The 57671-nt window shown below is 34.3% G+C and carries 52 protein-coding genes and 4 pseudogenes (1 of these 56 only partly in view); 16 read left to right on the top strand and 40 right to left on the bottom strand.

The window, feature by feature from the left end:
* Nucleotides 1-386, bottom strand: the 5' end (the start) of a protein-coding gene (locus LCM23_RS23030; RefSeq protein WP_224938922.1) for an AbrB family transcriptional regulator. The gene continues 637 nt to the left of window position 1, outside the view; 386 of the gene's 1023 nt are visible here — the first part of the coding sequence; its start codon is at nt 384-386; its stop codon lies off the left edge, out of view.
* A gap of 210 nt (nt 387-596) precedes the next feature.
* On the opposite strand from LCM23_RS23030, the gene LCM23_RS23025 reads away from it, so the two are divergent.
* Nucleotides 597-1457 carry a LysR family transcriptional regulator gene (locus LCM23_RS23025; RefSeq protein ID WP_224938921.1) on the top strand — a complete coding sequence of 287 codons (861 nt, stop codon included), beginning with the start codon at nt 597-599 and terminating at the stop codon, nt 1455-1457.
* A gap of 228 nt (nt 1458-1685) precedes the next feature.
* On the opposite strand, the gene LCM23_RS23020 is transcribed toward LCM23_RS23025, so the two are convergent.
* The 8 genes from LCM23_RS23020 to LCM23_RS22985 all read right to left on the bottom strand — a co-directional run bounded on the left by LCM23_RS23020 (nt 1686) and on the right by LCM23_RS22985 (nt 8747).
* Nucleotides 1686-2174, bottom strand: a complete 489-nt coding sequence (locus LCM23_RS23020) for a GNAT family N-acetyltransferase (RefSeq protein WP_224938920.1) — start codon at nt 2172-2174, stop codon at nt 1686-1688.
* Nucleotides 2175-2362: 188 nt separating this feature from the next.
* Nucleotides 2363-2923 carry a dihydrofolate reductase family protein gene (locus tag LCM23_RS23015; RefSeq protein ID WP_224938919.1) on the bottom strand — a complete coding sequence of 187 codons (561 nt, stop codon included), beginning with the start codon at nt 2921-2923 and terminating at the stop codon, nt 2363-2365.
* A gap of 164 nt (nt 2924-3087) precedes the next feature.
* The gene (locus LCM23_RS23010) at nt 3088-3771 is read right to left on the bottom strand and encodes an ABC transporter permease (RefSeq protein ID WP_224938918.1); all 684 of its coding nucleotides are present in this window, start codon (nt 3769-3771) and stop codon (nt 3088-3090) included.
* A complete protein-coding gene (locus LCM23_RS23005; protein ID WP_224938917.1) occupies nt 3764-4687 on the bottom strand; it encodes an ABC transporter ATP-binding protein in 924 nt (307 codons plus the stop codon). Before LCM23_RS23005 ends, LCM23_RS23010 begins: the two co-directional genes overlap by 8 nt.
* A 136-nt stretch (nt 4688-4823) precedes the next feature.
* On the bottom strand, nt 4824-5759 hold the full coding sequence (locus LCM23_RS23000) for a sensor histidine kinase (protein WP_224938916.1): 936 nt from the start codon (nt 5757-5759) through the stop codon (nt 4824-4826).
* Between the two features lie 3 nt (nt 5760-5762).
* Nucleotides 5763-6458, bottom strand: a complete 696-nt coding sequence (locus LCM23_RS22995) for a response regulator transcription factor (RefSeq protein WP_224938915.1) — start codon at nt 6456-6458, stop codon at nt 5763-5765.
* Nucleotides 6459-6693: 235 nt separating this feature from the next.
* Nucleotides 6694-7536: an aldo/keto reductase gene (locus tag LCM23_RS22990; protein ID WP_224938935.1), complete on the bottom strand. Its 843-nt coding sequence runs from the start codon at nt 7534-7536 to the stop codon at nt 6694-6696.
* Nucleotides 7536-8747, bottom strand: a complete 1212-nt coding sequence (locus LCM23_RS22985) for an MFS transporter (protein ID WP_224938914.1) — start codon at nt 8745-8747, stop codon at nt 7536-7538. The genes LCM23_RS22990 and LCM23_RS22985 overlap by 1 nt, the downstream gene beginning before the upstream one ends.
* 201 nt (nt 8748-8948) lie before the next feature.
* Here LCM23_RS22985 and LCM23_RS22980 point away from each other — a divergent pair, with 201 nt between their 5' ends.
* Complete coding sequence (locus LCM23_RS22980) at nt 8949-9311, top strand: winged helix-turn-helix transcriptional regulator (RefSeq protein ID WP_224938913.1); 363 nt, start codon at nt 8949-8951, stop codon at nt 9309-9311.
* Nucleotides 9312-9434: 123 nt separating this feature from the next.
* Here the strand turns inward: LCM23_RS22980 and LCM23_RS22975 are convergent, their stop codons facing one another.
* From LCM23_RS22975 to LCM23_RS22965, 3 genes and pseudogenes are all read right to left on the bottom strand, one after another.
* Entirely contained in the window at nt 9435-9887 is a 453-nt protein-coding gene (locus tag LCM23_RS22975; RefSeq protein ID WP_224938934.1) for a helix-turn-helix domain-containing protein, read from the bottom strand.
* A gap of 373 nt (nt 9888-10260) precedes the next feature.
* Nucleotides 10261-10619: pseudogene (locus LCM23_RS22970) on the bottom strand (hypothetical protein).
* 36 nt (nt 10620-10655) lie between these two features.
* Nucleotides 10656-12083 (bottom strand): annotated as a pseudogene (locus LCM23_RS22965) (aminotransferase-like domain-containing protein).
* Between the two features lie 101 nt (nt 12084-12184).
* On the opposite strand from LCM23_RS22965, the gene LCM23_RS22960 reads away from it, so the two are divergent.
* Nucleotides 12185-12784, top strand: coding sequence for a LysE/ArgO family amino acid transporter (locus LCM23_RS22960; RefSeq protein WP_224938911.1), 600 nt, complete (start codon nt 12185-12187; stop codon nt 12782-12784).
* A 114-nt stretch (nt 12785-12898) separates the two neighbouring features.
* Here LCM23_RS22960 and LCM23_RS22955 read toward each other — a convergent pair whose 3' ends face one another.
* The 14 genes and pseudogenes from LCM23_RS22955 to LCM23_RS22890 form a co-directional block, all read right to left on the bottom strand.
* Complete coding sequence (locus tag LCM23_RS22955) at nt 12899-13552, bottom strand: uridine kinase family protein (RefSeq protein WP_224938910.1); 654 nt, start codon at nt 13550-13552, stop codon at nt 12899-12901.
* An 85-nt stretch (nt 13553-13637) separates the two neighbouring features.
* A complete protein-coding gene (locus tag LCM23_RS22950) occupies nt 13638-14156 on the bottom strand; it encodes an SRPBCC family protein (protein WP_224938909.1) in 519 nt (172 codons plus the stop codon).
* Between the two features lie 328 nt (nt 14157-14484).
* Nucleotides 14485-14688 (bottom strand): hypothetical protein, encoded by a 204-nt coding sequence (locus LCM23_RS22945; RefSeq protein WP_224938908.1) that lies wholly within the window; start codon nt 14686-14688, stop codon nt 14485-14487.
* Nucleotides 14689-15138: 450 nt separating this feature from the next.
* Entirely contained in the window at nt 15139-16455 is a 1317-nt protein-coding gene (locus tag LCM23_RS22940; RefSeq protein WP_224938907.1) for a DUF4179 domain-containing protein, read from the bottom strand.
* Nucleotides 16448-16960, bottom strand: coding sequence for a sigma-70 family RNA polymerase sigma factor (locus LCM23_RS22935; RefSeq protein ID WP_224938933.1), 513 nt, complete (start codon nt 16958-16960; stop codon nt 16448-16450). Before LCM23_RS22935 ends, LCM23_RS22940 begins: the two co-directional genes overlap by 8 nt.
* An 808-nt stretch (nt 16961-17768) precedes the next feature.
* Nucleotides 17769-19136, bottom strand: coding sequence for a hypothetical protein (locus LCM23_RS22930; RefSeq protein ID WP_224938906.1), 1368 nt, complete (start codon nt 19134-19136; stop codon nt 17769-17771).
* A 174-nt stretch (nt 19137-19310) separates the two neighbouring features.
* Entirely contained in the window at nt 19311-19766 is a 456-nt protein-coding gene (locus LCM23_RS22925; protein WP_224938905.1) for a PaaI family thioesterase, read from the bottom strand.
* Between the two features lie 686 nt (nt 19767-20452).
* Nucleotides 20453-20659 carry a hypothetical protein gene (locus tag LCM23_RS22920; protein WP_224938904.1) on the bottom strand — a complete coding sequence of 69 codons (207 nt, stop codon included), beginning with the start codon at nt 20657-20659 and terminating at the stop codon, nt 20453-20455.
* A 230-nt stretch (nt 20660-20889) separates the two neighbouring features.
* Entirely contained in the window at nt 20890-21744 is an 855-nt protein-coding gene (locus LCM23_RS22915; protein WP_224938903.1) for an aldo/keto reductase, read from the bottom strand.
* 959 nt (nt 21745-22703) lie between these two features.
* A complete protein-coding gene (locus tag LCM23_RS22910) occupies nt 22704-23606 on the bottom strand; it encodes a DUF2268 domain-containing protein (RefSeq protein ID WP_224938902.1) in 903 nt (300 codons plus the stop codon).
* Nucleotides 23607-24700: 1094 nt separating this feature from the next.
* Complete coding sequence (locus LCM23_RS22905) at nt 24701-25531, bottom strand: nucleotidyltransferase domain-containing protein (RefSeq protein WP_224938901.1); 831 nt, start codon at nt 25529-25531, stop codon at nt 24701-24703.
* A 500-nt stretch (nt 25532-26031) separates the two neighbouring features.
* Nucleotides 26032-26424 (bottom strand): annotated as a pseudogene (locus LCM23_RS22900) (hypothetical protein).
* A gap of 40 nt (nt 26425-26464) precedes the next feature.
* Nucleotides 26465-27490 carry a DUF3231 family protein gene (locus LCM23_RS22895; RefSeq protein WP_224938900.1) on the bottom strand — a complete coding sequence of 342 codons (1026 nt, stop codon included), beginning with the start codon at nt 27488-27490 and terminating at the stop codon, nt 26465-26467.
* 376 nt (nt 27491-27866) lie between these two features.
* Entirely contained in the window at nt 27867-28604 is a 738-nt protein-coding gene (locus LCM23_RS22890) for a membrane lipoprotein lipid attachment site-containing protein (RefSeq protein WP_224938899.1), read from the bottom strand.
* 628 nt (nt 28605-29232) lie between these two features.
* On the opposite strand from LCM23_RS22890, the gene LCM23_RS22885 reads away from it, so the two are divergent.
* Together LCM23_RS22885 and LCM23_RS22880 are read left to right on the top strand one after the other, a co-directional pair.
* Complete coding sequence (locus LCM23_RS22885) at nt 29233-29865, top strand: hypothetical protein (RefSeq protein ID WP_224938898.1); 633 nt, start codon at nt 29233-29235, stop codon at nt 29863-29865.
* A 134-nt stretch (nt 29866-29999) separates the two neighbouring features.
* A complete protein-coding gene (locus LCM23_RS22880; protein WP_224938897.1) occupies nt 30000-30395 on the top strand; it encodes a DUF3888 domain-containing protein in 396 nt (131 codons plus the stop codon).
* A 48-nt stretch (nt 30396-30443) separates the two neighbouring features.
* On the opposite strand, the gene LCM23_RS22875 is transcribed toward LCM23_RS22880, so the two are convergent.
* From LCM23_RS22875 to LCM23_RS22855, 5 genes are all read right to left on the bottom strand, one after another.
* The gene (locus tag LCM23_RS22875) at nt 30444-30881 is read right to left on the bottom strand and encodes an RlpA-like double-psi beta-barrel domain-containing protein (protein ID WP_224938896.1); all 438 of its coding nucleotides are present in this window, start codon (nt 30879-30881) and stop codon (nt 30444-30446) included.
* Between the two features lie 44 nt (nt 30882-30925).
* On the bottom strand, nt 30926-31537 hold the full coding sequence (locus LCM23_RS22870) for a hypothetical protein (RefSeq protein WP_224938895.1): 612 nt from the start codon (nt 31535-31537) through the stop codon (nt 30926-30928).
* A 26-nt stretch (nt 31538-31563) separates the two neighbouring features.
* Nucleotides 31564-32133: a recombinase family protein gene (locus LCM23_RS22865; protein WP_009336472.1), complete on the bottom strand. Its 570-nt coding sequence runs from the start codon at nt 32131-32133 to the stop codon at nt 31564-31566.
* A gap of 366 nt (nt 32134-32499) precedes the next feature.
* Complete coding sequence (locus LCM23_RS22860; protein ID WP_224938894.1) at nt 32500-33597, bottom strand: copper resistance D family protein; 1098 nt, start codon at nt 33595-33597, stop codon at nt 32500-32502.
* Between the two features lie 3 nt (nt 33598-33600).
* The gene (locus tag LCM23_RS22855; protein ID WP_224938893.1) at nt 33601-34143 is read right to left on the bottom strand and encodes a copper resistance CopC family protein; all 543 of its coding nucleotides are present in this window, start codon (nt 34141-34143) and stop codon (nt 33601-33603) included.
* Between the two features lie 148 nt (nt 34144-34291).
* On the opposite strand from LCM23_RS22855, the gene LCM23_RS22850 reads away from it, so the two are divergent.
* The 3 genes from LCM23_RS22850 (at nt 34292) to LCM23_RS22840 (ending at nt 37990) form a co-directional block, all read left to right on the top strand.
* On the top strand, nt 34292-34675 hold the full coding sequence (locus LCM23_RS22850; RefSeq protein ID WP_224938892.1) for an ArsR/SmtB family transcription factor: 384 nt from the start codon (nt 34292-34294) through the stop codon (nt 34673-34675).
* Nucleotides 34668-36836: a heavy metal translocating P-type ATPase gene (locus LCM23_RS22845; RefSeq protein WP_224938891.1), complete on the top strand. Its 2169-nt coding sequence runs from the start codon at nt 34668-34670 to the stop codon at nt 36834-36836. Before LCM23_RS22850 ends, LCM23_RS22845 begins: the two co-directional genes overlap by 8 nt.
* Before the next feature lie 104 nt (nt 36837-36940).
* Complete coding sequence (locus LCM23_RS22840; RefSeq protein WP_224938890.1) at nt 36941-37990, top strand: flavin-containing monooxygenase; 1050 nt, start codon at nt 36941-36943, stop codon at nt 37988-37990.
* 167 nt (nt 37991-38157) lie between these two features.
* Here the strand turns inward: LCM23_RS22840 and LCM23_RS22835 are convergent, their stop codons facing one another.
* Complete coding sequence (locus LCM23_RS22835) at nt 38158-41154, bottom strand: Tn3 family transposase (protein ID WP_224938889.1); 2997 nt, start codon at nt 41152-41154, stop codon at nt 38158-38160.
* 75 nt (nt 41155-41229) lie between these two features.
* On the opposite strand from LCM23_RS22835, the gene LCM23_RS22830 reads away from it, so the two are divergent.
* The 6 genes from LCM23_RS22830 to LCM23_RS22805 are packed head-to-tail and all read left to right on the top strand — an operon-like array spanning nt 41230 to nt 46829.
* The gene (locus LCM23_RS22830) at nt 41230-42750 is read left to right on the top strand and encodes a fatty acyl-AMP ligase (RefSeq protein WP_224938888.1); all 1521 of its coding nucleotides are present in this window, start codon (nt 41230-41232) and stop codon (nt 42748-42750) included.
* A 28-nt stretch (nt 42751-42778) separates the two neighbouring features.
* Nucleotides 42779-43843 (top strand): flavin-containing monooxygenase, encoded by a 1065-nt coding sequence (locus tag LCM23_RS22825; protein WP_083957288.1) that lies wholly within the window; start codon nt 42779-42781, stop codon nt 43841-43843.
* Nucleotides 43840-44097, top strand: coding sequence for an acyl carrier protein (locus tag LCM23_RS22820; protein ID WP_066194416.1), 258 nt, complete (start codon nt 43840-43842; stop codon nt 44095-44097). Before LCM23_RS22825 ends, LCM23_RS22820 begins: the two co-directional genes overlap by 4 nt.
* Nucleotides 44097-45272, top strand: coding sequence for a LuxE/PaaK family acyltransferase (locus LCM23_RS22815; RefSeq protein ID WP_066194419.1), 1176 nt, complete (start codon nt 44097-44099; stop codon nt 45270-45272). The genes LCM23_RS22820 and LCM23_RS22815 overlap by 1 nt, the downstream gene beginning before the upstream one ends.
* Nucleotides 45265-45672: an iron-sulfur cluster assembly scaffold protein gene (locus LCM23_RS22810; RefSeq protein ID WP_066194422.1), complete on the top strand. Its 408-nt coding sequence runs from the start codon at nt 45265-45267 to the stop codon at nt 45670-45672. The genes LCM23_RS22815 and LCM23_RS22810 overlap by 8 nt, the downstream gene beginning before the upstream one ends.
* Nucleotides 45669-46829 carry a cysteine desulfurase family protein gene (locus LCM23_RS22805; RefSeq protein WP_083957289.1) on the top strand — a complete coding sequence of 387 codons (1161 nt, stop codon included), beginning with the start codon at nt 45669-45671 and terminating at the stop codon, nt 46827-46829. Before LCM23_RS22810 ends, LCM23_RS22805 begins: the two co-directional genes overlap by 4 nt.
* 121 nt (nt 46830-46950) lie before the next feature.
* Here the strand turns inward: LCM23_RS22805 and LCM23_RS22800 are convergent, their stop codons facing one another.
* The 7 genes and pseudogenes from LCM23_RS22800 to qoxA all read right to left on the bottom strand — a co-directional run bounded on the left by LCM23_RS22800 (nt 46951) and on the right by qoxA (nt 53417).
* Nucleotides 46951-47898, bottom strand: coding sequence for a cation diffusion facilitator family transporter (locus LCM23_RS22800; protein ID WP_066194425.1), 948 nt, complete (start codon nt 47896-47898; stop codon nt 46951-46953).
* Between the two features lie 15 nt (nt 47899-47913).
* Nucleotides 47914-48198, bottom strand: a pseudogene (locus LCM23_RS22795) (ArsR/SmtB family transcription factor).
* Between the two features lie 851 nt (nt 48199-49049).
* Nucleotides 49050-49379, bottom strand: a complete 330-nt coding sequence (locus LCM23_RS22790) for an ArsR/SmtB family transcription factor (protein ID WP_066194428.1) — start codon at nt 49377-49379, stop codon at nt 49050-49052.
* A 231-nt stretch (nt 49380-49610) separates the two neighbouring features.
* Nucleotides 49611-49895 (bottom strand): cytochrome aa3 quinol oxidase subunit IV, encoded by a 285-nt coding sequence (gene qoxD / locus LCM23_RS22785; protein ID WP_066194432.1) that lies wholly within the window; start codon nt 49893-49895, stop codon nt 49611-49613.
* Between the two features lie 3 nt (nt 49896-49898).
* On the bottom strand, nt 49899-50495 hold the full coding sequence (gene qoxC, locus LCM23_RS22780; protein ID WP_066194434.1) for a cytochrome aa3 quinol oxidase subunit III: 597 nt from the start codon (nt 50493-50495) through the stop codon (nt 49899-49901).
* Nucleotides 50492-52438 carry a cytochrome aa3 quinol oxidase subunit I gene (gene qoxB / locus LCM23_RS22775; RefSeq protein ID WP_066194437.1) on the bottom strand — a complete coding sequence of 649 codons (1947 nt, stop codon included), beginning with the start codon at nt 52436-52438 and terminating at the stop codon, nt 50492-50494. Before qoxB ends, qoxC begins: the two co-directional genes overlap by 4 nt.
* 52 nt (nt 52439-52490) lie before the next feature.
* A complete protein-coding gene (qoxA, locus tag LCM23_RS22770) occupies nt 52491-53417 on the bottom strand; it encodes a cytochrome aa3 quinol oxidase subunit II (protein ID WP_066194440.1) in 927 nt (308 codons plus the stop codon).
* 499 nt (nt 53418-53916) lie between these two features.
* Here qoxA and LCM23_RS22765 point away from each other — a divergent pair, with 499 nt between their 5' ends.
* Complete coding sequence (locus LCM23_RS22765; RefSeq protein WP_318247549.1) at nt 53917-55152, top strand: HAMP domain-containing sensor histidine kinase; 1236 nt, start codon at nt 53917-53919, stop codon at nt 55150-55152.
* Nucleotides 55130-55822 carry a response regulator transcription factor gene (locus LCM23_RS22760; RefSeq protein ID WP_066194445.1) on the top strand — a complete coding sequence of 231 codons (693 nt, stop codon included), beginning with the start codon at nt 55130-55132 and terminating at the stop codon, nt 55820-55822. Before LCM23_RS22765 ends, LCM23_RS22760 begins: the two co-directional genes overlap by 23 nt.
* A gap of 556 nt (nt 55823-56378) precedes the next feature.
* Here the strand turns inward: LCM23_RS22760 and LCM23_RS22755 are convergent.
* Complete coding sequence (locus tag LCM23_RS22755; RefSeq protein WP_066194448.1) at nt 56379-57611, bottom strand: murein hydrolase activator EnvC family protein; 1233 nt, start codon at nt 57609-57611, stop codon at nt 56379-56381.
* Nucleotides 57612-57671 lie beyond the last annotated feature (60 nt).

The raw sequence follows: 57671 nt of genomic DNA, 5'->3' as shown, positions 1-57671 counted from the left end.
ATAACTAATTGAGATAACCCACCGGGAATACTAGCTGTTATCGCTGTCGCAAATGGTATATGCGCCCATATTTTTAAGAGATAGGCTAATCCAAAGCAACATACACTCAAAGAAATATTGAGCATGAGCATAAAAAGTAAAGTATCTTTCATCGAGACCAATATATGAAAAGTAAAAAGTTGACCAATTGCTGTCCCTACTATAAGTAGCCCAATATTTCGCATCATAACGGGCCACTTCATAGGTATTTTCCATATCAGTTGTGTGAGCAATACCCCAAATAACGAACCTAACATCCATGGCATAGGAAAGGAGAGTAATTGAAAGATACCTACTCCAACAATGGCTACAATCACCACTGTGGCAATAGGAAGAATTGCGCGCATTAAATCCCCTCCTAAGATTAAGCACTCATACCTCCAGTAATTACGCCTACTATATCAAAAACAACAGCCGTAAAAAAACAAAGAAAAAACTCCCCAGATTCAAATTTATTTTTCCTTTTACAGAATATATGATATATTCCAATGAATAAAATAAATTAATTTCAGCGACACCGATAAAAAATTTTTATATCAATGCGGAAGGAAATTGCTATGAACCTTAATGATTGCCACCTATTAATTGATTTGTACAAGACGAAGAATATTACACACACTGCTAATAATTTATATACATCGCAACCTGCTCTCACCTACCGTATTAAACAGCTCGAAAAGAAATATGAAATAGAGTTGATTGTAAGAGGGTCAAAAGGAGTTGACTTTACAGATGAGGGACGGATTCTTTATGAACATGCAGAACAAACCTTACATAACGAAAGATTACTCGTAGATCAATTAGCTAATCTAGCTGTAGAAATAAGGGGAACCATTGCAATCGGCGCTTCTGGTTTGTTCTCGCTATACCATCTCCCCAAAATATTGAACGCTTTTAAAGAACTTTACCCTAATATACACATACAACTGAAAACAGGGTGGAGCAGCGAGATGAAAGAAGCACTCAATGCAGAAGATATTCACTTAGCCATCATACGTGGTAATTACTCACTGAATGCCCAGAAATATACACTATGTAATGAAGAATTATTTGTCGTATCAAAAAATCCGTTTCAAAAAGAAGATATTCCTCACCTCCCATTTATCACATATAAAACCGATCCACCCTTAAGTCTCTTGATTGATAAATGGTGGCGCACCAACTTTCAACAACCGATCCATCCTAGCATCGAAACAGATCAAGCCGCAACTTGCAAAGAAATGGTAAAGTATAACGTTGGTATTGCCGTACTACCCGGCATGAGTATTGAAGGAGAAGAATTATATACCATTTCACTGAATGAGTTTGGAGAAGACATCTATTACCGAGAAACCAGTCTTTTCTATAACCCATTCGTCGAAAACTTACGTCATGTTAAATTATTTATAGATTTTTTAAAGAGTCATTATAATGTGTAAATAGCTGAGGAGGGAGCCAAGCGTTAGCGTTTGGCTCGTCTTTAAAGCGTCTGATATATACTATTAAAATCTTTTTTTGACCACTAAAAACCTGATTTACTTTTGCCCTGAATTCACATTCTTTAACGTCAGATAAAAATTCAGGATCGTAGTCGCCTTCCTAAAGAAAAATGCTATCGTCTGCTGTATGGTTTGATCTTTCGCTTTCAAAATGTTGTACCTTAAGATTTATACTTTAAATGTTTGAATCAAGCATAGTTCATCGTCAATTATATCTTGCTTTTCTTCGTATGGAATATTGAAATTTTTATATATTTTTCTCCAAAAAGATACTGCAGTTCTATTTTCAATCAGTTCAATGACGTAATACTTTCCTTGTTTCTTATGAAATATCTCTTTAATAGCCTGCGTACTATTTCCTTTCCCTCTGTATTTATTAAGCAAGAAAATATCATTCACTGCAAAATCATACTCTTTTCTTAGAAACGGACGCTCTAATAAGAGGATAAACCCTATAATACGCTCTTCTATCAAGATGAAATATGGGGATAGCCCATCTACTTCCCAAAACTGATCAAACCCCTCGTATTCAAAGATACCGTCTGGCCCAATATCCAGTGTTGATGTGTATCTTGTAAGGTCATGAAGGTACAGGGAGTAAAGGTTTTTTAAAATATTCTTTTCTGATTTTAATACTTCTCTAAGCGCCACAGGCATTATATAAGCTCCTCCTTTAATCTATCTAACATCTCCATTAACATTAATTATATAAAGGTTATTTCATTTATATAAAAATGTAAGAGCCTTGCTACATCTTATTGTAGTAAGCTCTATTAAGTTGTTTTGCTTGGTATTCTTTTAATGGTGTTTGTAATGAAAAATACGTGGTTACACAAAAAACTACTTTACTTGTATATAATTCTGTATTTAGGCAATAAAACCCCATTATTATATTTTTTAAGGTCAATTAGTTCTAGTTGGATTTGTTTTTTGCTCGAACCAAAAAGTGAAATACCTTCTCCTATCATGACGGGATTCACTTTAAGTATAAGAGTGTCAATTAATTCATGGTAAAGCAGTGAATGAGCCAGTTCACCACCGCCACAAAGCCAAATTCTCTCATTCGCTGTCTTTTTTAAATGTTTGACAAACTCAATTGTATTTTCTTTTACAAACTTCACTTCCTCATTTGACTCCATTTCCATTTTACTCGAGAAAACATAGTGCTTAAGGTCGGGATTGGCAAACTTTGCAAGAGGCCATGGTTCACCTGGCTTCACTCCATCTTTTAATCCGACTTCGTATGTCTTCCCGCCCATTAAAGCAATACCGTATCCTTTAATATCAGCTAAAAAATCCGGACCATGGTCGCCTTCATAAAGAAAAATGCTGTCATCTGCTATATCGTTTGGATCTGCAATATATCCGTCTGCCGTAATTGCCACATGATAAATCAATTCTGCCATTCCTTTGTCCTCCTTTTTTATACAAGCTATATCGTACTCTTTTATGGCTATGCAAAATTAGGGCTACGTTTACCTTCATAAGAATTGATTTTTAGTTTCTTAAGAAATGAATCCATGGTACTTAAAACTGTATCTCCCATCCCCTCTCTAATATCAACTTAGTACTAAACATCCCCCACTCTATCAACCATCTTAATTGAAAGAAACACACTAACCGCTCCCAAAAGACAAAGACCTGCGTTCACAAGATCAGAATTGAGATTTATATTAAGAAGGGAAGAAAAGTTTTGAAATTGCATGAGGAACATGGCACAAATGACGGTTGGTATCGTTGCTCTTTTCCAAATCCCAAAGAAAAAGAGGGGAATGAAACTAATCAGTGTAATGAAAAAAGAATGAATGATCATCTTACTAGCAAATGAAGTAATATCTGCAACGGTTGGTTGCCCATTAATGATATAGAACAGATGATCAAGAAGATACGTGACGATACCTGACAACAGAAAGGATACGAGTGTACAGAGAAAAACAACGAGTGAGATAAAGAGCACTTTTGCGATAATTAACTTTTTCCGACTAATTGGATAGCCAAATGAAAGAGAGAACGTTTTGTTCTTATACTCATCTATAACCACCTGATTAATAAGAGAAGCCCCAAATAGGACCCAACCCATTTGTATGGCCAAAATCAGTTGAATAATTGTCGCATAACTTTGCCCGAAATCAGCGCTTACCATTTTAATAAAAAAAATCGGCATAAACATAAGAATACCCGCATAAATAATGATCTCACCCATCACCATTTTTTGCTTTAGTTTCCTCCACTCCAACTCCATTAATTTAAACATGCTGTTCACCTCCATGGATAATTTGATAGAAATAATCTTCCAGTGTACTTGTATGTTTTTGTATCTCTTCTATATCAATCTGATGAAGAATTAACGCCTTAGAAATCTCACTTGGGGACAAGGTTAAATCATATATGCGAATTCTATTGTCTTCTACAATCTTCATATTAGAAATACGGAGTTCGTACTCTAGTAAATACACTGATTTTTCTACATTCGATGTCACAATCTCAATGTATTCCGTTTGCTGCTTCCTAATATCAGCCAAAGTGACTTCATTCACTAATTGACCATCCCTAATCACACCGATTCTATCAACAACCTGTTCCATTTCCCCTAAAATATGACTAGAAAGGAGAAAAGTCATGCCATATTCTTTATTTAACATGCGAATTAAATCTCTCATATCTTTTATACCAATGGGATCAAGACCATTGGTCGGTTCATCGAGAACAATCAGTTCCGGCTTTGTTATAATGGCTCTGCCAATCCCCAATCTCTGCTTCATCCCAAGGGAAAAATCCTTCACTTTTTTCCCTTCAATTCCTTTTAAATGAACCATATCTAAAGCTTGCGTAATGGCTTTTTGATCATAAAATCCTAAATATTCACAGTGAAGCTGTAGATTCTCTCTCGCTGTTAAATGCTCATAAAAGAGCGGATATTCAATAATACTACCCACACGCTTCAACCCAGACTTCTTATTTTCTGTAAGCCTTTCACCAAATAACGCAATCTCTCCTGAAGAAGGATGAATTAATCCCGTGAGCATTTTCATGATCGTCGTTTTCCCAGCCCCATTTTGTCCGAGAAATCCGTATATTTCTCCTTTTTTAATATGAAGATTTACATTAGATACAAGCACCTTATCTTTGACCTTTTTCGTTAAGCCATTGGTTTGCACGACGTAATCCATTGTCTTAACCTCCTTTATGATTGTTACTTATAGCTTAAGCAAAGAAAGTATCTTTTTTCTTTCTCATTTCTTACATGTTTCTTACGTTTGAATAAAAAAAGAGCCGTTCCAACAGAACACCCCTTTTCGCGAAGTCTTAATATGTCATTTGTTTAAACCTGCAAGTAAAAGTCGTCTTCTCAAATGGTTGGCTACTCACGTGCAGCGTGCCATTCATTGCTTCTGTTAAGCGTTTCGAAATACTTAAACCTAATCCACTGCCTTGAAATTGAGGGTTTCTAGCATCATCTAATGTATATAGTCGTTCAAACACCCGATCCTGGTGTACCTCTGCAATTCCTTTCCCCTTATCCCAAACCTCTACGGCAATGGTTTCCCCATCTCCTCGAAGGGTGAGACCTAAAACGCCCCCATCATTTCCATATCGAATCGCATTCGAGATAAGATTACTCAGCACCCGATTAATTGCCTCTTCATTACCAAGAATGTAAAAATTCCGCTCTGGAATGTCTATCTCTACCTGAAATCCTTTTGATACAAGCAAATCGTAAAACTCTAATACATTCTTTCTACATATCTCATTAAGTGAAACCTTACTCAACGGCATGAGATAATCATCGGATTCTAGTTTAACAAGATCAAAGGATTGATTAAGTAAAGAAACGAGACCCATTACTTTTTCGTGCAGGCGTAAAATGACGATTTCTTTTTCGTCCTTAGCCATCCTTTTATCCAGCTTTATTTTTTCTACATAACCTAAAATAACCGTTAGGGGTGTTTTCAAATCATGTGACATGTTGGCTATCATTTTCCTTAAACTATCTTTTGTTTTGGCGTAATCGGCAAATATTTTTTGATTGTTATCAAGCATTCGGTTGATTTGAATAAGTAAAAGTTGAATGGCCTCCTGATCTGTTTGGAGTAACACTTTTTCAGCTGTCTGTTGTTCCATGATATTTGTTAACTTATCACTGATTTCATTTATATGTTGCTTTGTTTTTTTATGAGAATAATATTGCCATCCATTCATTACAATTAAAATGGCCATGATAACAATTAAAGTAACCATCATAGACTATTCACCTAATTTATATCCGATTCCCCAAATGGTTCGAATATACTTTGGATGAGACGGATCCTCTTCTATTTTTTCTCGTAGCCTTCTTATATGCACATTGATTACATTTTCATTGCCATAATAATCATCTTCCCAAATAAAATGATATATTTGTTCCTTTGTAAACACTCGATTTTGATGGGTCATAAACAGCTTTAAAATATGGAATTCCTTAGAAGTAAGCTGCACAACCTTATCTTTCATTTGTACAGAAAAGGTATGTAAATCGAGGGATAGTTCCTTAAAATGAATGTTATGAGATATAGCTGGAGTCCCCGAAGGACGATATTGCGTTGCCCTACGAATAGCCGCATGGACCCTCGCTGTTAGTTCGATCATTGAAATCGGTTTGCTTATATAATCATCGGCACCAAAGCCTAATCCTAACGCCTTGTCTAAGTCACTATTCTTCGCTGAAATAATCAATACAGGAATTAAACTCTTTTCTCTGATGCGTTTTAAAACAGCCATACCACTTAACTGCGGAAGCATTAAATCCAACAAGATTAAGTCAAAGTCCTCCTTATGGAAAAGGGATAAAGCTTCCTCCCCATCAAATGCGGTAAATACCTCGAAACTCTCCTGCCTCAAAATATCTGTTATCAATTCACTAATCTCCCTGTCGTCTTCCACAAGAAGAATACGCTTTTGCATACTTCCACATCCAATCCTTTGTACTAACCATGCAATGAATCAATCACCTTTAACTCTCCCTTTATTTCTATAAAGGGGGCATAATTCCTTCTATAATATATAACTGATGCTATAAAAAAAGACTGCTGATTTTCATTCGTCAGACTAATTCGAGATAAAAGCTGATTACCTCTCTCATGCAGGACACATGAAAAAGTGTAGGGAAAGTATGCATCCCTACACTACAAGTTCTTTATTAAAAATCAAAATTGTCTGGGTCTGGCCCTACACGAAGATTCTGATTTAATCCATCAATGATTTGCATCTCTTCTTTCGTTAATTCAAAATCAAACATATTTGCATTTTCTACAATTCGATGCTCTTTTGTTGATTTTGGAATGGTGACAATCCCATTCTGTAAATCCCAACGCAAAATAATTTGCGCAACAGACTTATGATGCTTGTTCGCGATCTCCTGTAACACTTTATTATCTAGCAATTGTCCTTGCATTAATGGTGACCATGCTTCCAGCTGAATCCCATTGTCTTGACAAAATACTTGTAACTCTTTTTGAGATATCCTCGGATGGCATTCTACTTGATTAACCATCGGTTTAATTTCAGCATCCTTCATTAGTTCTTCCAGATGATGAGTTTGAAAGTTACTCACTCCAATGGCTTTTACACGACCTTCTACATAAAGCGTTTCTAAAGCTCTCCAAGCATCCTTATATTTCCCTTCAACCGGCCAATGGATCAAATATAAATCTAAATACGCTAAACCAAGCTTCTCTATGCTTGCTTCATAAGCAGCGATTGTTGATTCATATCCTAAATCAGCATTCCAAACTTTAGAAGTGACAAATAGCTCTTCTCTAGAAATCCCTGCATTTCTTATACCTTCTCGGATACCTTCACCTACACCTACTTCATTCTCATAAATTGCTGCTGTATCCACGCTGCGGTATCCATGGTTAATCGCTGACTTTACTGCGTTTACTAATTCAGGACCTTCTTCCACTTTAAAAACACCTAATCCAAACCAAGGCATTTTCACACCGTTATGCAAAGTAGTAGTATCTTGTAAATGTTTGACCATCATCTTTCAACCTCCAAAGTGATATTATTTTCTTGATCTTTTCGTTCCAAAGCTCTACTAAACCCCGTTAAAACGGCTGCCACTAAAACCATAAGCGCTCCAATCCAAGATGTGTGAATCAGTCCAATCGAGTCCGTAATCATACCACCTAAATAAGAGCCAATGGCTATACCAGCATTAAATGCTGCAATATTGATGGCAGATGCGACATCCACTGCACTCGGAACAAAGCGCTCTGCCAACATCACCACATAGACTTGTAAACCCGGCACATTCATAAATGCTAATAATCCCATTAGAAAAATCGTTATCAATCCAGCCACTTTAAAAGGTGCTGTAAACATCAAAATAAATAACACAACCGCCTGTACAATAAACATATAGAACAATGCGCGGATAGGATTTTGATTCGATAACTTCCCGCCAATCATATTCCCAATTGCAATCGCTATGCCATAAACCAATAAAATGATTGCTACAGTTCCTTCTTCAAATCCAGTGATATCTTGAAGTAATGGCGATAAGAAGGTAAACACGACGAAGGTTCCACCATAACCTAGTGCTGTAATGATAAATAAGAGCAATAACCGGCCATTTTTCACAAGTTTCAGTTGATCACGAAAGGATGTTTTGACCCCTTTTCGTAAATGTGATGGAACGAGAATACTATTAGCAATTAAAGCAATAACACCAATAATGACAATCGTCATAAACGCTGCTCTCCACCCTAATTGTTGACCGATAAAGGTGCCAAACGGAACACCTGTAACAGTAGCGACCGTCAGACCCGTAAACATAATGGAAATCGCACTCGCTCTTCGATTTTCTGGAACTAAATCAGCAGCGATTGTCGATCCGATTGACATGAAGACCCCATGGGAAAATGCTGAGATCACACGTGCAACGAGTAATAACCCTATAGTCGTTGAAAAGGCAGCAAGCGTATTCCCGATTATAAAAACAATCATAATCCAAAGTAATAACGTCTTGCGGGACATTCTCGATGTCAAAGATGTCAAAACAGGAGCACCAAATGTTACCCCTAAGGCATATAAAGAAACCGTTAACCCTGCAGTGGTTACCGGAATACTTAAATCATTTGCAATAAGGGGTAATAAACCAACACTGATAAATTCAGTCGTCCCGATTGCAAAGGCACTTACTGCCAAAGTAAGCAAGGCCATTGTGCTTTGCTTTCTGCTTAAATTCATATATTCTTCACCTTTTTTCTTTTATATAAATGGAAAATTTCCTTTTCGAACATAATAATTTTAAAGGAAAGTATCGTTTCAATCTGCCGGCAAATGTTATTATGATACATATGGAACACAAAGAGAAGTACGCACTTTAAAGTGATATAGATACCAGAAAGTAATATAGGTACTTTTTAGTTCCTAAGGAGGGAAACAAGAATGCAGAAGAAGAAATACAATATTTCTGTCGAAGCAACTTTAGAAGTCATCGGAGGAAAGTGGAAATGTGTAATCCTTTGTCATCTCACACATGGCAAAAAGCGAACAAGCGAATTAAAGCGTCTCATGCCTAATATCACACAAAAAATGCTTACCCAACAGCTACGCGAGCTTGAAGAGGATGGTGTCATCAATCGTATCGTGTACAATCAAGTCCCACCAAAAGTAGAATACGAACTCAGCGAATACGGACAAAGCTTAGAAGAAATCTTAAATTCATTATGTGCCTGGGGAGAGAACCATTTGACCAAGCTATATGGGGATAAATTCTCGGTATTAGAAGAAAGTATATTGAACGAATAGGTTAAGTAATAAATGGGCTCAAAACAACTTTTCATAAAGGTAATGGCTAAACTCCAAACATAACAGAGAAGCTTCAATGGCATCCCCTCTGAAGCTTCTTCTTCTCTTTATAAATAAATTTTCCTACTCCGTTTTATATTTTTTTGCCAACGTTTCACTCCCAATCGCTCCAATGATTGAAGCAGTGAATGGAAGAAACGCATAAAGAATCGAACCTTGGAAAAACGTTATATTAAAGTCAAAAAATTTATTACCCACTGCGATAAGAATTTTGATAACAACTAAAAATAAGCCAACAAGCAGAAGAAGATCAAAAAACAACTTTAACTTGGGATACGCTAATTGCTTTCCATCTTCAATAATGCTCTCCTTCAAATGATCATCTCCTTTTAATAATTCATCAATGGTAATATCAAAAATTTCACTTAGTTGAATGAGAGATTCAATGCTGGGATATCCTTCTCCACGTTCCCATTTTGATACTGATTGTCTACTAATTTTAAGTAATTCACCGAGCTGTTGTTGAGACATTTCATGTTTCAAACGTTGTTCTTTTAATTTTTGGGGGAAATCCATTTTCTTCATCTCCTAACAACTCCAGTATATTTGCATCTCTAACTAAACGTAAAGAACCGTGTCGTTGCAACGATGTAAACGAATAGTTGCGGGATAAAATGAGTAATTATTTTACCATGTTATATTATATCAGCTATCACTTTACCTATATTTCCCATTGCCATTTATACTTATTATGCTGTTTTCTATTTGAAGATACCCGTGGGGAAATTTCCAGTATAAGAAAACGGCCATTCCCTTATACCACTAAAGTAAAAAAGGAAGTGACCGTTTCTATCAAAGCTTTATATAAGTTTATCTTTACAAACATCTTACACCTAATATTTACCAATAGGGCAGATGATAAAGCACCTTAATGTTGTAAGCCACATCTTTAAAGACGGTTCTCCAATGATTCAATCGCCAGTTGAAGCGCAATTAATCGTCGCTCATTTACTGTTTTTTGAGGACTACCATCTTTTGCTTTTGCAATCTGTTTTTCAATAGGTGGAATAGTACTTTGCAAAATATCTTTAGATGTTAGAATAACTTCTTCTTCATATGAGAAGTCTTCACCGTTCCAAATATTCTTTAAGCTAGCTAAACCGACTCTTATAGCGTCCCGTCTCTTTCTTACAAGAGTAGTATTGGACCCCTTTTCAGTCATGCTTTTATAAGCATTTGAAAGTTTACTAAATGTAGACTCTAAGGATTAACGGATAACTCTTGTATTTCTTGGTTAATTGACTCCATGTAGACTTCTCATCACTTTCTATTATTTAGTAGTATTCATTCATGATTACAGAGTAATAATAAAGCATGTAGACCTTCTTTTATTTCTGCTAGTGAAGCATACGCATACGACAGTCTTATATGGTGAGAATCACCTGAATGATAGATATAACCTGGGTTAATTAAAATATTTTGATTGAGAAGGTTTAGAAATAGTGCTTTGTTTACGATAGGTTTATTAAACCTTAACCAAATGTAAAAGCCACCCTCTGACTTATTCCACGTAGCAATCTTTCTAAATTGCTTTTCTAGTATATTTTCAATAAATGCCGCTCTGTTCTTTAGTTGTTCACGAAGATTTTTTAAGTGATTTTCGTATAAACCAGTTGATATCCAATGTGCGACAATCTCTTGAGAAAGAGCACTTGAACCATAATCCGTTTGCATTTTTATATCAGCTAGCCGTTCAACCACAGGTGAAGGTGCGACAATCCATCCAATACGTAACCCAGGACTTAATGTTTTCGACACACTACCAAGATACAGTACTTGTCCTGACTTGTCTAAAGACTTTAAGGTAGGTAAAGGATGATCAAATAGTAATTCATGATATACATCGTCTTCAATAATAGGAATCTGTAACTCTTTGCATATATTGTATAGATTTTTCTTTTCCTCCAACAACCAATTAACTCCAGTAGGATTATTTAATGTCGGAACACAATAAAATATAGATTGTTTTTTCCTCTTAAAAACTTTTAAGTTCTCAGCTAATTTCGGGTGATTACGCATTACCGTATGCATACGCATGCCAGCAGATTGAAAAGGATGAATAGAACTTAAATAAGATGGCTCTTCATGGAAAATCACAGAGCCTTCTTCTAATAATCCAATGGCAATTAGTTGAAGCGCCTGAAGGGCGCCAGAAACAATTAGAATGTTCTCTGGTTCCGAATGAATACCTCTTCTTTTCAGATAGTCACATAATACTCTTCTAAGTCTTTCATTTCCTTTTGGTGATGAATAACCGATAGATTTTGCATCAAGGGTGATTTCTTTTAATGACTGTTCAAGTTGTTTTGTTGGGAGTAATTCCGGTGATAATTCACCTGTTCCAAGGCGAATGATATGATTATATTGCTCGTATTTATTGATAAGTTGAATAGTATGGTCATTTGCTCTATGGATACTTGATTCAATATGCTTTTTCCAATTCGGTTGAGTTTTATTTAAAAGTACATTCCAAGAAGTATGAGTTACAAATACACCTGATCCTAATTTTGATTGAAGTAAACCATCTGCCTTCAGTTCATCAAGAGCAAGTTGAACTGTACTTCTATTGACATTAAATTGTATCGCTAGTTGACGCTGTATGGGGATTTTTGTTCCAACCGCTCAATCTCCACTTTCTATACGAAATTTCATCCAATCTACAATTTGTTCGTGAAAAGTTAAATGAGAATCACTATTCGGTTTCCATTTCAAGATAATCCCCCCTTAAATTGGGTGGATAAAAAACCATCCAATTGGTTGTTTTCTTTCAGTTTTATCATAGTACGATAGTAATTGAAAGAGAGTTGATTTGAATGGAACCTATTCTGCACGGATTAATTTTGGCATTCGGACTTATTTTACCTTTAGGGGTACAGAATGTCTTTGTATTTTCTCAAGGAGCAACGCAACTTAGATTGGCTCAGGCACTTCCAGCCACGATAACAGCTGCAATCTCTGATACACTTTTAATCTTATTATCTGTATTTGGTTTATCAATGATTGTCCTTCAATTTGAATGGTTACGAGTAATTTTAATGATTACCGGTATCTTATTTTTATTGTATATGGGATCTGTCATTTGGAAATCCGAAACGACAAAAAAAACGAATAAGGCTTTACCTATTCGTCAACAAATTATCTTTGCTTTATCTGTTTCTTTTTTAAACCCTCACGCCATCTTAGATATAGTCGGTGTTATTGGGGTAAGTGCAATAAAATATGCTGGAAAAGAACAATTTCTTTTTACTATTACTTGTATTACAGTATCTTGGATTTGGTTCTTTGGGCTAATGATCGCAGGAGCATTTGTGAAAAAGTTAGATGGCAAAAGAAATGTATTGCAATTATTTAATAAATTCTCTGCTATCTTTATCTGGGGTACAGCCATTTATATTTTTCTTGATTTATTGTAATATCCTTGGAATTATCATTTCATATGTATTAAAACTATCAAAAAGCGAAAGCCTTCTGTCTAGATGCAAGGGAGGAGGCTTAAAAGGTAAGATTTCTTTTTTTAAAAAAGTAGTTTATTCTTTCACTTCAAATGTATTTTTTTCTATACATATCGCTGCTGCAGACGTTTTTATAATGATATCAAAATCCTGACTGTATGGATGCATAAACACTTCGTACTGTATCCTTCGTTCTTCATGGGATTGCCTTAAATAATTGAGATCTGCTCCCCTTTCAACGATGTCCCGATTCGACCTCCTTAATAATTCAGTTTCACCATCTGTATAGAAATAAATTTTCAAGTCAAATAAATCAGGATGAATAAATGCTACACTCATTCCCTCAACAATCGTTACTTTATTCCTCGAGGAAATTAATTCGCTTTTCATATAATGTGTATGCATTGTGTATAAATCTAAACCATCTCTAATCATCTGAACATCTCTTTCTAAAGATAACAAATGATGCGCTGATGGGTGGCAAGCTGTCATTTTATAACGATGATTTTCGTTTTGATATGTATAGTTAATCATTGCATGTTTTCGTATATTCGAGCTAACAATATACGGGTCTGTATTTATATAATTCACTCCATCTTGATTTAATACATTTATAAGCTTATTGGCAAACGTTGTTTTTCCAGCAGCACCATGTCCGGAAATACCAATAATAAGCTTTTTATCCGTTATTGTAATCCAATTTAGGATGTCTTGTATTAACTTATCCATCAATCTCCCCCGTCACTAGATTTGCTTTTTTCAACTTACTTTTTAAGATGTCTATACTTCTAATGATGAGTGCTATATTCTCCACTTAATTCGAATCAAATGCTTCCCGATAAAACTCCCTTAACTCCGCTCCGTTATCCGGCCATTCGGGCAGCTGTTCGTTAGCCAACATAACCAATGCATCAAGACAGCGATGCCATCCTGCTGCTGTTGCCGCTGCCCAAGACCGGTCATCAAACGTATGTTGAAAATTCATTCGGCACCCGTCATCGGTATTTTGAAACTCGATTCTTAGCAAATCAGCGCCTTCATGAAAGGCAAAGACGACAGGTGGTTGGTATTCAGTAATTATGCCTTCGTACTTCGTCCCCTCGCCATCATCAAAAGCTATTTTGCCACCTTCATTAAGATCCATCTCTCCAGTTGCAAACGGATACCACTTGGTAAAGTAATCAGGATCTGTTACGTAGCGGAAAACACTCTCTGGTTTATGGGTAAATAAACGTTCAAATTGCAAAACATAGCGACCATTCACTTCATATAACTTTCCGTATTTAGTCATCTTTTTCTCCTTTACATTTTTATTCCTTATTAAGGTTAACAAAAAGTTTCATCTTAAACTATGCCCGTTTGCGAAATAAAATTTCCGATAAAAAACCTCTCTGGACCATCATATCCAAAGGGTAGAAACATCGCAATTTATGCTGATTTGGAGTAAGTTTGATCAAAATTAAATATGACGAATATGCTTCAAATAGTTTATTAACCTGCATCTAGCTGTTTTCTAGGTGCAAACGTATAACTATCTCACACTTTTAACTAAAATCATTATAACCCTTAGTTAATAATTACTAACATAAATGTGTTGTCTAAATTGATAAAATGATGAAAATCCCTACCTACTCATGGTCGGGATTTTCATCATCTTGTCTTCACTTTTTGTCATATAATTCATTTAAACGTTTTCGAAGGAACAGAGACGAGACTGTGAACACCACACAAGCTACTGCTGAGCCAACAGCAAATGTCAGCTCAAAGTTTCCTATTGGTGATTTGAATAATAGAGGGACTGAGATTATTAAAGCAGCACCACTAATGCCCAATCCCAAAATAGACATCGCTAAAATTTTATTCATAGAAACACCCACCTATTCTAGGGTAATTAAAGTAATCTACTACTCCAGCAATCCCAACAGGTCCGCTACTTTTACACCATCGGTTAAATCTCAGAAGGCTTCTGCAAGCAAATCTTCATCTGACATATTAGGAACCCCGGTATACTCGGATGTAACAAGCGAATCATCCAAATTTGTCTCAACCTGGAAGTTGACTATCTCATTCTTAGTCACTACTGCATTACAGTACCATCCTCATCGATGAAAAGGGTATGTTACTAGGGAGACTATAATCCCCATGTACAGGAACTGTAAGCACATATTACTTAATGAGGAACTATTAGATTCAGTCGAGATTATTATTAAGAGGTCTTTAATCCCTTTGGTAATTCCCCAAAAAGAAATGCAAATGTGCTTACAGACAGTGGTTTTTTATAAAAAATTCACCTTTTATTTAACGGAGTTGGGCTATTACTTTATTTTCACATTAGCCTCTGCACTGATAGAGGCTGGATAATCAAGCAATTCAAGTTTAACAGGTCCTAAGTCAGTTGCTTCAGATGGGAAAGGAACGGAATACAATACATAGTCGTCGACATAAGAATAGGAGATACCATATGGTTCATGCTTACCTATTACATTTCCATCTGCATCTATTGCATGCGTAAAAATTGCTGATTTGAATTGATTCGGATTCGTATCTAATTTAATGGACATCTCGCCTTGCTCTATCTCTACATCTGTTAATTTCCCGTCTTTCGGTGCCTTAAGTATTTTCTTTTTTATCGGGTCTACTTCAACAGTGAGCTCTTCCTTATCAAGCGCACGAATTGAATTGAAACGCAAATATAATTCTTTAGGATTAGTAAAGTAGTTGCTCTGTAAATAAATGATTGTTTCGTTCTCATTGATTTGTGTAGTCTCTATTACACTTGTATTCCATGTTTCTCCTTTCTCATCTATTAGATGCAAGTCATTAATACCAAATATCTTTTTACTATTTTGCGAATTATAATATACATGTACAGCTGTTTGAGAAGGATACATTGTTACGTCCTTGATAGTTAATTGCTGTCCTTCAATTTCTAATGTTTTATCCACATTATACACTTTCTTTCCAACAATTTTACCTTTATCTAAAGTAAAGGGAATTTCCCAAACTCCGTCTAGAAGTTTCTTATCTTTAGAAAGCTGAGTTGAAAGAATTAGTTCATTTGGCAGATTATCCCCTTCTTTTAAAGGAACCCTGATTTCCAGCAAAGAATCCGGATTATCATTCCAATATTCACCAACTATATGATAAGGCAATACCTCTCCTTTTTCATTAAGCAATTGAAAGCTTTCTGGAGTAATAACTACGTCTTCTTCATCTGATTGATATTCATAAAAAATGATCAATGATTTTTCATCATGAATAATTGAATTCAAAGTAAACTCTATACCTTTGTTATTCACACTTGAATCCACTTTTTGTATGTAATTATTTTCAACAGCTGCAAGTAGCCCTTTGTCATATCGGACAAAATCAACAATTTTCCCCATACCAGGTACATTTGACATGTAATATGCAACGGGTTCGGATACATTAACAGATGTAATAAACGAAAGCCCTAAAATACATGCAGCAGTGAATGTCTTAATGGGCAGCTGCACTCTCTTTTTCTTTTTCTCTGCCTTTGCTTGCTGTATCCCCCTTAGAATTGCCTGGTCAGAGCGATCGTCAGAAATGGATAGATCCTTCATTATTTTTTTTGATTCAGCCAATTCACTTTCTTCTCTTTCAAACATTTAGCCCACCCCCCTTATTTAATTGAACCTGAAGTGCTTTTAGGCCTTTGTATAGCCAGGTTTTAATGGTACTCTCCGACTTTTCGAGAATTTCGGCAATATCTTTTATCTTTAAATCGTTATAATACTTTAAAATAATGACTTCTCGAAAACGCGCATCTATTTTTAGTAATGCTTCCTCTATTTCTAACGTCTGGTTGTCATTCTTCGTTACCATTAAATTATCAATATACTTAGGATCTGCGATTCTTTTTCTTTTACGAATTTGATCATGGCAGTAATTAAGCATAATCCGGATAACCCATGTTGAGAAGTATTCTGCATGTTTCAATTTATTCAATGAAAGATAAGCCCTAAAAGTTACTTCCTGCAATGCTTCTAAGGCCTCCTCCTCATTATGTAAGTAACCCAAGGCTATTTTTAATAGTCTACTTTTATGGATTTGGATTAATTCGTAGAAAGCATCATCATCTCCCTTTCTTGCTCTATTGACTAGGTTTTTCACTTCCAAGCGCGCTTCCCCCTTTTCTCTTTCTAGTTATTAGACATAACAAAGAAACAAAAAGTCTTAAGTTTTTACTTTCTGCAAATTTTTTTGGTATTGATAATCGAATAATCTATTCCTAAGGTGTACCCGTTGTAAAAGTCCTTTTTAAAAAACAAGTAATTCAGTAATCTAGTTTATACTTATAAAAATTGTATAGATTTTTTGAATGCTGCTTCTCCTTGATATTGTAAATGTATAATCCAACAATGATAAGATTTTTTCTATTACTATTTTGTATTTTAGAAAACTTAACCATAAAAAAACTGCTCCCCATTTGTTAGATCATGTCTAACAAATGGGGTGCATATCAGAATTTTAAAAACGGTATCACTCTTATTTAAATTTTATACAAGTTCTTGTAGCCTTGGAATAAAGTTTGATCAAAAGTACCTCACAAAGCCACATTTTGGGCAAAAGATCGTCACTTAACCATAATCCTACTTTTCCACTAATGGATTGATAGTTTTATGATTAGGTACGAGTCTCCCCTTGTGCTAGATTTTGTTCTTGCTAAAAAATTTCAATACTCATAAATCTTGGACATACTAATTCTAGTACTCTAAAAAAGGACAGCTGTACAAATTCAAAAAGAATTCATCCATTCACTGTTTGGACTAATTGCTTAGGATTAGGAGTCAATAGAAATCTTTCGCTTTTATATTTTCTTCAAGAATTTGCACCAGATCCCTACCAGCAAAACCACCAGTTCCAATTTTAAAAACAATCTTTTTCAAAATACACGTAAGTTGTTCAATTACGCTTTTGATTAACTAATTTTTTCTTCCTTTATTTTCACATCATTAACGATAGGTAAATTCTCTTTATTTTTCCCAATCAACAACATATATAATACGGTACCAATACCAATTCCCCATGCAGCTCCTAAAGTGGCGCATAACACACCTATCATTAGCACTAATCCACGCGAAATATTATTTGTAACCATTGACATCGCTATATACGCACAAGCAAATCCAGTGAGTAGGATGGTTACCGATAGGGCAACTGGAAATAGCGGAGCAATAATACCCATGACTGGTAAAAGTAAACCTAGTGGAATCGCTAGTAGGTAGAAGTTTGCTACACCAGAGAAAATAGAATCCATTACATGACGACCCTTTTTATAACGTTGGATTAAGAAAACTTGTACCCCCGTCCAAATTGGTCCATGTAGCCACGGCATTGGTCCTGCTGTTAAAATTTGTGCTAAGTTACGGAATGCTAGTACGAAGTGACTACGATTCATATTAATATCTATTTTTTCATCTTTTCTTGCTTCTTCCGCGTCTTTTAACAATGTTTGAGCAACAAGTAAATCACCAAACACTAAAATATAAAACATAAACCCAATTGGAATCACAGACACAATCATTTCCCAAGGTGGTAAACCAACTGACCAGATGGATAATGTAGAAAACACTTCACCAATAGGAGGAACAAAAATTCCCCACTGAAGATCAAACGTAACTTCACCTGTAGAGAAACCTACAACACCAGCTAGTGCAAATGCAATTAATAATGCATTTGATCCCGCTATGGCCTTTGCCTTTGTATCTGGTAATCTAGCAAATGGAATAGAGAACATTAATAGAAGGACGATTACCCAAGCTGTCACTAACGTAATCGGCATCGTTGGTAAACGACCAAGCTCACTTTGAAATGCTGCAATCGCTGCCCCCATAATAATCCCCGCTTTTAGGGACGCAGGAATTACATTATTAAACTTTTCTCCCAATCTAGTTATACCAAAGAACAAGAATAATACGATCACTACAATGGATATTGCGATCATACCATGAATCGCTTCAATACCAGGTGTAAGCGTATTCAAATAAACGATGGTTAAGGGAAGCGCTGGTGTAATTGCACCAGCAGCATATATGTCACCAAATAAAACGGTTTGAGCGATGACCCAAACTAGGAACACTAAACTTACTGTCCATGCTACTTCTAAAGAGATGTCAAAATATTTCATCGCAAGGGGAGTTATCGACCCACATGTGGCTAGTAGTAATAAACCGCCTTGAAGATGCTGACTTGGTGTTATTTCGAGATGAACTCCTGGAATCCTCATTGTAAAGGGACCCCATTTAAACCCAGGATGAATTTCTCCGTCTTTCCGCTTTATAAGCATAATTATTACCTCCTTTATAACTAAATGAAAACGCTTAAATAATTTAGGTTAGTCAGTACAACTTAAGAAGCATGTCCCTTACTCTAAGTGACAACGGAGGATTTTCATTGAATTCTAACATCTATTACGAACTCCCCCTGCAAATCGAATGAATTGTCCGGTATGTAAAAAACCTTATCTTAATTTATCCTGTTGAATAAAATATTGACTTTTCCGGTATACCATCGCTTCCATTGTTGCGATTAGTTCATTCTCACTTTGGACATCGATTTTGTACCAAGCAAGTTTATGATTTTTCTTTACTTCTTTTGCATTTCCCGTTAATGTCTTACCACGTTTGCCAGCTGATATAAAGTTAACATTGGTTGTGACGCCCACTGCTGTTTTGCCATATGAGTTGCTTGCAGCGGCGAATACGTAGTCAGCAAGTGAAAAGATAATGGCCCCATGAACCATTCCATGTGAATTAAGCATGCGGTCGTCCGGAATTAATTCGGCTTCCGCTGTGCCAGGTCCGAGTTTTGTCAGTTTCATACCGAGAAAGGACGCAAGAGGTTCGTCTTTTAAAAATTGCTTAATTTCATCGTAATGCAAATCATGAATGGTCTCATCATTTAATTGAATCGTCATGGATTGAATTCCCCTTTTTTAAAGTTTTTTCATTTAAGCCAAACAATAGAACGTTGAACGCTCCGGCTACATTAATTTATTTCCCATCAATTTTGCAAAGTATAACCGGCAAGGTGGCCTGCCGTGATAGTTGAAAGAGGTAGAACAAAATAATCAGTTGGACGAAAATAATAAATCGGGATAATAAAGGATTTTATGAAGTACATGATTTAAATCTTCTTTTTCAACCAATTGATAATAGAGCTTCTTCTGCATATTCTTCAGCTAAATAGATTTTACTTTTTTTCCATAAATCACCCTCCCTAAAATTAATAGAACGTTTTTAAAACGTTAGTGTTGTAAGGTGATATACATAACCATCGTTAAAACTATAATAGACATATAATTAAGCAAATTTAAAATTTACAAATTATTAATCTCCTTCTTCCGTAATAACAAGGAAAGATGGACGGTTTGCATTGTATTGAATAATTTTAAAAATCAAAATTGCGCAACATTTGGTTATAGTATAACATTAAATGAACGGTTGTTGAAAAAATGAAACATATTTGCGAAGTTTTTTCTATTCAGTATGGTGGGGTGAAATTTCCGAAACCATTTGTTTAACAGGTAAAAATGGATAGAGTGAATTGATTTCAAGTGTATTTTCATCAGAATTCAAATTGCCTGCACTTTTTCTTTGGATATTATAAAGTAAAGGTAGTTTCTTCGATTATACCTTTCGTAATGTATATACGATCACGGTCTAGAGAGATTTGATATTTCCCATGTTTTAGAAATGTCCGCACGATACCGATAATAACAGAAGCAATGACGAGTACAATGATGATGTTCGTCAACATCCATCCAGAGCTCTTGATACTAATAAAAATCCCTTCGGCTTCTTCTTCCACATGAAAAATTTCATTAACTTTAAAATAAATAGAATTAGATGAATAAGAACTAAAAAGCTTAGTGATGTTAATTCATCGCGGTAAAGAAAAGGCAGACATATATTTTTAAAAATCAAAAGAGGACCTGCTTAAACAGATCCTCCTTTTATCTATTGTTCGAATATCGTATCAAAAACGATATTAATATTATGAACGAATACTATACGATGTATGTTTATATATTGTCCTGCCTATACATATTCGTGATATTCATTTGGGTCCTGCCCTTCTACACGACCGGCTTCTCCTTTATCCAATGAATCAATTGTTTCAATATCCTCAGGTGCTAATTCAAAGTTGGTACTATTGAAATTATCTTTTTGATGCACGGGATTACTTGATTTTGGTATAGAAAATACGTCTGCTTGATAATTCCAATTTAAAATAATCTGCGCCGGGCTTTTATCGTACTTATCCGCAATTTCTTTAATTGTGTTATTTTTTAGCACGTCATTCAGATAACCTCTACCAAAAGGGCTCCAAGATTCAGTAAGAATGCCCCGTTTTTTATTTTCTTCTACCATGCGGTTATTATTAAAATACGGATGACGCTCCACCTGGTTTGTAGCAGGTGTCACACCTGTTGCTTCGATAATGTCGTCCAGATGTTCTGGTTCAAAGTTTGAAACGCCAATGGTTCTGATTAACCCTTGTTTTTGAGCATCCACTAAAGCCTTCCAAGCTTCTACATACTTGCCATCCTTAGGGTTCGGCCAATGAATTAAATACTTGTCAAAATATTTTAATCCAGTGCGGCGTAGAGATTCTTGAATAAAGATAAATGCCTTGTCATATTCATGGTAAGCACCGGGCAATTTCGTACTAATCAAAATTTCCTCTCTAGGCAGTGCGGACCGACGCACAGCTTCACCGACAATCCCTTCATTGTCGTAGTTTGTTGACGTATCGATTAAGCGATATCCTATATTCAAGGCGTTTAAAATTTCAAACGTACCCTGATCCCCGTTAATACCGATTGTGCCTAATCCCACAAAAGGAAGTTCTGTACCATCATTTAGAGTAAAACCATTATTATTTGAAGTCAAAACCTCATCTCCTTTTAAAAATTTTGCAATGTAAGTTGAGATTGGAAATAACTATTTCCATGATGTCTATAATTACAATACCCGATTTAAAAAAATCCTACACCAACGAATTGATTGCTATGCCTTTGTGACTTTCTTGGTTTCTCACCAAACCCCCTCCATCCTTTCTCCCCCACGATCCATCCCCTCATTTACGCCTGAAGGCAATGTTATTAGCTCTTCCCGAAAGCCCATTTTCGACCTCTTTTTTACGTTCTGGCTTGTATCGAATAAGGACAATGTTAAATAGATGTTCTCTGAATGGGAACAGAAATAGGAAAAAAACATGAGCAATGAGAATAAAAAGTATCTTTCCCAGCACTCTTATTGCTTCTATCTCGTTTTCTTAGAACTGTATAGAAACAATACGACAAACAAACGAACACACTATAACTCTTATCAGACAAGGTTTTTAGGGAAATATTGGCCAAAGAAAAGGACTGAACCCTATTGGATTCAGCCCGGATTTGTATTGAGATTTTGAATAACCTTAGATGATTGTCTGCCTATTCGTGTTTCCCCCGCTCTTCCCCCGACTCCTTTACCGTTAGGATACCAACTTAGTTCCATAAGAGAAGAACAAGGTTACGTGAGAACCAAGAGAGTTAAAGGAGACAAATTCTGTATAGAGATAATAAAGACGTTTAATTTTGAAATGAAAAACAAGAACCTTACTACGATTTATTGTAGTAAGGATTTTTTAACGTTTATCAATATAATTATTCTTATCCTCGAATTTGATAATAAAGTTGTTTGATACGTTTAATCTAAAGCACATGTTACTTTAAGTACATTAATTTACAATCTTTTTCTAAGAACATAGTTCAGAATTGAAACTAAATTAGATTAAAAAGGACACCCCTATACAGGTGTCGACAGTCTATTGAGAAAATTATATAAAGACGTAAATCTTTTCCACCCTACCTAGAAAACAAACCAGACCCTTCAATAATCTCTTCGCTCGAAAGTAAAGTTGCTTCATAAATCGATATATTTTTATTTTTCAAAAATGATTGAACAACCTCATAACCAACTGCATATCCCGCACAAAATGAAAGCCCTACAGGTTGATACCCTTCTTGACGAGCAAAGTCATCGCCATACATATAACTACTTACTTCAGCAAACCCTTTTACATCTAGGGCCTCTCCTATAACATGGATAGAATACGTTAAATCATCTTGATCCATGCTAGTTACCCATGGTCCAAGCAATTCTTTTCCATATAACTCCTGTGCAAATGACTCAGCTAACCCTTCTATCACGATATAATCTCCAACTGTTATATCACCGTGGTTCCACTCAAAATAGGAAAAACGAATATTATGGTGAACCTCATGAGCAATTACGGCAGGGATTCTTGGCACATTATAAGGATTTGGGGAAATGTTGACAGTAATATATCCAGGTATCCCTCCGAAACCTGCGTAGCCATTCGCATGGTTTAACTTAATAGAATCTGCCAAATAAAACCCAAAGGTTAATTCTTCTGCATTGACTTTGAGACCTGCATTCTCTGCTCTTACAAAACAAGTGTTCAGGGTATTCTCAGCTAAAGTATACACATCATTTTCTCGTAAAACTTTTAAGCCTTCTCGTATTTGTTTATCATCAGTAATATCAACATACCCTAACATACTTGTAGCCATTAATACATCATAACCATTCACCTCTTTAGCCTTAATCGGGACATTTAAGAAACTCCACATCTGATGAAATGGCTTCATCATCGTATACCGAAAGTAATCATTTCTCTTTTCAACATCTTCTATTCTAAGTAGTTCCTCATATTGCTCCAAAGATTGCATGATTTTATAGTTCATTTTTTTTCAACTCCCTTGTTAAATCTAGTACGTATCTAACAATAAAGTATTACGTCGCGTCAATGTCAAATACCAAGTTTGATTAAAAATCCCTCGAAAACCCTTATTTATATTAAATAAAAAGACCCCGTTTTGAAAAAGGTTGATTAAAACGGGATTTATTCTTTGTGAAACATTATATATTTTTTTAAAATTTGATTATTTTCTACCTCTTATACTAATTACTCTTTCATAATTATTAAAAGATATAACTATTTAGAGATCTATTCTTGACTCGGTCCTCATATTTCTAACGGCTTTTTATTAATTCCTCTTGCTTAGGTTCTATCTCATTTCACTTCCTCCAAAAATCTACTGTATTACTTTCCGGTTTTATATATAGGCTCATTTAATTTAATATTTATTAGTATTAACCTATCGTAATTAGTGCAAATAACAACTAAGCCCCGTTTCAGGTATTCTAAATCTTTTGATAAAATTTGAAAAACGTAATTTATTCTCACCAGTAGTTACCCTATGTATTACTTGTCTTTCCTCTTCTTTTATATAATTTGTTGTTAAGTTACGTATAGCTACTTCTATATCTTCATTAGGCGGATACTTTAACAGTGTTCAGCACTTTCATTCTTCTATCTCGTGTTCTTTCGAACTCTATAGAAAGAGATATGAAAACCACTTGAACACGCTATGGACAAGGGATTGGAGAGGTATTGAGCAAGAGAAAAAGACTGAACCCGTATTGGATTCAGCCTGGATTTGTATTGATTTTACGATTAAAAAACGATTGAATCGGAACTACCTGCTGCACTTCCCACTTCCTTTACCGTTTGGATACCAACTATTTAGCAGTAGGTACCGACTTTTTAGCAGAGAGAAGTGGAAAGTAACAGGGAGATAAATTCTGTAGCTTTGAAATAAAGTTTGAGCAAAAAGATCTCGCAAATCCTTATTTTACGATAAATAAGAAGAATCCATTTGAAAAAAAGATTAATCAAAAAGGATTCTTCTTTAGCAGATTTAAGTTTGGTTTTTATAAAAAAGTTTGATCATTTTCTACCTGTGTTGCTCAACAATCGCGCCCGTTTGCGGAAGATTTATAATGCTTCAGTTTCATAAATTAATTCTTTTAAGTTGTCTACAGCTTGGTTTATTTTATCTTTATCCGTTGAAAGAAGGGAAACAATTTCATCAATACGTTTTTTATAGTTTATAGGTTTTATTGAAAAATCTTGAATCATGTCTACGGCCTTCTTTTCGTTGATGCAATACACCTTGTTTTTTGAAAAGATAACTTGATTCAAGCAAGAAATACTCCGAAAACAATGCCCCATCACGTATGAAATGTCGTTTTTATTCGCATTGGCTTCCATAAACATCAGGGAAAAAGAAGCTTCAAAGGAAAAGTATTGAATCATCGCTTCTTGAAATTTCTCGGGATAAGGTTCCGTTTTCTTTTTTAATTCACTTAACGTGCCTTCAGGGTCAGATAAAACATTACAAACAGCTAATTCCCCCATGTACATGGCATTCAAATAACCGTGAGGATGTCCTGTTTGATAATGAATGGATACTAGACCTGATAAACAATCGTCAATAACTTTACTGACTCGTTTAATATCACGAAAGATAAGATCTACATGATAACCCTGTATAACTAACCAGCCACCTCCATCTATCCAATCACCCCATTCACCTAAAGAAGTAATTAAATGCTCTTTTTTATCGTCATTAAGATTAAACGCTGCTTTTTCTATATCATTGGTATTAAACCCTTTTGATTCATCATAGTAAATTCCAATATCTATATCAGAATCTGGACTATGAGTTCCTCTTGCCCTAGACCCACCTAATACAACTCCTACTACACCTGGCAGTCCATCTAGTTCCTCTTTTATGTCTTGAATTATATTATCGACAGTTGCCATTATATTTCACTCCAATTTTATTCAATAATCTAGCCCTAATATGGCACACGCTTGTTCCGGAATTGCGCCCGATTGAGGAAGATCATTGCTGATTTTTAAATTTACAGAAAACCCTTCGGCAGTTGAATAATAATATTACGTGGTAGACCAAAACTGCAATTTAAAAAGGTAAGCATATGCTCACCTTTTTTTCAATGAGAAGTAGATTTTATTTTACTTATTACTTATATCAAAGAAGGTGTTCTTAATGAGTTTTTAAAATGAAAATTATTTGAACTTATTAAGAATACCTTTCTAACTATAAAAAGTAAAATATGAAACAAGCGAATAAGGATATTCAAAGTACATCCCTCCACATTGAGTTTAGTGTTTTAACAACACTACAGTTAATTTTCACGAACCTACCTAAGATTATTAATAATACTTTTAAAACATTATTAAATCCTTTTATAACGGGTTAATACAATTCTTATAAATAAGCCAATGCTTATTCCTGGAATCTAAAACAGCATAGGTAAAAAAACAGGTCCGAGTAGTACCCCAAATATTTTTAAAGTTGAGGAATAGATTAATCCTACAGTTACGAAATAAGCACTAAAGACAAACGGGAGAAATGAATAAGATTTTGTTCCTCCTCCTTCATCTTTAAGGGCATCACATATTGCAAAAAAATATAAACACGGATAAAACATTAACCATTGATAATCAGTTTCTTGAATCGCTGTTGAAATGTCCCCTTGAAAACTAGAGATAATCGCTACATTAAAATTCGCTTGTATATTGATTAGAAATTCTAAGACTAATAACACGATACCCTTTACATATTTACCGTTTAAATAATTGACCTAAGCTTGAAGAGCAATGCTCCAAAGCAATTTCCATTTCATTCTCATTACCTCCTACATTTCAAATTGTTATTAGAATGAAGGCTAATTATTCCATAGTATCTTTTTTCTTTGTTAATTGGTCCTTATCTTTTGTGGTAGGCGGTTGCTCCATCCATGCATTACTGATCATTAGATCGGCTCCATCCTTAGTATACTGAGCAATTTCTAATGACTGGCGTTCATAATTTAAGATGAGGTCACTTCTTTGACTTGCAGCTGCTGCGGTTGCATAATTTCCTGTTCCTGCTGCACTCATAAATGCCATATGAAACATCGTTAACTTATCTGAAAATGGTGGAGTGGTGGAATCAGTAATCGCAACATCTGATGAAACAGGTGGCTGAATATCGTTACCAAGAAGTGTTTGTGTAAATACTTGTACGTGTTTTTTTGAAATATCCCTTCCTCTTAGCATCCATTGTTGAATCTTTTCTCTTGGTGATGTTTGGGCAAAACTAATGGCTAACTTTGCCCCCATAATATTGGTTTGAATGTTTAAAAATAAATGAGATATTTCAACTGCATTTAGTGGTCTTTTGTTAGAAAATGGATTTAACCCACTTAAATATTTTTTATTGTCTATATAGTCTGTTTTACTTGGATAGGCAATATATGGCGCTCTAACAAATAATCCTTTTGAAAGAGCAATTTTTGAACTGCGCTCATACAATTCTGATGTTTCATTAAGACCTTCTCTATAATAGGCCCTTATATCATCTCTAGCACTCATAGAAACAAATCCACTGTAACCGAGCATTCCAATCTTAGCCATATGGTTGATATAGGTTAGCATAAAAGGGTCTGTATAGAGACGAGGTGCGTTCATATTCACATCATCATCATAAGTAAATCCTGTCGGCGTTGGAATCTGTTCCTCTTGAAATATGGTTGTTAGCTTTTCTATATGAGTAGATGAAAGGTCATAAGAAAATTGGACAATAGACCTAATTTCTTCATCTTCAACATGTTCTAAAAAATAACCTAAAACACATTTGGACATACTATCTTGAGTATAGCTAGTCCAAATTGAAGCAATTTCAGAAGCAGTTAGTTTAGTGTGATGTTCAGTCATATTGCATTACCTCCAAAGAATATTTTTATGGCATAGATTTATTCTTTGTAAGTAACCGTATATTATGACAAAGCTAAGGAGCATTATCCTTGGCTTTTTTATTCAGTTAACCTACATATATTAGTTTAAGAACAAACTTCACAACCTCTTCTCACTATGATTATAAATCCATTTTTCTTTAGGCTACTCCACAATATGGCCCGATTGTTGAATATCGTCATGTTATTTTTTACCATAAAATCCCTCTTCGGACAATGCATATTCAAAGGGGTAAATCTTCGCATCTTTTTTATAAATATCGCAACTTTGTTTTAAACATCGCATCTTTTTTACAAACGTCGCGATTTTATTTTAAATCCACACCTAGTCCTCCTTATTATTCTTGATTTTGTTCGTCAACGCTCGGATAGGGTCCCTCATATTGTCCGAAATTATATATTTTTTTATAAATGCCTTCTTTGTTTGAGAAGTCCATTTCTAGCAAAGATGATGCTTTAACCATCCAATAAATAGACGGCTGACTATAATTTTCACCTGGTAATCGTTCGTTGAATAATCGAATTTGATAAGTAAATTGTCTTTCAAGTCCTTTATCTCTCAATTGTTCTTCCGTTAAAATCAAATTACTTTCTTTCAGATAATGAATAAAGTCTATCATTTCCATTCTCATATCTACATTATTATCAATGACTAAATCAAAGTTAAATTGATTGTTGAAAAAAACCACTTCTTCTTTTCCATCTATTTCATAATTAAACCCACGCTTTTCATTATCTGGTTCAAAAATATGCTTCATTAAATCTATTTTTGTTTTCGTATCCTCATAATAATAACGGTCTTTTCCGTATATCGTTTCTACCGCTTCCAGTATCGTTTCCGCTTTCGGCATCGCTTCGATATCATGCCAGTGATACGCTGTTATCACTCTACCGTCTTCGGTTTCCCCTTCAATTGATTTTGTATCAGGTTTGATTTCTTTACTTTCGGTATTTTCAGGTTGGGACACTTCGGTGACGACTTCTTCACCCGCTTCTACTTTCTTTTTTTTTCCTTCCTCATCTCCGCACCCCGTTAACAAAAATAAAGCAACTGTAATAAATATAGCTTTTTTCACTTTTCTAATCCCCTTATCCTTTTAATCTACCTATCTGTTTTTAATTTCATTATAGCTTAAAGGTCTAATTAAAAAGGATAATTTCTTGACAAATAAATATACAGCACCCATACATTTTAGTAGACATAACTGCTTATTATCGGCAATTGCAAAAAGCCAGAACCCTTGTGGGAACTGGCTTTTCGTTTGCGCTTTTGTTGGTCATGAAATATACATGTCAACAAACAGTGATAAAGCACGATTTGTTCTTTTTAAAGAATGAATGAAAACATGCATGAAAACGCTCGCCAACCTGCCTTATAAACAACCTTTTTCTTAAGAAAAATACCACCTTAAGGTGGCGGTCCTTAACGAAAGGATTGCTGTTTATTTTGCTTTTTTCGCTTTCTTTGGCTTCAAAGGAATACCATGTTTTTTACTATTCTCACGTATTTTTTTCGCTAACTCTTCTGCTTCTTTTTTGGTCAATTCCATTTCGGTTGTTCCTCCCTAAATCTCTTTTACTAAAAGTTTGGTCAACAATGAATCTTTTTAAACATACCTCCTCTCTATCTCTCATATACATGAAATAAATCTAGAACACTATGACACTGTTCTAAAGCAAACCAAGCGAAAAGAGGGGATTGTTTTGTTGAAAGAAGGGGAGAAAAAGAAAAGACAAACACGTTCAGATAAAAAAAAAGATATCAAACCGACGATTTCCATTGACTTAAAAAATTGTATTTATCAATTGTCTTATGTCACCAATCAACCAGTAAAAGATATTGTAGAAATCCTTTGCGAGAAAGGTTTGCAGTCGAGAAAAGTCATGGAATACTTGTCTCAATATTTCAGAAGAGATTACCAGTTTTTCAATACTACGTTCTTTGGACAACTGGAAAGGGAGTCGCTACAAAGAAAGTATCAATCGCCTAAAAATGAACGGGTCTCGGTTCGATTCACGCAATGGACGTATGAGGACATTCGCAAGCTGTCTGACGCCTTAGACGTCACACCATCCAAAGCAACCGCTTTATTACTAGATGCCAGCGTGCGGAATGCAAACTTATTGAATGCCATGGTGAAATTATTCTTGCATGAACAACTCGATCAATCACGCATGGATGAATTAAAACGTGTCATGAAGTATGTAAGTAAAAATAATCCATACAACGAAGAAATATCGTGGTTCAATTTATTGTCCTTTATTTTTGACGAAGTAAAAGACACGACCACGAATGTAAAAGTAGCCATTAATAATTGGTTGGGCAAAAAAGATTAAACTGTTCTGCAGATAAACCTTTTAAAAGAGAATTTCTGCAAAATACCCAAATTGGCATACAAGTGAATATTTATATAAAAATTTAGGAATGTTAATTTTATGGTAGTTAATTTCGTTGTACAAGGAGTAATAAAATGAAATCAAAAATTCTAATAGCTCTCTTAGGAATATATTTATTTACCCAACCTCTTGTAGGAAGCGCAAATGTTAACTCGATTAATAATGAGAATTTATATGACTCTTATTTAACTTTACTGAACCCTTATGTTTATAAAATTATAAATGAAAAAGTCGGAACCGATCGTTCCTATGATTTATTTGATGCGAAAATTATTAGTATAAAAAGAAATGTACCTGGGGAGACTCCTGAAGAAAAAGAGGTTAATAAAGGAGTATATGATTTTACCGTCAAAGTCCAATACCGAACTTTCGTTGGAGCGCATAACCCGCCTCTTGGGTTAGAAACCTTAACATTAAGAGTCACTCCCAATGGAGTGAAATTGTTAGATTTTAATCATAAAGACTTATAAAAAGTGCATAAAATAAAAAAGAAGGGCTGCCACCCTTCTAAAATATAATTAATGAGTAGTATAAGTAACTCCTGATTTTTTTCCAAACTGTGCGGCATTCGCATTGTTTGTTGTATTTTTAACTCCGAAATAAATATCGAACCAGTATGCTGAAAGATTACTTTGACAGTTTGTTTGCCCCATGTCTTCTACTAAAAAGTCATCTTTATATCCATTTACAAAACCTGGGAGAAACAGTTCTGCTCTAGTGTATATTACTGTTCCATATGGAAGTCTAGTACCCGAACTAGGACTTCCGCAAATTCTAGGATGAACAGCAGCTGTTCGATATTTTGTAGGAGTTGTCCCATGATATGTTTTGCTACCTGATGGGGCAGTATAAGCAGTTACATTTTGGTTGGTATAGGTAGCCGCTAATGTCTCACCTAAAGGAGCACTTAATAGTAATACAAAACTTAATAATCCACCAAAAATAATTTTCTTCATTTTTACACTCCCCCTTTTTCTTAATTTTCAAAAAATATTATCTATTATTCACCCCCTTTATGTTCTGTTCTTCCCGTATATTTCATTTCTGTCGCATCAAAATGTACCTCTAATTGTTCACCATCTTTTTCACCTACAACAGTTAAAAACAAAACGTTATTGTCCTTAATTAATTTAAAATGATAACCTTTGAAGAGAAAGTTCTCCTCCCCTCCAGGATTCAACGAAAAATCATTTATAGCCCTTGATACTGCTTCATCAGTATTTAAATTAATTTCTTCTTTTTTAATTATTTGGTAACCTGTTTCTGCACCATCCAATATAACTGGTTCTTCTTCAACCTCCCCTTCTCTAATCATAAGACCTATCCGTTGATCTTTAGTAGGTAATACAAAAAGAAGTTGCCAGAGTGATTTTTCTCCATTTTCTCCACTCGGTTTTTTATCATCAACACTGTTCATGTGCAGAAGTTCAGCCTTTTTATCAAGCTTACGAACATATTCTAACCCAATATTATAAGTTCCTATCAAGGTCGGTTTTTTATCTTCTATGCTATTGCCATTTGTCGTAAAAAACCTATCTTTAGTAAAGATAAAAGATGCCGATATAAATATTATTATTAGGCCTAGTGACAGGGTTCCTGCTGTAGACCGCAAAGTAACTTTGGAGAAGTAATAAAATCCTATTTTTTTAGTTCTTCAAGCTTTCTTCTATTGACTGCTCTGTATAAGGAACCTTGTGATATTCCAGTTGCCGAGACAATCTCCTTTATGGAATATTCCTCACTATCATACATCCTTAGCGCAACAGCAAGCTTTTCTTTATCCAACTTGGGTCTACCTAATGTTTTCCCACGCCTTTTACTTGCTTCAAGTCCTTCCTTTACTCTCTCAGCAATAAGGTTTCTTTCTAATTCTGCAATGACACACATCATTTGGAACATGGCTTTGCCTGTAGAGGTTCTTGTATCCATATTTTCTTTTAAAGAAATGAATTGCACCCCCATCTCTTCTAACTGTTGAATAATGTTGAGGATATCCAATGTTTTACGTCCTAAACGGGAGATGCTCTCCACTACAACTGTATCGCCTTTCCGGATGACATCAAAAAGTTGGTGAAGTCCTTTTCTATCTTTAACTGTACCAGTGAATTTCTCCTCAACTATTTTTTCACAACCATATTCATTAAGCATACCAATTTGCCGATCTAAATTTTGGTCAATAGTAGATACCCGAGCATAACCAATTATCATTTGTAACCTCCAATAAACTTGTATATTTTTATTTTACTAGAGGGGCACTTATTGTAAAGGTATTTGATAATACTTTTGGTAATTATTTTTGGTAACTGCTAATCTTAATAAAATCAAAGGGTAACAGGGCGATGGGGGGACATTACAAAAACACTGGTTTTTGGGAATGTCTATCCTATTAAGAAATTTAAGGTGCATTTTGCGTTACTAACGTATGTAACGTATTACACTTAAACAATCGTGGAAAGTTGAATAAGAATAGTTAATAAATATCGAACTCATTTAACAACTTCAAACGAACTAAAATAGAATCCACTTTGATTAATAATTCTTCAAAATGGATTCTTTATGTTAACTTAAAAAAGTTTATCGGATACTTAACATCAATGAAAGGTAAGCTGATAAGACAAATAGAATGCCCATAATAATGGATGTAGCTGCAGGAGCTTTTTTTACGAAAGAATAAATCAATAATACTAAGAACACTAAAGCAAAAAGTATCAGAGATATACTTGTTAAATTTATTCCAAGGTGAATAGTCATTTCTGGATAATATTGTCCTTGATATAAAGTAGTAAATAATTTGGATGCTCCAACACTTTTCAAAGTAGTCACAATATCATGAGGTGGTGCTTGTTGTCCTAGGGCTGCTGTTGCTGAAAAAATTAAGAGAATCAAAATACTTTCTACTCTAGCCCAAGGTTTTGGGTTGAAATCGCTATTTATTCTCAACTGCTTTCTAATGAACCAACTGTTAATTACAGCAAATAATAACAAAGGAATAATCAGCAAATGCTTAAGTAATAAAGCTTGCCCATAAGATAACATCCAAGAACTGGGATACTCTTTAATTTCAACTACAAACATCATAAGAAAAAGACCAGTAAAAATAGTTACTATAAAACAAACAATTGCAACCGGTGTATACCACCTTAAAAATGCTAGCCAATTGGAATAGTTCTTTGAAAACCAACTCACCACAAATAGTATTCCTATCCAAACACTAACAGCTGTAAAGTGTGTTGTATGCGTTATAAAACCCTTTAACGGTTCTAATGAACTGGCATGACTAGACCATCCTATAGCAAGGATTAAGATAAAACTACTTAATGCTCCAATAAAGGCATATAATCGGTTGTTTTTATAATCAAACCAAACTATAAAAATAAATAATAAAGTTGAAAAAAGGTAGATAAATATCCAGGCTTGGCCAACCTCAAAGGTAAATAATACAGATCGGACGGTTCGAGTGAAACCAATGTCTTCATACAAGTGTAAAATTAGAGTCAGAACAGGAACAAATGATAAAAATGCTACCCCTGTTGTAACTCCCATTAAAATACCTTTTGATACGTTAATTTTTGGACGGAGACTCGTAGGGATTAAATATAAAATAAAGCTTCCAAGAAGAATTGAGAAGCACAAATACAATGTAGCCTCACTAAAGATTCCTGCAATTAACATTAGTTATTTTTTCCTCCTCAAAAGCCAAACGAACGTTCCAATTACAATCAAAAACAAAAATCCAATAATGATGGGTATTATAAAATTAATACTCATTTTTGGTTCAGATTCTTTATCTAGTTCATCAACATTCAATGAATTTGAATCTACTTCCTTATTTTCACTTTGTTCATCGGCAGATTCATTAGTGTTTGGCACTTTGACTGAAAAAGAAAGAGTGCCTTCTATAGGGTGACCGTCCACACCGATTATACTCCAATCCAATTCATAATCCCCATTATTAAGAGGTTCATCTAAGGTCCCTTCCATAATCTCTTCATCTAAATTAATATTCCTAATTGATATAGGATCTCCACCTTTAGTTTTTAGAGTGAAGGTACTGTTTTGTTCAACTTTTGTATCAAACTTCAGCTTAATTTCTTGTATTTCATCAACAATAGTTTCTCCATTTTCTGGAGATGAGCTTTTTATTCCAGTATGAGCAAAAGTGTTATTAGTAAAAAAAATGAAAAAAATAATAATAAAAACAAGTGATTTTTTTATCATGACAAACCTCCAATGAATTTTCAATTTAATTTTAACAAAAGAAAATAAATATTCAAATGAGTATTTGAATATTTTCTTTGACATTTTATTAGTGGTAACATAAACTAACAACATAACAATCAAATGACCATTTGAATGAGGTGAGGAAATGAGTCAAAAAATTAAGAAGGTTTTAAGCCATGACACATGTGAAACTTTTTGTTTTGACGAAGAAAAAGTAAATAAAGTGCAAAATGTGATAGAGGATGTCAATGGGTTGGAATTGTTATTTAAAGCATTATCTGATTCTACTCGAATAAAAATCGCCTATGCTTTAACTATTGAGGAGGAGCTATGTGTTTGTGATGTTGCAAATATTATTGGTTCTTCTACTGCTACAGCATCACATCATTTAAGGTTGCTTAAAAATATTGGCTTGGCAAAACATCAGAAAAAAGGGAAGCTGGTCTTTTATTCGCTTGATGATGAGCATGTAAAGCAACTTATCCAATTTGCCTATCTTCATCATAAGGAGGTATCAAAAGATGAGTGACGAAGCAAAAACACTTGAGGATAAAAATGTATATCGTGTTGAAGGATTTACTTGTGCAAACTGTGCAGGAAAGTTTGAGAAAAATGTAAAGAACATACCAGGTGTTCAGGATGCGAAGGTAAACTTTGGAGCATCTAAGATTTCTGTTTATGGTGATGCTTCAATAGAAGCATTAGAAAAAGCAGGTGCTTTTGAAAATCTTAAAGTCGAGCCAGAGAAATCTACCCGGCATACCCCAAAAGAAGCTAATCGAGAGGAGAAAAAAGAAGAAAAAGTACCTTTTTACAAAAAGCATAGTACACTACTTACTTCTGCAGTATTCCTTGCTTTTGGTTACCTTTCTTACTTCGTAAACGGGGAAGAAAACATTGTTACTACATTGCTATTTCTCGCTTCCATGATGATTGGTGGCTTATCCCTTTTTAAGGTCGGCTTTCAAAATCTCTTACGATTTGAATTTGATATGAAAACCCTTATGACAGTGGCTGTTATTGGTGGTGCCATTATTGGTGAGTGGGGAGAAGTTGCTGTCGTTGTTATACTCTTTGCAATTAGTGAAGAGCTTGAACGATTCTCTATGGATAGAGCCAGACAATCTATTCGTTCATTAATGGATATCGCTCCTAAAGAAGCACTTGTTAGAAGGAATGGACAAGAAATAATGATCCACGTTGATGATATTATTGTTGGTGATATTATGATTGTCAAACCAGGTCAAAAGATCGCCATGGATGGTGTTGTTGTAAATGGATATTCTGCAGTTAACCAAGCAGCAATCACAGGAGAATCAGTTCCTGTTGAGAAAAACGTTGATGATGAGGTATTTGCAGGGACTTTAAATGAAGAAGGGTTACTTGAGGTAAAAATAACTAAGCTTATCGAAGATACAACTATTTCTAAAATTATTCATCTTGTAGAGGAAGCTCAAGGGGAACGTGCCCCCTCGCAAGCATTTGTCGATAAATTTGCCAAGTACTATACACCGATTATTATGGTTATAGCAGGTCTAGTTGCAGTAATTCCACCGTTGTTCTTTGATGGTAGTTGGGAGACTTGGGTTTATCAAGGTTTAGCTGTTCTTGTTGTTGGTTGTCCTTGTGCACTGGTTATTTCAACTCCAATTTCAATAGTTTCTGCTATTGGTAATGCAGCGAAAAAAGGGGTACTTGTAAAAGGTGGAATCTATCTAGAAGAAATAGGTGCCTTGAAGGCAATAGCCTTCGATAAAACTGGTACATTAACAAAAGGTAGACCAGCTGTAACTGATTATAATGTGTTGAATAAGCAATTAAATAAAAATGAGCTTTTATCTATTATTACCGCATTGGAATATCGTTCCCAACATCCTCTTGCATCTGCGATTATGAAAAAGGCTGAAGAAGAAAATGTTAATTATTCAAAAGTAATAGTAGAGGACTTTTCTTCTATTACAGGTAAAGGGATTAAAGGTATTGTAAATGGGATTACTTATTATATTGGTAGCCCAAAACTATTTAAAGAATTATCGACCCATATATTTGATCAACAAATAGAGGGAAATGTTTCAACATTACAAAACCAAGGAAAAACAGCTATGGTGGTTGGAACAGAAAAGGAAATACTCGCTGTTATTGCAGTGGCTGATGAAGTACGTGAATCAAGTAAGGATGTTATTCATAAATTACACCAACTTGGTATCAAAAAAACAATTATGCTAACTGGTGATAACCAAGGAACTGCGAATGCAATAGGTGAACATGTGGGCGTTTCAGATATTCAAGCAGAATTAATGCCACAGGATAAATTAGATTATATTAAACGATTAAGATCAGATTACGGGAATGTCGCCATGGTTGGTGATGGGGTCAATGATGCCCCAGCCCTAGCTGCTTCTACTGTAGGAATTGCAATGGGAGGAGCTGGTACAGATACAGCGTTAGAAACCGCCGATGTTGCGCTAATGGGTGACGATTTAAAGAAACTTCCATTCACAGTAAAACTAAGTCGTAAGGCACTTAATATCATTAAAGTCAACATTGCTTTTGCTATCTCAATTAAATTTATTGCGCTATTATTAGTAATCCCAGGTTGGTTAACACTATGGATTGCCATCCTTTCTGATATGGGTGCTACCTTGTTGGTTGCTTTAAATAGCTTAAGATTAATGCGAGTAAAAGAATAAAGAAAATAGGGCTTCCGTTTCTCTGGGAGGCCCTATTTTTATAGAAAACGGAAAGTGTTTATATAGTTGCAAAGACTAGAAAAAGACATTTAGGGGGATGAGCTTTGGATAAATTATATGATGTAATTATAATTGGTGCTGGCCAATCTGGTATAGTAATGAGTCATAAATTGAAGCATAAAAACATTAAGCACATTATGCTTGATGCTTCCTCTCGCATTGGAGATTCCTGGAGGTTCAGGTATAAATCCTTGGTATTATTTACTCCCAAAAAGTATAGTTCTCTTTCAGGGTTAATGATGAAAGGAAACCCTGAAAGCTATCCAACAAAAGATGAGATGGCAGATTATTTAGAGTCTTATGTTTCCCACTTTGATTTACCCCATAAACTAGGAGTAAAGGTAATTAAAGTTGTAAAGGAATTAAATCATTTTCATATTTTTACGGCAGATAGTAAAAGATCATTAATCGCTAAGCAATTAGTTATTGCATCTGGTGCGTTTCAAGAACCATTTATACCTCCTATAATTAGTAATTTTAATAGTAATGTACTGCATCTACACTCATCAAAGTACATAGAACCTAGCCAACTACAGGAAGGAAAAGTTTTAGTTGTAGGAGGAGGGAATTCGGGAGCGCAGATTGCTGTAGAGTTAGCTAAATACAGAGAAGTATTATTTGCAGTTTCCCATAAAATGAAATTTCTACCATTGAGGGTAATGGGTAAAAGTATCTTTTATTGGTTAGAGAAGTTTAAACTGTTATACGCTGGAATTGATACTAAACGAGGTAAGTGGTTCCAGAATCAGAATGATCCTATCTTTGGAAAAGAAATAAAAGAGTTCATCGTTGACGGAAATATAATTCAGAAAGTTCTAGTTAGTCAGGTAAATGGAACTGAAGTTATTTTTGAAGACGAAAGTAGAGAACAAGTTAACAATATAATATGGGCGACAGGTTTCATTCCTTCTTTTAAATGGATTGACATTGAGGGTGCAATCTCTGATAATGGTCAACCTGTTCAGCAACGAGGTGTTAGCTGCATAAAAGGGCTTTATTTTATCGGGTTACCCTGGCAATATCATCGTGGTTCAGCTCTTGTTTGCGGTGTAGATCGAGATGCAGAATATCTATCCAAAATCATGAATTATTAATATAAAGTCTATCAAGGGGCTTTAGATAAGTGAATTAGGGTTTAGTTTTTGAAAGAATATAATTAAAAAAGCTAAATCTCTCGTATTCGTGGAATTTAGCTTTTTTAATAGGGATTTTCTTGAAGATACTTAGTGTATAGCTCTGAAACAACATTGTTACTGGTACTCTATGAGACTTGTATTTTTATTGGAATTCTTGTGTCCATATTGAGTTCAAAAGTTCCGTATGGATTGACATGATGATAAAACAAAGGTGTTAATCCCCTAAAATCTTCTGAAGTCATTTTCTTCAACCAATATTGGTTGTTGTCATAAAGTACTTCTTGTACCATTAAGGTATTCATATAGACTAAGCAATTTTGCAGCAATTGAAGTGATAAGGCAGACACTTCTTGATCTTCTATAGAATTGGAACGAATCTCACTGTTTTTCCCATAGAATATATAAGTATTCACTGAGTTCCATTGTTCCACTGTATTTAATCCTTCATGGATCTCCCTTCGAATCTCTTCATAGTGTAAATAATCACATAAAAAGATCGTTTTAATCGCTTTTCCTAATTCACATAAAGCCTGATAGGTTGGATGTTTCGTATCCCTTGTAAATCGCTTTAATATGGATTCGGCAGAAGCAGTACCTAACCGTAGAGCAGTTGCAAACTTAATGATTTGTTCATACTGTTGCCGAACAAGATCCCAGTTAATCGGTCTACTTAAAGCCTGTTGAAGGTGAGGATATTCCTCATTCATGCCGGCTTCTGGACGATATAGCTTTTGTGATCCGATATTTTTAAAACGTGGCATTAGCTTAAAATCAAGTAGATGACAAAAAGCAAAAGCAACGACACTTTGTCCGTGTGTATCAACATAATTTCTGTCAACCTCCATGTCTGTACAGTGACGAAGAACCCCTTCCATCATTGCTGCCACCTCCGAAGAAAGGCAGGATTTAAGCTGAGAATAGATACAAGCTGACTTTCGATCTGTATGCCAATAGATCATGACTCCATGCTTCTTATAACGAGGATGCCACTCTGAAAGCAAATTCTGATCCCAAGAGCCAAAATGTTTTGAATCGGAAGCACATGCAGTGGTAGCTTCTCCCCATACCTCTTTCATTCGATTGTAGATGATATGGTTGGTAACCTCGGCGTTGGCTTTTCGCAAATGATCCTTATGAATAAATTTTTGGCGTATATATCGAAGTTCTCGATAACTATCTAGGTGGTTTCCAGCAGAAACTGTTTTCAAACCTGTATTCGTTCCTAATCCAAATAAACTTAGAAGAAGCCTTCGTTGGACGGTTTCTCGATCTAAAATCTCTCGATTGGCGGTGGTTTTAAAGTGTTGGGTAAACTCCGTGTGAAAATCTGTTTCTTTTAGTAAATCCAATAGGTTAATATCGGTCCAACGGTTCTTAATCTCCTGTTTAAGCATCGTCACATGTGGAGGTTCTGGTTGCTTTTCGAGTGGAGTGACTCTAATCCATCCTTTATTATTTCTGGTAGTAATCGCTACTTTTTCGTTACTATGATCTCCTAGCCCTTGATTCAATAAATGGAGTTTATCTTTCATCAACTGTATAATATCTTCAATAAAAGGCTCTACATCAAGTGGTGCTTTCAGTGCTTGAAAATATTCTTCCTTCTTCTCTTCAAAATCTTGAGGGAGATCTTCATCTGGGTTTCGATATCGATCAGCACCCTCAATCCAAACTTCTTTACACCGAAGTCGAGTGCGAAGCGATTGGATCACTGCAATTTCATAATTGATTCGATTTACTCTTTCTATCCCTTTGTTGTCTGTCTCGACAATAACATCTTTCCATTTCGGCTGAATTACACCTTCAATGGGAACTTCATCTCCAGCAGCAAAATAACGTTGCCCACTTTCTCCACACTCTCGTATGAGTTGAATAGCCTTAATAATCGGCTGATGAAATTGATTATTTGAGCGAAAAGTAAGGTTGTTTAAAATTTTAGAAAGTGACTTTCGATAATGCCCTTGGTAAGAAGAATGCATTTTTGTATAGATTTTTTCTTTGTATTCCCGATTATTTTTTGTCATGTCCTTAATAATATCTCGAATCATATCAGAGCTAACAATAGGGAATAAAGTATCTTGAATGACCCCTTCTGGGTGATCTACTGTTGCTTTTAATAAATTGACAATATGTCTATTTTTTCCTTGGACTCTTTCTAATTCTTCTACTGCTTCTTTTCGGGTTGTATTTTTGGCCTTATTTCCGAATTTAAGCGTAATTTCATCCAATAAATCAGCTAAATAATCAATGACTTCTTCATGACGATGCGAAAATAAAATGGCAAGAAGGGTATAGCGAATGGATGCAGGGTGTGCACGCAATTCTGTTACGGTTTCTGTAGCTGCACGGAGTCGATATTTCTTTACTAATTTCGGAGTCAAATGATGAAATAATCTTGGAGGAATGTGTAGGTGCCGAATAGCTAACAATTTTTTAACTTCCATTTCCATGGTGTTTACACTTGGTTTGCTAGGAGAAGATAAAAGTTGCCGAAAAGTTAAAATATCTGATTCCTTTTCCTTCTGAAACTCTTCTTCAAAACCTTCTACCGTTACTTCATCAGTAAAAGATTCCAGTAACGCATCTAATCTCGAACAAGTCCTAGGAGATAGCTGCTGATAAATCGATTGATATAAATGCTTTTCAAAAGTGTCAATGACGGAATCGATCATACGCTTTAAACTTCCATTTGAAGGAGGTTCAACTTTCCACTTACGAAACAGACTGTATGCCTGACTTTTTAAATAGTCGATATCATGTGTAAACTGAACTTGTTCGTTTAACCACTCTGTCAAAAGTTTGTTATCTTTTGCTGTAAGTTCTTGAAAACCGAAGAATTCTCGAATTTGTTTTCGATGATAAGTAAAGTTTCTTTCATCTGAGCCCCAACGATATTCCTCAAAGAGCGCTGAAGATAACCCTAATTGCTGCGCTATAAATTCAACTACCACTTTGGGTATATCTTGTTTCTTAGAAGGAAATCTAGCCTCTTGTTGAAAGTACTTTAATAATATTGCAAATCCTAAACGACTTGCCCCTGTTTTATTACCAATTAGCTTTCTTTCAATGGGTAGTACTACAAAATGTTCTAGAAGCTCATCTTCGTTCCAATTTCGTTTCATAAATATCCTTCCCCAAACTTTAGAATAATCACTATTTTGAGTGTAATCTATTGATTAGAGGATGAAAACAATACTTTGCGGTCTAGAGCAGCTACCCTGTCACTAGGCCTATATGCTAAAGTAATTGCCATTCCAGTCTACCCACCAACTTTAAGCAAAAATTTAAACCGTATTACAAGTATTATGAATCATTCTTCCGCAGATGTAATCTTCACAACTAGTAAACTACAAAGTTTTGTTTCTAAAATAAATTTGGAAATGACTGATGCTAAATGTATATCTTTAGACAAGATTGATTTGCCACCAATTGACTCTTACATTCAACTAGATATTAATGGAGACGAGATAGCTTTTCTTCAATATACATCTGGGTCAACGTCCTCTCCAAAAGGAGTTATGGTTACACATAATAATATAATCACTAACGAAGAAATGATAAGGCATGCTTTTGGAAATAATCAAAATACAAAAATTTTAGGTTGGTTACCTTTATATCACGACATGGGGTTGATTGGGAACGTGCTGCAACCTTTATATTTAGGCACATCCTGTGTATTAATGGACCCTCTTGATTTCTTGCAGAAGCCGATTCGATGGCTACAAGCTATATCAGAGCATAAAGCTGAAGTTAGTGGTGGTCCAAACTTTGCATATGAATTATGTATTAAAAAAATTAAAGAACAAGAAATTGAGTCATTGGATCTTTCTTCTTGGGAAGTGGCTTTCAATGGTGCAGAGCCAATACGAAGTGACACATTGATAGATTTTGCAAAAAAATTTAAACCAGCTGGATTTAACATGAAAAGTTTTTATCCATGTTACGGAATGGCAGAAGCAACACTCCTAATCACTGGAGGAGATAGAAAAAAGGAACCTATTATTAAGAGATTTGATTTAGAAAAACTTAAAGAAAATAAAGCAGTAGAACTTTTATCTACTACCACAAATGCTAGTACTCTTGTAAGTTGTGGAATTACTCAATTAGATCAGACAATTAAAATAGTTGACCCAATCACAAAAAACATATGTTTAGAGGGAGCTATAGGTGAAATATGGGTTTCAGGACAAAACGTAGCTAAAGGTTATTTAAATAATGAGCAACAAGATACTTTCTTAGGAAGAGTTCCTAAAGAAACAACCAACTATTTAAAAACTGGAGACCTTGGGTTCCTTTATCAAGGTCAATTATATGTAACTGGTCGTAGTAAGGATGTCATTATTCTAAGAGGAAAAAATTTTTTCCCTCAAGATATTGAAAAAACTGTAGAGGTAACTTCTAATTGTTTGTCTTCTGCAGCATGTGCAGCTTTTACTATTCTAGAGAAAAATGAGGAAAAACTTATTGTCATAGCTGAGCTAGAACGTTCTTACCGCCCTAGGAATGGGGTTATTAAAAAAGGATTTAATCCAGAACAAATACTTAAAGACATTCGTAAAAATATAATGCAAGAATATGGTATACAACCATACGCTATTCATTTAATCAAGACAGGAACTATATTGAAAACCTCTAGTGGTAAAGTTCGAAGGTCTGCATGTAAGGAAGCTTACGAAAAAGAGGAACTTCAGATATGGTTTTCAAATATACGATCTTAACATTTATTTAAGAAAGGAAATTTTCTAAATTTTGAATAAATATAAGACAATTATTATAGGCGCAGGTCAGGCAGGTTTAGCAATGGGTTATCAACTTCAGCTGAAAAAGGAACCATTTTTAATTATTGATGCTCACCAAAATATAGGTGATTCTTGGAGATTGAGATACGATTCATTACAGTTGTTTACGCCACGTTCTCACAGCTCATTACCAGGCTTAAAAATGAGTGGCAACCCATCTGGTTACCCTAATAAAGATGAACTTGCCGAATACTTACAAAAATATCAACAGAAATTTAAACTTAATGTTAAGTTAAATAAAAAGGTTAAATCAGTAGTCAAGGTAAACGATGAGTTCATAATTAAAACTACTGATGAAAAAGAATTCAACTGTTCAAATGTCATAGTAGCAACAGGGCCTTTTCAAGTACCATACATTCCTAAATTTCATGAAGAGCTCTCCCCTTCAATCAATCAATTACATACGGAGGACTACAAAAACCCATCATCATTAAAAAATGGGGATGTGCTGATTGTAGGTGGAGGAAATTCTGGAATGCAAATTGCTGTAGAACTTGCTAATGACAACAAAAAAGTATATTTATCTTTGGGTAAAAAACCTAAGTTTTTCCCTTATCAGATATTAGGAAAAAGCATCTTTTGGTGGTTAAGTGTATTAGGAGTTATGCGTTTTACCATTAACTCAAAAATAGGCCAAAAAATTAAACAAAATGATCCTATTATTGGTAAAGAAATTTTACCACTTATCCGAAATGGACATATTAAAACATTGAACAGAGCCACTGATAGTAGTGGTGAAATAGTCTATTTTGCTAATAAAACATCACTGAAGCCTTCAAATATCATTTGGGCAACTGGATATAAAAACGACTACAGTTGGATAAAAACTTCTTCAGAAAATGTATTCAACTCTAAAGGTTTACCAAATCATGAACGAGGAGTAACCAAAGAAAAAGGATTATATTTTATTGGCTTATCTTGGCAGTATAGAAGAGGTTCCGCATTACTTCTAGGAGTAGGGGAGGATGCTGAGTTTATTGCTAATCAAGTAACCGGAGGAAATCTAACATGAATGAAAAACTAACTGTGATTCAAGAAATTATTCTTGGATTTAAGGATCTTAAAGTAGAAGAAATTAAGTTAGATAGTGATATGTCTGGTGATCTAGCTCTTGATTCTGCAGATCGAGTTGAGCTTGCACTATGTATAGAAGAAAAATATGAAATAACAGTTCCACCTGAAGAGCATGGGGACTGCGATACTATTGAAGATCTTATAAAACTAATTGAATTACAACAAAGCAAAAAAATTATGGGGGTATATTGATGAATTTTGTCGAAACACAACGTCAACTAGGCATTACGCCACTAAATGCAATGATAGGGTCAATCAATCCATTGTTTAGGATGCCTTTTGATACTGTAAACAAATATAAAGGAAGTGTAATTGCAGAATCATTTAAGTATCACTATGATAATAACGAATTTTATCGTGATTTATGTTTGAGAAAAGAGATATCCCCTAATGATATACAAGGTTTTACCGATTTACACAAAATACCCATGATTCCTGTACAAACTTTTAAACAATGTGATTCACATCTATTAATGACATCTCATTTAAAGGATATTGAATATGAAATGCGCAGTACTGGCACGAGTGGAATACCAAGTGTATCACGCCGTGATAGAGTTTCCGTAGACAATGCTTTTGAAAGTGTTTTAATGACATACCGTGAGTTTTTCAGGATTTCAAGGGGAATGGGTCTTTTCTTATTCCCTCCGACAGAGGAGATGCCTGAAATGGGAATGGTAAAAGCATTAAATATCTTTGCAGGTATGTTAGATGGAAGTGCAAACCTTGTGAAAAAAATAACATTCAATCCTGCACACGCAGTAGAAAAACTTCTTTCATGGGAAGGCAAACATACTCGTCATATCATTGGTCCACCTTTCCTCATTCATAGGCTGGTAAAACATTGTATAGATAACGAAATAAAGCTCAATCTGGAGAAAAACAGTTTAATTATTACTCTTGGTGGATGGAAACAGTTTACAGGGAAAGAAATTCCACGTAAAGACTTTAATGAACTTTGTTCAAAATACCTTGGGGTACAAATTCAAAATGTACGTGATATGTATGGGTTGGTAGAAGCTAATATGTTAGCCGTCGAGTGCAGGGAACAAGAAAAGCATGTTCCACCTTGGGTCCACCTTTCCTTACGAAATCCACGAAATGTACTAGAGGAAGTAGAATATGGGCAACGAGGAGTTATTGCTATTTATGACCCTACATGTACTTCTTACCCTGGCTTTGTATTAACTGAAGACGTTGGGTATCTAAAAGAGGATACAACTTGTGAGTGTGGGAGAAATGGACAAAAGCTAGTGTACATTTCCAGGATGCCAGGTGTTGAGGTAGGATGTTGTGCAATTAATTTAGAAAAATTCATCGAAGAAAAAGAGAAAGAAGTAGTTTCACAGGGAGGTACAAATGTTTAACGAAATTATCAGTGAACATTTTATGAACCCAAGAAATGTTGGGAAAATGTCTAATCCTGACTTTGTTATTGAAATTGGTAATCCCATTTGTGGTGACACTGTTCATATGTTTTTACAAGTTGATAGTAACAGTATTAAAGATGTATCATATTTATCTTATGGTTGTTCTACTTCTATTGCTACTGCTAGTATACTTTCAGAAGTAGTAAAAGGTAAGACATTCAATGAGATTGCTAGTTATCAGAAAAGTGATGTTATAAAATGGTTAGGTGAACTAGAACCTGCACAAAATCATTGCGTGGATATTGGTTATAATATTCTAAGTGAGTGTGCTAAACCTAAACAGAGAAAATTAACTGAAAACAATTTCTTGGTAGAAGATGGAGGGGCTCTCACGTGAGCCCTGATATCTATCTCGATAACAATGCCACTACTCCATTACATGAAGATGTTTATAGGAAGATGAGATATTCTTTGAAATATCAATACGGTAATCCTTCTAGTAATTACGAAATTGGAATAAATGCTAAAAAGTCGATTCAGTACGCACGCAACAATCTTGCTGAATTTTTAAATGCAGAGCCAGAACAGATTACCTTTACTAGTGGTGCTACAGAGTCTAACTCAACAGCTATTATTGGTTATTGCCTCAAAAACAAATCAAAAAACCATATAATTACATCATCAATTGAGCATCCTGCTATAATGGAAGCATGTAAATATCTTCAAGTTAGTCATGGTTTTGATGTTTCATATTTACCGGTTAATAAAGATGGTATTGTTCAAATCAATCATCTTGCGAGCTTAATTACTCCAAAAACTTCTTTGGTAACAGTAATGATGGTTAATAATGAAATAGGTTCTATTCAACCAATAAAAAAAATTGGAGCCTTATGCAAGGCATTAGACATCTACTTTCATTGTGATGCAGTCCAAGGTGCTGGAAAACTCCCTATCGATGTTAAAGAACTAAACGTAAATAGCCTTTCTCTTTCAGCACACAAAATTTATGGGCCTAAAGGTGTAGGGTGCTTATATATAGAAGATAAAAATCAGTTATACCCTCTTCTCCATGGAGGTGCCCAAGAAATGGGGTTTCGCTCTGGAACGGAAAATGTTACAGGTATAATTGGTTTCGGACAAGCTGTCGAATGTCTGATGGATCATTGGATTAATGATATACAACATATAACCTTTCTAAGAAACAAATTTATTGGCCAATTAAATCAGCATTTAACTGACTGGTCGATTAATGGAGGTAATACGGTCCCCTCGACTTTAAGTTTATGCATTCACGGAATTAGAGGTGAAGCTTTGGCATATGCACTTAGTCAAATGGGGGTTTTCGTATCAATTGCATCAGCATGTAGCTCATCTTCATCTAAATTATCTCATGTTTTAAAAGCCTTGGGTAAAAGTCAGGAAGAAATAAGGAGTACAATTCGAGTTAGCTTTGGTAGACAAAATACGATACAGGAGATTGAAAAGGCAATTAATATTTTGGTTACTACCACCTCAAAACTACGCTCGTTTTCACCGATGATGGTTAATGTTTAAATAGTTATCTCAAGTTAAAACATCTTTTGTTGTTCTCAGGCTGTCGAGAACTTTCTCGACAGCCTGAGCGCCTTCTCATTTAGAATGCGCTGAAGATGAAATATTTCTATATGAGTTCTTCTTAATGATGATGACTATGTGCAGAAGGTTTACCTTCCATTTTACATAAAATCGTATCTTTATGATTATTAGAAGATGTTTCTAGTTGTATTGTCATGTGGTGAATATTCTTGTGTTCAAGATTATGTTCAATTTTATGGAGCAATTTTTCACTTTCAGCAATTGTCATTTTACCTTCTACAACTGCGTGGCAAGAAAGTGCATTTAATCCACTTGTAATTGTCCAAACATGCAAATCGTGAACGCTTTGTATTTCATTTGTATCTTGTATTGTTTTAATCACATCATCCACATCCACATTTTGTGGAGCTCCTTCCATAAGTACGTGTATCCCTGACTTCATAACATAATAACCACTTCTTAATACAAGAGATGCAACTATTACACTTGCAAGAGAATCTGCCCATCCCCATCCAAAGAACATAATCAATAGTGCTGCAACAATAGCACCAATAGAACCAAGCATGTCGCTTATTACATGCAAATAGGCTCCACGCATATTCAAGTTTTCTTCTATATCACCACCACGCAGCATAATCCAAGCAACTAATATGTTGATGAGTAGTCCAATTGTTGCAATTATTAACATTCCAGTCGAAGCAATTTCAGGTGGATTTTGAAAACGATGAAAAGCTTCATAAAATATATAAATAGCGATTAAAATGAGTGTCGAGCCGTTAAGGACAGCTGCTAATATTTCAAATCTTTTATAACCGTATGTTTTACTGTAATTAGCTGCTTTTTCTCCAAATTTAAAAGCTAATATAGCAATACCTAGTGATATGGAGTCACTTAGCATATGTCCTGCATCAGATAGTAATGCAAGGCTATTAGTAAGGAAACCACCAATTGCTTCAACAAGCATATATCCTGTTATGATAATAAAACTTAATAATAATGTTTTTTTATTTGTACCATGTGTATGGTCATGTCCATGTTCGTGTCCCACTTTACTCCTCCTTATTTAACGATGCTCTGCATGCTCAATTGTCTGCTTTAACAAATTCATGATGTGATCGTCATCTTTAATATAATGTAGTACCTTCTCTTCTAGATTTGACCAATCTTAGATTTTTCAAATTACTCAATTGGTGGGAGCCACTGATTGGCTTAAATTTAATGTCTCAGCAATATTATCATCTACTGAATGTTCTTCTGAACAAAATAAATTTAAAATGCAATCTCTAGTTTAGTCGCTTAACGCTCAAAACGTTTGTGTAAAAGCAAATAAAATATCCTCATTTATAATTAGCTCACCATATTTTTTCCTTCACACTTCTAATTCACCTCGATGATTTTATGCATGAGCATATTATCATATAATAATATATTATTATATAGTTTTTTCAATATTTAACTAAATCATTTGAAGAAAGACAAAATTAGTATATGTATATTTCTAATAATCATTCAGATATAACTTGAAATATTATTCGTATTCTCCATTATCATACAGAGACGTTGTGGATACTGTGTACATCCAACCACACAATTTATTTATGATAATTGGTCAATTTTTAAAGCACGCATTGCATTAAGCACTGCATGCAAGGCAACTCGAACATCTGATATAATAGGTTCCCATATTGCCCTGGTTTTGTAATTTTAATTGTTAATAGACCTTTAACATTCTCGAAACCGCTTAAAACTTCATTACCTATTTCAACATCTCTTGGACCGTACTCAGAATCCTCCAGCCAAATAGAATAGCATTACAACTATGCCCTCTAGATATTGATAAATTGCAAACGATACGATAGTTGGAATAGAAATTAAAAAGTTTTCATCAACTATTTTTTTAGTATCCCCCCTTATTCAACTATGTTAAACACTCGAAAAAAAACGAATGAACATATAATCATGTTGTTGTATTCATATGCAGTAATTAATGTAATGTTAAAAATAACAAATTTAATTACTTTAAACATGGGCAAATTTCTATTATCAGGGATAGATAATTTACAGAGGAAACAAATCAAACTAAATGGAGGATTAAAAGTGACGTTTAAATATGTATATACCCGCCACCTACTATTTAAATGGTGGGGGTATTCTATGGGTTTATAAAGCCTAATAAGAGCATTGTGGTTAGCTATAAATTCAATGATGCCTCGCATGCTCGATTGTCTGTTTAAGAATATGCATAACATGATCATCATCACAAGAATAAATCATTGTTTTACCATCTCTACGGTATTTAACAAGCCTTAAATTTTTTAGAAAGCGTAATTGATGGGATACCGTAGATTGGAGTAAATCCAGATTATTAGCAATTTCATTGACGGAATATTGCTTTTGAGACAATAAGTGAAGAATTTTTATCCTCGTTGGGTCTGAAAGCGCTTTATATATTTGAGAAACAATAAAAAGTGTCTCTTCATCTAATGATTCTTCTCCCGAATAGTTATAATGGTTTTCGTTCTTTTCCATAATTCACCTCATCATGGTATTGATGACTAGAATTATATCATATCTGAATAATTTATATTTGTTACTAAATCAATTGTGATTTAAGCATATATTACTAGAGGATAAAAGTTAGATATATTAGATTAGGGTTAGAATTCTTCTTATAAAAAAAATTGATGAATTAACTATTGTATAAAAAAGAGATAAAGATCTCCTGTATTAAGACGATCTTCATCTCTTGTAATTAATAGATTAATAATAACCCCATATTAACGCTAGTAAAGTACCAAATATCGTAACTAATGCTATAAATACACCATAATATATTGTTATATATATTGATTTTTTATCTTCAGTTTCTCCTGCATGCATAAATACAATCAATTGTATAGCAGCTTGAAAAAATGCTGTTATAAGAAGGATACTCATAGATAGTTGAAATGTTAAATCAAAATAATACAAGGAAAGGGCAATTATAGATAACAATAAGGAAGATATAAATCCATACACATGCTTTCTAGGAAATAATTCTTTCATAACCTACAACATTCCTTTCATAAAGATAAAACTAAAAATAAAGATCCAAACAACATCTAAAAAGTGCCAGTACAAGGAGAATATAAAAGCTTTGTTATTTGTTCTAGGGGTTAAGCCGTGCTTAAATAATTGCGATATAATAAATATTCCCCAGAATATACCAACCAAGACGTGAGCTCCATGTGTGCCTAATATTAGAAACAATATTGCTGTGAATCCACTTGTTTGCAAAGTTGCTCCTTCATGAATAAAAACAATGAAATCATATATTTCTATACCTAGAAATCCAAGTCCTAGTAAGAGGGTTATGATAAAAAAGGTTATAGTTGCTTTTACTTTCCCCATTCTCATAGCATGGATTGCTAATCCTATCGTAAAACTACTCGTTAATAAAAGAATAGTTTCAATCATTACGGGGGCAATTTCGAAAATTTCTGCACCTGCCGGTCCATTCCCTGTTCTATTTATTAGTGTGAAATATGAAGCAAATAGTGTGCCAAATAAAGCTATTTCTGCGCCTATAAATACCCAAAAACCTAATATATTTAAGCGATTTTGTTCTGTACCGTATTCCAGAGGAAGAGATTTATCTACCTTCATTTTTTCTTCCCTCCTGTTTTTTCTACTCTTTCGATTTCATCGACAGGTATATAATAACCTTCATCTTTTTCATAGGAACGAAGTGCTAAACAGATACCGATTCCTATTGTAGATAAAACTAATAATATCCATAGGCCAAATACGAAAGCAAATCCCCATATAAAGAATATTATTCCCATTATAAAAGGCATTCCACTATTATTAGGCATATGAATTGGTTCGATCCTTTTATTGAAAAGTTTGTCGCCATATATCTTAGAGTCCCAAAATGCTTCAGTGGATTTGACCTCTGGTAATATAGCAAAATTATAATCAGGAACAGGAGTTGCAGTTGCCCACTCTAAGGATCTGGCATTCCAAGGATCTGCTGGAATATTTCTTGGAGAATATCGAACGCTATAATATATATTATAGACAATTAATGCAAATCCAATTGCTAATCCAATAGCCCCTATAAATGAAATCATATTCCAAACACCAAACCCTGTGCTCTCAGAATAGGTATACATACGTCGAGCTTGCCCATCTAAACCGGAAATAAACATTGGGAAGAATGTTAAACATACACTGATAGCTATAAACCAAAATGACCATTTACCTAATCTTTCATTTAGCATAAAGCCAAACATTTTTGGCCACCAATAAAATAGACCAGCTATCATTGCAAATACAACACCTGGTATAATTACCAAATGAAAATGAGCTACCAAGAACATTGTATTATGGTACTGATAATCAGCACTTGCCATACCTAGCATTACACCAGTTACCCCACCTATTGTAAATATGGGAATAAATCCGAGTGAATAAAGCATTGGAGTGGTTAAAACAATACTTCCTTTTCTTAAGGTAAACAGCCAGTTAAAAATCTTTATACCAGTAGGAACAGCTATCGCCATTGTTGTGATAGAAAATATACTATTAACTAATGCTCCCTGTCCCATTGTAAAGAAGTGATGAACCCAAACCAGAAATGATAGCAAAGAAATAGCTATCATAGAATAAACCATAGATTTATAACCATAAAGATTTCTTCTTGCAAATGTTGATATTATTTCACTGTAAATTCCAAAGGCAGGTAAAATTAATATATATACTTCAGGATGGCCCCATACCCAGAATAGATTTGCCCAAAGCATATCCATACCACCATTTTCAGTAGTGAAAAAATTAGTGGCAAATAGTCTATCCATTGTCCCCATAGCCAGTGCAACAGTTAATACAGGAAACGCAAAAACAATTATCAAGTTTGTAATTAAAGCTGACCAAGTAAACATTGGCATTTTCATTAATGACATACCAGGAGCTCTCATTTTTAAAATAGTGGTGATAAAGTTTATACCAGTTATTAGTGTACCAATACCTGAAATTTGGAGTGCGATCATATAATAATTTGTGCCCACTGATTCACTAAAATCTGTTCCAGCAAGTGGAAAGTATGAAGACCAGCCAGAATCAGGCGAGCCACCAACCACGAAAGATATATTGAAAAGCATTGCTCCAGCGAAATAGAGCCAATAGCTTAGAGCATTTAACCTAGGAAATGCAACATCTCGTGTTCCAATTTGTAAAGGAATAACGAAATTCATCAATGCCATTATAAATGCCATTGCCATAAATATAATCATAACAACACCATGAGTAGTGAAAATCTCATTATACTCTTGAGCGCCTAATAAAGTGTTATCCGGTACTGCAGTTTGTGCTCTCATCATTATTGCATCAACTCCACCGCGGAAAAGCATTAAAATAGCAGAGATTAAATACATGATTCCAATCCGTTTATGGTCTACTGTAGTGAGCCACTCGCGCCATAGATACCCCCACTTTTTAAAATAGGTTAATCCTATGATAATGGCTATAGTTGTTAAAGCAATTGCAACCATTGAAGCATATATGGTAGGACCCGGATTAGGAACTGCAAATCTATCTAAGAAATCCATATTACAGTAACTCCTTTCATGTTCAATAAAAGACTCTATTAAAACATACACATTAATGTTTCATGTTTGAATGATCTTCATCGTTCGATAAGTCATCTTTTATTATTTTTTGGTTTTTAATTTCTTCTTGATTATCCTTTAAGGGTTCTTTGGAATGATGATTTTCCGGTGGAGGAGAAAACTCCAAGTGTGTACCTTTATAAGTTGATTGACCTAAGTGCCCGGGTTGTAATAACTCATCAAACTTCTCCTCAGTTAATGTTTCTGCTGTTGATTTTATATCTCTTATCCATTTATCAAACTCTTTTGGTGACATTGCAGTAACATTGAATGTCTGTTGTGCAAACCCTTCTCCAGTAAAGTTTGCGTTCCTCCCAGAATACTCACCTGGAACATCTGCAGCAAGGTTTAATGTATTTACCATGTCGGCCATTGCATATTTTTGTCCTCCTAGTTGAGGAATCCAAAAACTTGAAATAGGACCAAACGAATATAGTTTAAACTCTATTGGCCTGTTTGTAGGTATAAAAAGATAGTTAACGGTTTCTATATCTTGTTCAGGATAACTGAAGTGCCACTTCCAGTTTGAAGAGGATGCATAAATAACTAATGGCTCTTCTTCGTAACCCTCTGGCACGGATTCTACTTTGTAAGTTGAAATAACAGTTACTACTGATAAGAAAGCTACAATTAATATTGGTATTGCTGTCCATATGATTTCAAGCTTAACACTACCCTCTATATATGGTGGTACATAATCTTTACTTTGCCTAGATGCAAGATATTTTCTAACAATATAGAAATACATAGCAAAAACTACAATAACAACAATTGCCATGGTCCATATTGAAATCATAATAACGTTTGCTGTTGTACGGCCTTGAGGTCCTTTTGGATCCAAAACTAATAAAGGCTCACACCCCGTCAAAACCATAACAACAATAAACATTCCGATTAAAAAGGACGTTTTTAATTTCATTTTTGATCTCCTTTCATAGATATCGCCATATTACAAATGTATATGTGTTCATTTAACCATATGAGCATGTATTATATATGCAAAACTTATACTATATACAGTAAATCCTCCTTCGCTTTAGGTATATTTCGGGTATATTATCTCATAAATTTACTAGCGCTATGGTGACAACTAGTCAACGTTTTTATGATGTTATTATGGCGTATTAGTTTGAAATTTCTTAATGTGATAATTCAGATGAATACATCTATACTTTGAAATATAGATGTATTTGAAATTTAAATGAATATGTGTTCATATATATTTAAGAATGTATTTATAAAATTTGACCAAAAAGTTAGGTGATATTATGAGGAAATTATCCATACAACTTGGTTGTATCTTCTTTATTATTATTGTGGGATTGGAAGTTATTATGTTTCTTTTTCTGCATACAACTATTGTGCACTCGAAAATTAATGAAGAAGAGCTTACTTTACAGGCTAAAGGAGACTCTTTAGTGTCGATATTAGAAAAACACTTTGATAGTGAAACTATTGCGCATATTATGCTTATGGAGTCTGAAACTGAAACAGATGTTATTATAACAGATACAAATAATAATATTATTGCCTCTTCTAATTCTTTATTAAATAAATATGTTGACTCTCAAATAAGTGAAAGAACTACAAATGAAGATTTTCTTGTAGGTAATTGGAAAGATGATGACTTCATATTTACAGTGAATGCTATAGGAAATAACGGTAAAGAAGTGGGCCTTGTATACACGTTCCAAAACACAGACAAAATCCATATATTGGTAAAAAAACTTAATGAAAATTTCTTTTTTGTAGGAGTGTTTACTTTAATCTTAACTTTTATCGTTATTACTTTCTTATCATACGCACTTGCAAAACCCCTTGTGAAAATGAAGGAAGCAACATCTAAAATTATTGAAGGAGACTTTTCAATTTCCCTTCCAAATATTAAAAATGAAGAGTTGGGGGATTTATCAAAATCAATCACTCGTTTAGCAAAAGACCTAAATTACTTGCAGTTGGAAAGGAAAGGTTTTTTAGATAGTATTTCTCATGAATTAAAAACACCGCTAACTTTAATAAAAGGTTATGCTGATATAATTTATAATAGGGAACTTTCTGATGAAGAAAAAGATAAATATATAGTTATAATAAGAAAAGAGGCCCACAGACTATCCATATTAATTAAGGATTTATTTACTTTAGCTAAGATGGATAAAAATGCATTTAAAATAGAGAAAAAAGAAATTAGATTAGATCATCTATTTTACAGTATAGAAGAAAAGTTCATGTGGGAACTCAACGATAAAAATATGGAGTTAATAACTAATTGCCCAAGGAACCTAAGCATTATCGCGGATCCTTTTAGACTAGAACAAATTCTTTATAATCTAATTGATAATTCATTAAAGTATTCTTTCGGTACTAAAATTTATCTTTCTGCCCAATTAAAGAATGGATATATTTATATAACAACTTCAGATAATGGAGTTGGAATACCTAAAGAGGATATTCCATATATATTTAATCGTTTTTATAGAGTTGATAAATCTAGAAAAAGAAGTTCGGGTGGGGCAGGACTAGGATTGTCTATAGTAAAAGAAATCGTATTTGCACATGGTGGAGAGATTTCTTTTACTAGTAAAAATGGAAAAGGAACCCAATTCGAAATAATATTTCAGGGAGATGAGCAAATTGAAAACGATTTTAATAATTGATGATGAGCCTATGATACTTGACTTAATTTCATTATTTTTAGAGCCAATGGGTTTTAATTGTATAAAGAAAGAATCAGCTATTGACGGAATTATATACTTACAAACAAATACGAATAAGGTAGATTTGATTTTGCTTGATATAATGATGCCTGAAATGGATGGGTTAACTGCTTGTAGGGATATAAAGTCCTTTTGGGATATACCAATTATAATGATAACTGCTAAAGATGAACAACCAGATATTGTTAAGGGTCTTAGGATAGGAGCAGATGATTATATATCCAAGCCATTTAACGAGGAAGAGCTAGTTGCGAGAATTGAGGCAGTTTTAAGAAGGTTCCATCCTAAAGAGGATATTATTATTTTTAATGGTTTAATTTTAAAGTTAAATTCATTTGAACTAACTTATCTTGAGAAGGAAGTATTACTGACGCCAAAGGAATCAGCTTTACTAGCCTTGTTTTTAAATAATCCAAAAAAGGTTTTATCAAGAAATCAATTAAAGCGATCAATCAGTAGTTATGGAAATGATATAGAAATAGAAGATAGGACGATTGATTCCTATATAAAAAATTTAAGGGGGAAATTAAAAAGCATTAATTTCCCACAAGAAAACCATTTAAAAACTGTATGGAGAATGGGATATAAATGGACTAAAGAAAATAATTAAAAATTATGATAGGTTTTAAGTTACAGGTATCTTTTGAGTCATAACCCTAAATAAGTACATTATGTTGAGGGGCTAATTCTTTTAATACAAGGGGCAGCTATTATCTTAAGTAATCAATTGATCGTAGTATACTGCGACTAATTATTTAAGTATATATTTTTTAGTTTATACGATTTATTTTCGATATCGGTCATAAAATTAATTAATGTATTATAATTAGGGTTCTACGTTTGAAATTCCTTTTTATATATAAAATCTAAAGATTGAAAATGCGATAAGTAAGCTGCACTTATATTAAAATTACACTTATGTTAAATGGATGATTGTGGGAATTTTCATATCCTACGTAGCTTCTTATAGGAGTCTCCGTTTAATAAAAATCAATTACTCTAAATTTATACATATAAGGATAGCAGCTGTTATTCACATAAAAAACACCTCTAAGTGATCATTAGATTAACAATAACCAAGATACACAAAAAGGTGTTTTATTTAATTTGTTATGAATTTTAGAATCAACATCACTGTCAGCAGTTTCAGCTAAATGCATGTTTATTTATAGAGAAATAAAACCCTTAGGGTTAATCGCATTTGTCTTGCTTGAATTCCAATTACCTTTGTGTAATTCAAAATGTAAATGTTGACCAAATGATTGGCCAGTATTTCCTTGGAAACCAATTTTTTGTCCTTTCTTAGTAATCTCTCCTTCATTGACTATTCTATTTTTCATGTGTGCGTAAACAGTAGTATAATTATTTCCATCAATAGTATGAGATATAAAAACTACATTTCCATAACTTGATGAATAATAAGAGCGTATAACTACACCATCCGCAGCTGCATAAACTGGAACTTCTCCAGCCTTAGCAATATCAACACCATAATGAGTTTCGCCACTCCTGTTTCCAAAATCCGAAGTCAAATTTCCAGTAGTTGGATTCGTAAAATCTTTAGATTTTTGTTCTTTAGGAACATTTGATTCAATTTGACCTTGAAAATTATTCCGTATGTCATCTTTAACTTTAAGTTCTATGTTTTTCTCTATTGCTTTTTCCTGAGAAGCTAATAATTGTTTTTCTTCTTGTAACTCCATTTTATATGTTACTACACTCTCCTCTTCTATATTTAAGGATTTTAATACTTTATTTTTTTGTTTTTTTTGTTTTTCTAACTGATCTGAAAGAAGCTCAAGACCATTAATAGACTCCTTTAGGTTAGCATGTTTACTTGTAAATTCTTTTTGTTTTTCATCAAATAGATCTAAATCATCTGAATGTTCTTTGAGTATTGATTGATCTGCTTCAATTATCGTTGCTACTGCACCCACACGGGAGATAAGGTCGCTGAACGAATTTGAGCCTAGTAAAACATTAAGGTAGTTATTAGATTCTTGATTTTCTTGGTATGTACGGGCTCTCTCTTTCAATAGTTCATTTCGACTTTCTATTCTTTCTTTCACTTCTTTAATTTCTTTTTTTAGCCTCGAAATGTCATCTTCTATAATACGGATTTCTTCTTCCTTTTTCATGATTTTTTGATCTGCATCATTTATTTCTGTATCTATTTGTTCTATTTCTTGATTTATATTTTTCTTATTTGCCTGTATTTGATTAATCTGTTCTTCTATTTTATCCAGTTCAGAATCATTAGTAGATATTTTCTTTTTAATTAGATTATCTTCCTCGTTTAATTTAGTTTTGTCTTCTGAGGCTTGTATAGGTAAGTGGACGGAATTAGCAACTAATAACACTACTAAAGATGCTACTATTATTTTAAAACCTTTATACATTTTATAATCTCCTTTTTAAGCAATTATTTATAGTGTTAATTCATATTTTATAATAAGGTG

It is taken from the genome of Cytobacillus kochii (assembly GCF_020171845.1).
Taxonomy (GTDB): domain Bacteria; phylum Bacillota; class Bacilli; order Bacillales; family Cytobacillaceae; genus Cytobacillus; species Cytobacillus kochii.
This window is presented reverse-complemented; position numbering and strand designations above follow the sequence as displayed.

What these genes read in the sequence shown, in the direction of transcription:
- LCM23_RS22990 (WP_224938935.1), bottom strand. Translation starts at nt 7,536, where the DNA reads ATGGTCAAACATTTACAAGATACTACTACTTTGCATAACGGTGTGAAA.
- LCM23_RS22790 (WP_066194428.1), bottom strand. Translation starts at nt 49,379, where the DNA reads ATGGAAAAGAACGAAAACCATTATAACTATTCGGGAGAAGAATCATTA.
- LCM23_RS22860 (WP_224938894.1), bottom strand. Translation starts at nt 33,597, where the DNA reads ATGTTAATTGCAGGAATCTTTAGTGAGGCTACATTGTATTTGTGCTTC.
- qoxA (WP_066194440.1), bottom strand. Translation starts at nt 53,417, where the DNA reads ATGAAATTAAAAACGTCCTTTTTAATCGGAATGTTTATTGTTGTTATG.
- LCM23_RS22865 (WP_009336472.1), bottom strand. Translation starts at nt 32,133, where the DNA reads ATGATAATTGGTTATGCTCGGGTATCTACTATTGACCAAAATTTAGAT.
- qoxD (WP_066194432.1), bottom strand. Translation starts at nt 49,895, where the DNA reads ATGAAAGAATTATTTCCTAGAAAGCATGTGTATGGATTTATATCTTCC.
- LCM23_RS22815 (WP_066194419.1), top strand. Translation starts at nt 44,097, where the DNA reads ATGAATTTTGTCGAAACACAACGTCAACTAGGCATTACGCCACTAAAT.
- LCM23_RS22820 (WP_066194416.1), top strand. Translation starts at nt 43,840, where the DNA reads ATGAATGAAAAACTAACTGTGATTCAAGAAATTATTCTTGGATTTAAG.
- LCM23_RS22850 (WP_224938892.1), top strand. Translation starts at nt 34,292, where the DNA reads ATGAGTCAAAAAATTAAGAAGGTTTTAAGCCATGACACATGTGAAACT.
- LCM23_RS22995 (WP_224938915.1), bottom strand. Translation starts at nt 6,458, where the DNA reads ATGCAAAAGCGTATTCTTCTTGTGGAAGACGACAGGGAGATTAGTGAA.
- LCM23_RS22980 (WP_224938913.1), top strand. Translation starts at nt 8,949, where the DNA reads ATGCAGAAGAAGAAATACAATATTTCTGTCGAAGCAACTTTAGAAGTC.
- LCM23_RS22955 (WP_224938910.1), bottom strand. Translation starts at nt 13,552, where the DNA reads ATGGATAAGTTAATACAAGACATCCTAAATTGGATTACAATAACGGAT.
- LCM23_RS22945 (WP_224938908.1), bottom strand. Translation starts at nt 14,688, where the DNA reads ATGAATAAAATTTTAGCGATGTCTATTTTGGGATTGGGCATTAGTGGT.
- LCM23_RS22880 (WP_224938897.1), top strand. Translation starts at nt 30,000, where the DNA reads ATGAAATCAAAAATTCTAATAGCTCTCTTAGGAATATATTTATTTACC.
- LCM23_RS22905 (WP_224938901.1), bottom strand. Translation starts at nt 25,531, where the DNA reads ATGGCAACTGTCGATAATATAATTCAAGACATAAAAGAGGAACTAGAT.
- LCM23_RS23010 (WP_224938918.1), bottom strand. Translation starts at nt 3,771, where the DNA reads ATGTTTAAATTAATGGAGTTGGAGTGGAGGAAACTAAAGCAAAAAATG.
- LCM23_RS22960 (WP_224938911.1), top strand. Translation starts at nt 12,185, where the DNA reads ATGGAACCTATTCTGCACGGATTAATTTTGGCATTCGGACTTATTTTA.
- LCM23_RS22875 (WP_224938896.1), bottom strand. Translation starts at nt 30,881, where the DNA reads ATGAAGAAAATTATTTTTGGTGGATTATTAAGTTTTGTATTACTATTA.
- LCM23_RS22835 (WP_224938889.1), bottom strand. Translation starts at nt 41,154, where the DNA reads ATGAAACGAAATTGGAACGAAGATGAGCTTCTAGAACATTTTGTAGTA.
- LCM23_RS22985 (WP_224938914.1), bottom strand. Translation starts at nt 8,747, where the DNA reads ATGAATTTAAGCAGAAAGCAAAGCACAATGGCCTTGCTTACTTTGGCA.
- LCM23_RS22925 (WP_224938905.1), bottom strand. Translation starts at nt 19,766, where the DNA reads ATGACGATTCAATTAAATGATGAGACCATTCATGATTTGCATTACGAT.
- LCM23_RS22845 (WP_224938891.1), top strand. Translation starts at nt 34,668, where the DNA reads ATGAGTGACGAAGCAAAAACACTTGAGGATAAAAATGTATATCGTGTT.
- LCM23_RS23005 (WP_224938917.1), bottom strand. Translation starts at nt 4,687, where the DNA reads ATGGATTACGTCGTGCAAACCAATGGCTTAACGAAAAAGGTCAAAGAT.
- LCM23_RS22930 (WP_224938906.1), bottom strand. Translation starts at nt 19,136, where the DNA reads ATGCTTATAAAGCGGAAAGACGGAGAAATTCATCCTGGGTTTAAATGG.
- LCM23_RS22895 (WP_224938900.1), bottom strand. Translation starts at nt 27,490, where the DNA reads ATGACTGAACATCACACTAAACTAACTGCTTCTGAAATTGCTTCAATT.
- LCM23_RS22755 (WP_066194448.1), bottom strand. Translation starts at nt 57,611, where the DNA reads ATGTATAAAGGTTTTAAAATAATAGTAGCATCTTTAGTAGTGTTATTA.
- LCM23_RS23020 (WP_224938920.1), bottom strand. Translation starts at nt 2,174, where the DNA reads ATGCCTGTGGCGCTTAGAGAAGTATTAAAATCAGAAAAGAATATTTTA.
- LCM23_RS22975 (WP_224938934.1), bottom strand. Translation starts at nt 9,887, where the DNA reads ATGGATTTCCCCCAAAAATTAAAAGAACAACGTTTGAAACATGAAATG.
- LCM23_RS23015 (WP_224938919.1), bottom strand. Translation starts at nt 2,923, where the DNA reads ATGGCAGAATTGATTTATCATGTGGCAATTACGGCAGACGGATATATT.
- LCM23_RS22855 (WP_224938893.1), bottom strand. Translation starts at nt 34,143, where the DNA reads ATGATAAAAAAATCACTTGTTTTTATTATTATTTTTTTCATTTTTTTT.
- LCM23_RS22910 (WP_224938902.1), bottom strand. Translation starts at nt 23,606, where the DNA reads ATGAACTATAAAATCATGCAATCTTTGGAGCAATATGAGGAACTACTT.
- LCM23_RS23000 (WP_224938916.1), bottom strand. Translation starts at nt 5,759, where the DNA reads ATGATGGTTACTTTAATTGTTATCATGGCCATTTTAATTGTAATGAAT.
- LCM23_RS23025 (WP_224938921.1), top strand. Translation starts at nt 597, where the DNA reads ATGAACCTTAATGATTGCCACCTATTAATTGATTTGTACAAGACGAAG.
- qoxB (WP_066194437.1), bottom strand. Translation starts at nt 52,438, where the DNA reads ATGGATTTCTTAGATAGATTTGCAGTTCCTAATCCGGGTCCTACCATA.
- LCM23_RS22940 (WP_224938907.1), bottom strand. Translation starts at nt 16,455, where the DNA reads ATGTTTGAAAGAGAAGAAAGTGAATTGGCTGAATCAAAAAAAATAATG.
- LCM23_RS22810 (WP_066194422.1), top strand. Translation starts at nt 45,265, where the DNA reads ATGTTTAACGAAATTATCAGTGAACATTTTATGAACCCAAGAAATGTT.
- qoxC (WP_066194434.1), bottom strand. Translation starts at nt 50,495, where the DNA reads ATGAAGGTAGATAAATCTCTTCCTCTGGAATACGGTACAGAACAAAAT.